Raw genomic sequence first — 41529 nt, forward strand, 5'->3', positions numbered from 1 at the left:
GTGGATGCGCATTATAGGGAGATTCGATTTCCACGCAACCCCTTTTTTAAAGAAAACTGCAAAAAATGGATCGTTTGCTTTTAATTTAGGCATTACGGCTTAAATTAATACAAAAAGCCGCTATTCGGCGGCTTTATTGTAGGACTTTTATTGTTGGATGGTTAACTTCCAACCGGCATTACGTTGGTAGAGTGTCTCTTGGTTAAGTTCGCTTAGCATAAGCGGGTGTTGCTTTAACCATTGCGAGTCTATAGATAAGATGAGTGTCTCACCTTGAGCATTAATAGCTAGTTGCGGCAGTACATCATCTTTACGGCGCATAGAGAGAATAACAGCTAAACGCAAAACTCTAACCAAACATATCGCTAGTTGTTGGTGCGCACCAAGGGACTCAAACTGGTTTGCACTCAAGTCCCCCTTGTGGCTTTGCACTAACATAGTCACTAATAAGTGCTGTTGACGAGTGAACCCTGGCATATCGGTATTTTTAAGAATATAAGCGCCGTGTTTTGGATATTGCTTATATTCAATTAATAAACCCACTTCATGGAGTTTTGCGGCGCTATGCAGCAAAGCGTGATCAGTCTCATTCAAATGCCAATCATTGGCCAGTTGTGTGGCGAGCAATTTGGCAATACAGGCTACGCGCTCACCCTGGCTATGATCTACATGGTAACGGGTAACAAAACTGTCGATAGTACGTTGTCTAATATCTTTACGCTGTAGTTCAGGGATCATGCTATAGAGCACCCCTTCGCGAAGCGCACCACCGGCCAAGCCCATCGCTTCAATTTCTAACACTTCAAAGATAGCAATCAGGATTGCTAATCCAGAGACAAAGACCAAACGACGCTCTTCGCTTAAACCAGGAAGTTGAAGACTATCAATATTGCTATATTGTACCGTCAGCTGTCGAATATCGTGGAGCTTATCCAGGGTCAGTGTTTCGTCCTGACGCTGTGCGACCATAATTTCTTGAATTGCTTGTACGGTGCCTGATGCACCAGCGGCATAGTCCCATCCGGTGTGTTTATACTTAGCGGCGATCGGCTCGACAATATTTTTCGCCGCAGCAATAGCAGCATTATAGTTTTCTTGGCTTAAAGCGCCGTCTTTGAAATAAGCTTCTAGATAGGTAACACATCCCATATTGAGGCTTTGATAATGTATAGGGTGGGACCCTTCACCGATCACCACCTCGGTACTCGCGCCACCAATATCAATAACTAGTTGCTTGCCACTGCAGGAAGAAGTGTGTGCAACGCCTTGATAAATGGTTTTAGCTTCCTCTTCACCACTAATAACATTCACCGGGTGACCGAGAATCTCTTGCGCACGGTTCTTAAACTCTTCGGCGTTAGTGGCTAAGCGCAGCGTTGCCGTGGCAACAATGTAAACCTGATGGGCAGGAATATCCTGCAAGCGTTCAGCAAATAAGGCTAAGCACTCCCAACCGCGCTCCATCGCCTCTTGGCTCAGGCACATTTGCGCGTCTAGCCCTGCAGCAAGACGTACTTTACGTTTAACCCGACCAATTGTTTGCAAAGAGCCAGCAACGGTCTTAGCTATCAGCATGTGAAAACTGTTTGAGCCAAGATCGATTACCGCATATAAATCATCTTGGAGGGAAGGTTTCACCACTTGTTATTACCTCAAAAAAAGCTTGGCATAGGCCAAGCTTGGGGATCATTTACTTCTAACGCGGCTGACGACGCCGATTTTGCCCTTGGCCTTGGCCTCGACCGCCATTACGAGAGCGTCCTTGCGGCCCTCGGCGTTTAATCATTTTTGGTGCTTTGATGTCATCCAACAATGCACTCTTGTCATAATGGGATAATGGGATGCTGTGCTCTATATATTCTTCTATCTCTTGAAGGTTATATGCATACTGCTCACAGGCAAAGCTAATAGCGTGTCCTGAAGCACCAGCGCGCCCAGTTCGACCGATGCGATGCACATAGTCTTCGCAGTCATCCGGTAGGTCATAGTTAAATACATGACTTACTTCCGGGATATGCAATCCGCGAGCGGCTACATCCGTAGCTACCAGAAAGTCTAAATCACCTTTAGTGAATTGCGCCAGGATAGACTGACGTTTTTTCTGATTAACGTCGCCTGTTAATAGCCCAACTCTGTGGTCGTCAGCTTTAAGCCAAGCATATACCGTTTCGCAACTGTGTTTAGTATTAGCAAATACAATCGCTTTATCTGGCCATTCTTCTTCAATTAAGGTTAGCAGCAGCTTCATCTTGTCTTCTTGTGAAGGATGGAACAGCTCCTCTTGAATACGCTTACCCGTTTTCACATCCGGCTCAATTTGCACATGCTCTGGATTTGTCATGTGCTCAAACGCAAGCTCTTGGACACGATAAGACAGTGTCGCCGAGAACAATAAGTTCAGTCGCTCACTTGCTTCCGGCATCCGCCTAAACATATAACGGATGTCTTTAATAAAGCCAAGATCAAACATACGGTCGGCTTCATCAAGGACGACTACCTCGATATCATTCAGGGTGTAACAACCTTGCTTATAAAGGTCGATCAATCGTCCTGTGGTGCCAATTAAGATATCAACACCTTTTTCCAGCTGTGCCCGTTGTTTTTCATAATCCTCGCCACCATATAATAAACCTAGTTTAAGGTTGCAGTGTGGCGCCAAGATTTCTGCGTCTTTGTGGATCTGAATCGCAAGCTCCCGAGTGGGAGCCATGATCAGGGCTCTTGGTTGCTGACCCGATGGCTTTTGACTACGCAATAAGTAATGGCAAGTGGCCGTAAGAAACGCCAAAGTCTTGCCGGTGCCCGTTTGTGCCTGACCAGCAATATCTTGGCCAGCCATAATGTATGGCATACACTTTGCCTGAATTGGCGTGCAGTATTCAAAGCCACTTGCTTGCAATCCGGCAACCACTTCCGGTGCTAAAGCAAAGTCTGCAAATTTTTTATCGGTTAAATGTGTCTTATTCATAGCGATAAAGCATAACGCTTAAACTTGCAATAAGAAACAAGAGTGTTTAAATACGCACTAAATAAATTCGCCAAAATTAACGGAGAACGTGATGAGCGATAAAATTATCCAATTAACTGACGACAGCTTTGACGCTGACGTATTGCAATCAGACAAGCCTGTACTAGTCGACTTTTGGGCTGAATGGTGCGGACCTTGTAAAATGATTGCGCCAATCCTTGACGAAGTAGCTGGCGAATTTGACGGCCGTGTAAGCATTGGTAAACTCAACATCGACCAAAACGCAGGCACTCCGCCTAAGTTTGGTATTCGTGGTATTCCAACTTTATTGCTATTTAAAGATGGCCAAGTTGCAGCAACGAAAGTAGGTGCATTATCTAAAGCTCAGCTAGTTGAGTTTTTAGAGAACAACCTGTAATCACGCCGTTAAAAAAGGGCTTTGGCCCTTTTTTACTCTACAATTGTGTTTAAACACTGGACGATGCGCTTTCGAGCTGCTAGTTTATAACCCCAACAATCCTAAGTTTATCCAAAAACCTCACTCGGAATACTTCCATTTCGAGACGATAAATAGTTAAAGAACCCACCAATATGCATTTACGCGAACTGAAAGACAAGTCTATCAAAGAACTTGTAAAACTAGCCGAGTCTATGGGCTTAGAAAACGTAGCCCGCCTTAGAAAACAAGATATTATCTTCTCAATCTTAAAAGCGCACGCCAAAAGCGGTGAAAACATTTATGGCGGCGGTGTCTTGGAGATTTTGCAAGACGGCTTTGGCTTTTTACGTAGCTCTGAAGCCTCGTACCTAGCCGGCCCTGATGATATTTACGTCTCGCCAAGCCAAATTCGTCGTTTCAGTTTGCGTACTGGCGATACGATTGCGGGACTGATTCGTCCACCTAAGGATGGCGAACGCTACTTCGCACTATTAAAAGTGAACGAAGTTAACTTCGATAAACCTGAAAACTCCCGTACTAAAATCCTCTTCGAAAACCTTACTCCACTGCACGCAAACGAACGTTTACGCATGGAACGTGGTAATGGTAGTACCGAAGACATCACCGCACGGGTACTGGATTTAGCCTCACCAATTGGTAAGGGTCAGCGAGCCCTGATTGTTGCTCCGCCAAAAGCGGGTAAAACCATGTTGCTGCAAAATATTGCCCAGTCTATCAGTTACAATCAGCCTGATTGTGAGTTGATGGTTTTGCTGATTGACGAGCGCCCGGAAGAAGTAACAGAAATGCAGCGCTTGGTGAAAGGTGAAGTAGTAGCGTCAACATTTGATGAACCTGCCAGCCGTCACGTACAAGTAGCCGAAATGGTGATTGAGAAAGCCAAACGTCTGGTTGAGCACAAAAAAGACGTGGTTATTCTTTTAGACTCCATTACCCGTTTAGCCCGCGCCTACAACACCGTAATCCCATCATCAGGTAAAGTACTGACCGGTGGTGTTGATGCGAATGCGCTACATAAACCAAAACGCTTCTTCGGTGCAGCGCGTAATGTTGAAGAAGGGGGTAGCTTGACCATCATCGCTACAGCTCTAATTGATACCGGCTCAAAAATGGATGAAGTCATCTACGAAGAGTTTAAGGGTACAGGTAACATGGAACTGCACCTTAACCGTAAGATTGCAGAGAAACGCGTATTCCCAGCAATTGACTTCAACCGCTCAGGTACACGCCGCGAAGAATTACTCACCAAGGCAGATGAGCTTCAGAAGATGTGGATTTTACGTAAGATTGTCCATGACATGTCGGAAATCGATGCCATGGAATTCCTCATCGATAAGCTTGCCATGTGTAAAACCAACGATGAATTCTTTGATTCGATGAAGCGCAAGTAATAACTGCTTTAGCTTACTCGTAGGCCGTGACTGTTTTGCAGTCGCGGCCTTTTTTATTTTGCGCCTAGACGAGATTAGTCTATATCTTAGATAGGGCAAAATATAATCAGTAAGCTAATGAATCTTAGAAATTTTTACCTTCTCTTTGTGGCGGTATTAACATTCACGCAAGTGATAGTGGCCTACCAGTTCACCTCATCGTGGTGGCACACTGCACTTATTTTATTGCCCACTTTGGTTATCCTCGCCTTGTTTATCTACGTTTTGAAACGAGGCTCTGTACAAGACCATGAGCTGACCGCTGCCCTAGCACAACACTTGGTAGATGGAGAAAAAGTGAACGTCAGTTTTCGCTTTGATGACAGCAAACACGCTCCCCAATCTTATCTGGTATTCAATAGCTGCTTAGCCACCATTGAGCATTTAATTATGGAGATTCATGCCAGCTCTGCACGCCTTCTTCCGATGGCTGATGAACTTACCGATACTTATTCCTCAGTCACTCAAAAAGCGATGATGCAAAGTACCCATGGTAACGACATGGTAAACTCATTTAATGACATGCTGCACATTACGACCCAACTCGGTGATGGCATTGACAATATTTGTGGCTCGTTGGAGCTGGCAACAAACTCAGTAAAGCAAACCAAAATCGATGCTGATAAAAGCCAGCGCAGCATGCAAACACTGTCATCACAGATAGCACAAACCAATGATGAATTAGCGCAGCTGCAACAAGACAGCGAAAAAATTAGTTCGGTGATTGATGTTATCAATGCCATTGCTGAACAAACCAATCTACTGGCATTAAACGCCGCGATTGAAGCGGCACGCGCGGGGGAAATGGGCCGTGGCTTTGCTGTGGTCGCTGACGAAGTTCGCCACCTCGCTGCACGCACGACCAAATCCACCAGTGAAGTGCGGGAAATGGTGCACCATATTCAGCAAGGGACGCAGCGGGTCACCGAGTTGATGCAACAAAGCATCTCGCTGACACAGGAAACCGTTGAATTATCCGCGCAAGCAACCAACGAGGTCGACCAAATAGAGCATTCCATGCTCGACATTAGCGCCCATTCAGAACAAATCCGCAGTCAATTGCAGCAACAGCATACGTTGTCGGATAGAGCGCAAAGCTGCGTCGATGCCATGCAAGAGCTCAACTCAGACGCGCTGTCTAGCTCGCGAATACAATCAGTATCATCACAAGACTTGCTCAATCTCGCACAGTGTATAGAGCAGAAGATAAGCCTATTTATTACCAGTGAAGAACATTATGATACCCGCAAACGTAATGATCCCAGCCGAAAACACATAGATGCACTGCCGCAAACGACAAGCCATAGTGAGGATCTTACGGGTGATATTGATTTATTCTAGTTCCAGATTTGCCAAGTCTTCGATTAATACACCGACTTGCTCTTTATCCTGATACTTTGCCGCAAGTTCAATATCGCATACCAACTCCGCAATGGTTTGGCTGGCAAACATCTGCGCAGCCCCTGCTAAGCGGTGGGCGACGGCCTTAATTTCATCGAGGTCATTACGAGCATGTGCATTTACTAAGCTTTCGATCTCTCTTGGCAAGGTGTGCATAAAGCTTTCGTGCAAGTCGCTCATATCCACACTCTGAGCCGCACGAGCGTCTATTTCAACATTCAAAAAGTGCTCTAGGGTGCGGCAAAACTCTTCTTTTTCGATAGGTTTCGCCAAGTGATTAGTGAACCCAGCAGCTTTATACCGTTCAATATCATGGGTCATGGCGTTTGCCGTTAAAGCGATGATCGGTTGCGTATAGCCACATTGGCGCAACAAATTAAGAGCCTCAAGACCATCCATTTTTGGCATTTGGATATCCATCAACACTAAATCAGGGCAGTGCTGCAAAGTAAGCTCTACAGCTTGTTCACCATTAGCAGCGCTGTGCACTTTAATACCCAAGTTGGTAAGTAGACGCTCAATTAGTCTACGATTATCCTCGTGATCCTCGGCCAGTACCACCTCACCGGAAAAGCTCAGGGCCCGTGCTGCCTGAATCGTGTCGTTGCTGCGCTCGTCCATTTCCATACAACGACAAGGGATATAGAAGCTAAATGTACTGCCCTGCCCCAAAACACTGGAGACGCTTATATCTCCACCCATAATCTGCGCTAGTTGCTGCGATAGGCTAAGACCGAGGCCTGTGCCGCCAAAGCGCCGGCTGATGGAGTTATCACCTTGGCTAAAGTTCGCAAAAATGGCATCAAGCTTATCTTCAGCAATACCAATCCCGGTGTCTTTTACACGAAAGCACACGCCTTGCTCATCAGCAGTAATAGCAAGTTCAACCTCACCTTGCTCAGTGAACTTGACCGCGTTAGAGCATAAGTTCACCAGCACCTGTTTTACTCGAATGTAGTCAAACTCCGCGCCGAAGCTTGCTGGCAACTTATTATTAATACGAAAAAGAATGCCTTTTTGTGATGCGCTTGGCTGGAACATGGCATTTATATCCGCAAGCAAGGAACAAATACTCACTGTTGAAATAACCAACTCCAGCTTGTTGGCCTCGATTTTACTCAAATCGAGTACATCGTTAATCAGCTCTCCAAGATGTTGGCTATTGTTGTAGATAACTCGTAGCTCCTTGGCTACTTGCTCGGCGGGCACATCGCCTTCGATGATTGCTTGCGCTTGACCCATAATAGAGGTCAGTGGAGTGCGTATTTCATGGCTGATATTGGCCAAGAATTGGCTTTTTATTTCGTTTGCCGCACTGAGCTGATCGGCCAACTCCTCCAGCTCTTTGGTACGTTGCTTTACTTTATCCTCTAGCATTGCCGTGGCTTTGCGCTCGGCAGAGCGCCGGAATAACAACACTATACTGATAAAAGCCAATATCAGTATACCTGCAGCCAGAAATGTCATTTGACGACGCTGCTGCGCTTCGAGTTTGTCTAACTGTTGCTGTTGCTTGAGCGAGTCAACCTGTTGTTGTAGTTCCGTGGCATTGTACTTAGCTTGGAAATCATTCAAAGAACTGGCTATTTTATTGCTTAACATCTCTTGCTGCTGGCGCTCATAGCGCTCGTATAGCAATGCGCTTTTGACATGATCACCCTGCGCCGCAGTCACGAGTAATTCAATTAAGGAAATCGCAGGAGAAGCTTTGTCATCGGTCACCTGCTCGCGCATGGTGTAAACCTCTCGCAGCGCTTGCTGTGCCTGCTTATATTGGCCTTTAGCGAACAGCAACTTGGCTTCAATCTCTTTAATATTGCTGTTGTAATGCAAATTATCCATTACCTCAGCCTGCGCTTGGGCGTCACGCATTTGCGTATACGCGGCATCAAAACGCCCTTGCACGAAGTTTAACTCAGCTAAGCGAATAAGATTGACAATATGGTTTGGGCGGTCGCCATTTTCTTGGTATTTCACCAGAGCTTTTTGGTAGTAAATTTCTGCTTGTTCGAAATCCATACGTGATTGGTAAATAGAGCCTAAGTTAGTCTCCATTTGCGCTTGCCCTATGGTATCGCCCAAACGCTCAAAGCTATCACCTATTTGCTCATAAATATCGAACGCAGCTTCGAAGCGGTACCAGTCCATGTAAGCAACGGCGATGTTGTGCATGATATTAACTTGGTCATACTCGTCGCCATATTCATCGTAAAGCTCTTTTGCCTTTGAATAGGAGGCGATGGCCGCTTCGATTTGGTCTGCGCCAGAATAAGCCAAGCCAATATTATTATATAAATGGGCTGCAATAATGGGTTTGTCGATTTGCTCGATGATCTCGATGGCGCGAAGATAATCTTCGATAGCGGTTAAATCTTGACCCCGGTAGTAGTGGCTAACGCCTTGCATCTGTGCGTATCGGGAATGCTCAATTACCGTGCCGTGTTTTGCAGCTAGTTGCTCCGCGCGTAAATAGTAGCGAGCCGCCTTTTCGTAGTTACTGTCTTCAAAAAACTGTTTGGCGATAAAGGCATTAACTGCTAATTGTTGTGGTTCAGAGAGAGGTTGAGCGAGTTTGCTGATGGCGTAATCGCGTTGCAATTGCTGAGGTTGGGAGCGAATATCGTCAATCAGCGCATCACCATAGCTCAGGCTAGTAAAAAGTGAGCATACAAGTAACTGGATACACACCAGTAACCGAGGGAGCTTCCTTTGCGACATATTCCATTTCACTGTATTTTAAACCCTGTACACCCTACGCTGGGCAATCTCATTTACGTTTACGGTTTTATTATGGACGACTCACATTACAACCCACTCATAGAGCCTATCTTAGCGCTCTTAACGGACGGTCAAAGTTGGAAAGTCCATACCCTGGCTAGCCAATTAAAAGCACACGGTCACCTTGGCCGCCTTGATGAAGACTCCATGGCCGATTTAGCTAAACGCAACTTCATCATTATGAATGCACTGTTTCAGCTGCAAGATGAATTGCTCAAAAGCGACTGCTATTTGTCCATATCTAGTTTACATATTCAGCTCGTTTACGGCCACCCAAAACAACGACCTAGCAGCAACGATTCGTTGCGAGAATATTACCTCAATTGGCAGAATTACGCCTTATCTCGCGAGCAAGTTATAGACTTGTTAGACCAGTTTTGGCAAGCCTTGCCCATTAACACTTTAGACGATACGACCCTAGCACGTATTAACAAACGTTGGAAATTGTCACAGCCGATTCAAATACAAGCACTAAAAAAGCGATGGCGCGCGCTTGCGCTTGCGCACCACCCGGATAAAAACACCCACAGTAACGCAGACTTTCAACAAATTCATAATGAATACCAACAGTTACTTCAATATGTACGAGTAAAAAATAACAATTGCAATTGATAATTACTTTCATTAACATGCGCAACGTTGTTTTTTATCTAGGTAATTATTATGAAACGCCACGCGCTCACTTTAGCAATCGCAGCTGCCTTCCCTACCGCGACTCTCGCAACTGAAAACATGGAAAAGATCGAAGTCGTCGGCTCGTATTTTAACGACTATAAAGTGGATAGCGCTTCAGGCGCCTTACGCACAAATACCTCATTGCTAGAGACGGCTCAGTCTGTAACTGTTATTCCTGACACTATCGTTAATGAGCAACTGGCCACCACACTCGGCGAAGTACTGAGTAATGACGCCAGCCTTACATCGGGCTCGAAACAGCGTAACCGAGAAACATTCAACATGCGTGGGTTTGGCTTAAGTTCATCGACTGGCTACTTACGCGATGGCCACCAGCATTGGTCTCATTACCAACAACCGATTGAAATCCTTGAGCGTGTTGAGGTTATCAAAGGCCCTTCGAGTATCCTCTATGGTCAGTCTGGTCCGGGCGGATTGGTCAATATGGTGACCAAAAAGCCCACCGCCAATCAATTTATTAACCTTGCGGCAGATATCGATCAACACGGCTCCACTCGCTTTATGCTTGATGCAAGCTCTGCACTAACCGAAGATGAGCGCCTGCGCGGGCGCGGCATTTTAGTCAAGCAAGATGTAAACTTCTGGCGCGAATACCCCAACGGCGAAGAACGCGAACGAGACCGCTTTTTGGGCGCTATGGTGTTAGATTATGACCTCACGGACGACACCCTAATACGCGTACATTATGACCGCACTGATGATAAAACTGGGTTAGACACTGGGGCTTGGCTAAACAACGATGGCGAGCTTATCGGTGACGATAAAACGATTTACGATTTTTCTTGGGCATTCACTGATATAACTGTGGAGAATATCGGCCTTGATGTGAACCATTTCATCAATAACCAGTGGCAAGTGAAAGTAGGCTACAACGAGCAAACGTTCGAGCGCCAACGTTTTGAGTCAGCACCGCGCAAACCGAGCGACTATCAAGTCGGTGATAGCTACACCTCGCGCCCCTATGATCGCTTTGATGATTGGCAATTTACTACCGCCTACATCGACTTTGTTGGTGAATTTAAGCTGGCCAATATGCAGCACCAACTACTGATTGGTGCCAATAGTCTAGATTACTATTATGGGCAGCTTCGCACCCGCGCAGATGCAGTGGATCACACGCTCGCGCAGCAACAGCCAAGCCGCCCCAATGTAAGCTATCAGAGCGATGATAGCTTATACACCGCAGAATATGACTACTATGGTATCTATATTCAGGATTTGATCACTGTGAACCCACAGTGGCAAGTCTCTATTGGTGGACGTTATGATAAGCAAAATAAAACCGGTGCCGACAATGAATCTGTACTTCCTAAACTGGGCGTACTTTACCACCCACTGGATACCGCCACGATTTACCTCAGCTACTCAGAAGGCTTCGAGCCGCAGGGCGCCGATAAGCTCAATAATGAAACCGACAAGAATCATAATATGAAACTTGACGCTGTGACTTCTGAGCAAATAGAGCTCGGTGCTAAGTGGCAGTTGTTCGATGACCGTTTACTGCTAAGCGGCTCACTGTTTGATATCAGTAAAGACGGCACCTTAGTCACTGAGCTCGTTGAACACCCTGATTATGATTCAATCACTACACAGGTGGGCGAGCAGCGCCATAAGGGCCTGGAGCTCGCCGCACAGGGCGCGGTCACCGATCGTTTTTTCGTCATGGCGTCCACCATGTATCTAAATGCTCAATACGAACGTGATGAGAATTATGAGGGCAACCGCCCTGCGGATGCACCCAAGTGGTCGGCCTCACTGTGGTCACGCTATGAGCTTAACGATGCCTTGGCCTTTAATGCTGGCGTTTTTTATACCGGAAAACGCTTTGCCGACAGTGCCAACACCGTAGAGAAAGACGCGTATACGCGCGTCGATGTCGGTGCTACCTATGCGCTTAAGCTTGCCGGTAATGACATTGACTTAAGACTCAATATTGAGAACCTCTTTGATACTGACTACCTTGCCGGCGGTGGCGTCAGTAATGTCACTGTGGGCGAAGGCACGAACTTCCGCCTTGCAGCCCAGTTCAGCTTCTAACCATAAAGAGGTCGCCACTTGGCGGCCTCCTTCCCTTCCGACCTACCGCATAAATTATCACCATGAGTAAGGATGTGATTAAATACATTTTTATCTCAAGACCTAGGAACAACCATGAAGTTTGTCTCTTTGTTGGCACTGCCCCTACTCGCATTAGCGCCAATACAGCAAGCAGCCGCAGAGCAATTTACCACTGAGCAATTACAACACACCGCACAAATTCGCCAGCAGGCACAAAACAGCGAGTTAAGTTGGCAGCTCGTGGAGTCCCTTACTACCGAGGTCGGCCCTCGCCTTCCGGGTACCGAGAATGATAAAAAGGCCGTCGCTTGGGCCAAAGCTCAGTTCGAACGGCTCGGCTTCGATAAAGTATGGCTCGAAAAAGCCCATTTCCCGCACTGGCGCCGCTATCATGAATCAGGACATATACTCACTCCTAGCAAACAACCGCTGCATCTAACGGCTTTAGGCAACAGCGTCAGCACCGCAAAAAACGGCCTCACCGCCCCTATCGTATTGTTTGAAACGCTGGCAGAGTTACAAGCTGCACCCACCGGCTCGCTAGCAGGAAAAATTGCCTATGTGAACTATCGCATGAACCGTGATATTGATGGCAACGGTTATGGGCCTGCAGTGAAAGCGCGCAGTTCAGGCGCCGTTGTTGCGGCACAAAAAGGCGCAATTGGCTATATGATGCGCTCAGTCAGCACCAGTCATCACCGTTTTGCTCATACCGGTGGCAGTCACTACCAGGAGGGGGTAAGCAAGATCCCCAATGTGGCTATTGCCAACCCAGATGCCGATCAAATTGCGCGACTTATCGCACTCGGCGAACAAGTCACCGTGCACATCAATATACAAACCGAAGACTTAGGACAGGGCGAGAGCTACAACGTGATTGGTGAGATAACTGGCCATAGTAAACCTGATGAGTACGTTCTCTTAGCTAGCCACCTTGACTCATGGGATTTAGGCACCGGTGCCTTAGATGACGGCGCAGGGGTTGCAATCACCATGGCAGCAGCAAAGCATGTGGCAGAGGTGAAACGCCCGCAGCGAAGTATTCGTGTTGTCCTCTTTGCCGCTGAAGAGCTTGGCCTATGGGGTGCTAAAGATTATGTCAAAGCACATAGTGATGAGTTAGATCACATCGTTGCCGCCGCCGAATCGGATTTTGGCGCCGATGTCGTGTATGCGTTCGAGTCGAACGTGCATGCCCAATCCTTACCCATAGTGCGCGCTATTGCTGAGCAACTGAGACCTCTCGATGTAACCTATATCGGCGCAAACTCAGCCCGAGGAGGGCCGGACTTAATCCCGTTTGAACGAGCACAATCGAGCCCTATATTTGCCTTGCATCAAGACGGCACCGACTACTTTGATTACCATCACACCGCTGATGACACCTTAGATAAAATCGAACCACACAAGCTAAAGCAAAATACCGCTGCGTATGCCGTTTTTGCCTACATGGCCGCCGACGCTAAGGACAAAATTCAAGCAAAATAAAATCTTGCTAACATTTTTTAGTTGCGCTAGTGTGAAAGATACTTGCGCAACAAGGAATGTTAGTATGCCAGTTTCTGCCGTCCCCACCGAGCGGCTCGCTCCAACTCATATCAATAAACGCTTTGGCCGCTATTCAGTACTCAGTGTTTATGGCTTGCCCTTGATGCCGCTAGGCAGGCCCGGCGCAACTCTGAGCCATTGGCTCATTTGGGCGACTTACCATAGCGTGGGCTTGTGGCTTATTGCAGCATTAGTGGTTTTGCTTGTTAATCATAATCACCAACAAGGGCAACAAATGGCTGCCAACTTAGCTGCGCCCAAAATTTGGGATGTGTACGTCTTCGAAAAGCAAGGCCTAAGTCGTGCACTTGGCAAAGACGCAGCGCCGGGGTATCAAGTGCTTCAGGTTAAAGCTGTTGACTCTGATACCGTCACTTTCAAAGTGAGTAGTGTCACTTATAAGCGAGAAAGCGGTACAGACAAAGCCATCAGCATGGATAATTTAATGCTTGATAGCTACTTTTTAACAAACCCCATCTCTCTTGAACGCCAGCAGCTCGCCCCTTTATTTGCGCAGGGCACGATTATTTCAGCCCGTCGCCCAGAGCATATCTACATTGACGGCGGCATCGTTCGTCCACGACCTAAGCCAAAACCTCTCTACGAAGGGCCTAAATTAAATCAAGCCAACCAAAAAGGTATTGAGTATTTTCGTCAAGGCTTGTGGACTGAGGCATTGAGCGCTTTTCAGCGTGGTGCCGAGCAAGGTGATGCTTGGTCGCAATACAACTTAGGTGACATGTATTTAAAAGGCCAAAGTACTGAACAAGACACTCGACAAGCATGTCTGTGGTTTAAAAAAGCCGCCGAACAAAACCACCCTAAAGCTAAAATAGCGCTAAAGCACTGTAGCTAGTAAGCGATAACTCCTAGCTGTTACTAAAAGCCGGCGTCAAGCAATGTTATGTTGCAATATAACACCTTACTGTTACTATATAACAAAACATGGAGCCAGAATAATTATTAAGGAGCTTGCTTTGCGCTTACGTTATTTACCATTATTAGTTGCGACGACATTATTGTGGGGTTGTGGCGACAGTATTGATGACCTAAATCAACCCACAGAAACTGTACCTGAAGAGCACTCAGAGCATGAGCATAATGATGAACACATCGCCGGACGCCTATTAATTTCGGCGGCTGAACAGGCTGAAGTAAGCGTATTTAACGCTGAGGACTTAAGCCTCGTCGAGCTACTACCGACAACGCATGTGGTATCTGGCATTTACGCTACACCCTCTTTGCGTTACGCTGCGCTGATCCAGCGAGACCAAGGCTTAGTAGAGTTTATTGATGGTGGCGTTTATAGCGAAGACCATGGCGACCATATGCACCCTTACGAGCAAGCCCCTAGCTTGTCATCGTTACAACTTAGTGGTGCTAAGCCGACACACTTTGACGCTGCAGAGCAACAAGCGGCCTTATTTTTCGATGGTGATAAACAAAACACGGTCAACGCATCAGTCACCTTACTTGACGATCATCATATTGGCGAAGGTGAGGTAATTGCCCACCATGAGTTTGCTACTTATATGCATGGTGCCGCACAGATACGCGGCGACTATGTGCTAGCAACCTATCGAGAGCCCAGCAGTGACACTGTATTGCCTAGCCAAGTTGAGCTGTTTCACCGCCATGATGATCATCTTCACCATGAACTACGCTTTGCACCAACCTGCCCGATGCTCCACGGCAGCGCGCAAAATGAAGAACATATCGCCTTTGGTTGTAGCGATGGAGTACTGCTAATAGAACAGCAAGATACGAGCTTCAGTGCCCATAAGATAGCCAACCCTGAGGGGCTTGAGGGTCGCATTGGCACCATCAAAGCAAGCCATAATTCGCATGACCTGCTTGCCATTACCTCAGCAAAGCGATTGTTCAACCTCGATCCAGAAAATCGTGAAATGACCGAAGTGTTATGGCGTGATGAAGCAGACGTCGATGCTTTGGCTAGCACCTTTAGCACTCATCACGGTGCTTACTTTATTCTCGATAATCACGGTGACTTGCACGTTTTTGAAGGCGATGGTGGCTGGCATCACAGCACTCACTTCAACCTCTTTTCTGAGGTATCAGAGAACTACCAGTTAGCGGTTGCCGTAGACGAGGAAGCTCTTTACGTGCTCAATCAGCAAGAGAACATGCTACACAAAGTGGACTTAGAGTCGCAGGCTATCACTGCGACCCAAGAGCTTAACTTTGCTGCCAGTAAATTGCAGTGGTTGGGTATTGCTCAAGATGAGCATGACCACGCACATTAGGTTTGTTCCCGTGGCCTGCTTGCCCTTGCGGCTGTAGGCCATTTTCTTACTAAAAGGCCCTGTTTTAAAACAGGGCCTTTTTACATCGCTCAATCACAAGCTATACCTTTTATAAATTAAGGTGTTCAGTGATAAACGCCATCATCTGCTGGTAATAATGAAGTTGGTGCTCGGCGTTATAAAAGCCGTGTCCCTCATCCTCCAGCAACACATATTGATACCGATGTTCGGCCTTATCTAAGGCGGCTATCAAAGACTCGGCCTGTTCAATAGGGGCGCGCTGATCTTCTCCTCCATGAACAATGAGTACGGGCGCCTTTAATTTATCGACATTGTAACTCGGTGAGAACGCCTTTAGCTGCTTCTTGTCGCTGCCTAAGACCTTGCGTAAGTAACGCTGGCCACTATCGCGAGCAGCTACGTCACCCTCATCAAACATCAGCGGCAAATCATAGACCCCGACTACGCCCACCGCACATTGGAACATATCGGGTTCAATAATAGCGCTTTGCAGTGCTGAGTAAGCGCCAAAGCTGGCTCCCATGATGCACATATTATCTTTATCAACCCAGCCTTGCTCTGCCACGTAGTTAACACCGTCAATAATGTCATACTGAATATCACTGCCCCATTTGCGATACCCTGCACGCTGGAAGTTGCCACCAAAGCCGCCTGAGCCCCTGAAGTTGACCTGCAACACAGCTATGCCTCTGCTAGCCAAGAGCTGTACTTCGGGATCGAATCCCCACCAGTCACGAGGACCATGGGGGCCGCCGTGGGGAAGTACAACTAATGGTAAGTCTTTTAATTCCTTACCATGGGGCACGGTAAAGTAACCGTAAATATTCAGCCCATCACGCGCAGTATACTGAATGGGCTTGGTTTGTGACATTTGCGTGGTATCAATCCAAGGCCGCGACGAGAACAAAAACTTCAACTCGTTGGTACTGGCATTAAACAGGTAAAAGCTACTGGGGTGACGATCGCTACCAGTCCACACCACACTCAGGTTACCGTCTTCGGTGCTACTGGTGATACGCACTTGGCGCCCGGGAACGGCTTGCAAAAGCCCCTTAAGACGCTTTGCCATAGGCGCATTCTTATCGACAAAAGCATAATTAGGATATTGCGCTTCATATTCAATCGCGAATACCGATTTATCGACCTCATCAACCCATACCTTGCTAGGAGAGACATGCTCTTCTTGATAGACCAATTCATGGGTTTTAGTCTCTAAGTTCAACTTATAAAGGCCGGCTGGTTCGCCATTTTTAGAGGCACTGGCATACACGACATCCCCTTTTTGGTTAAAGCCATGCAACTTGATATCTGACAACCCCATGGCCCCGCGCTCAAGCTCAACCCACTGGCCCTCATCAAGGTCACGTAAGTGAATCTCTTGGTCGGTGTAATTATCAGTGGAGACCGATACCCGCAAGCGTCCTTGCTCGTCAGTTAAAAACTGCGCCATACGCGACGGTGAACGGGTGACCTGACGGCGCAACCCGCGATACACATCCACTTCATAAACGATGGTATGGGGCTCCTTGCTGCCAGTCCAAGGGTAGGTAACCACCAGCATGTGTCGCTCATCATCAACCAATGGGTCAAGAATATAAGAGGTGCCGTATACGGAGGTCGCCTTTCGTAAACGCGAGCCTGTCTGTTGCTCCCCCTGATAGCCCATCAGATATTTAGAGCGGCTACCATCGACGTTTACGCCAAATAATTCACCATAATACTCAGGATGGTCTTTCCAGCCTTGCAAATACTCTTTGCTTAACACCACGCGCTCATTATTGACCCACTGATAATCGCCAACCTGTGCGTTGCCGGGAAAACTGACGCCGTGATGCATTTTGAAGTTTTCGGTATCAAGAATAAACAGAACATCCTTGCCCTCTTTTTTGGTCATCGCCCCTAAGTAGGCGCCATCGGGAGATAATTTAAGAGAGTGGTACTGTGCGCTACGGGAGAAATGTTCTAGGGGAATAAGCTCTGCTTTGGCTTCCTCGGCACCAACGGCCGTGCTAACAAGCCCCAACAGCAGGGCAATAAATAATTTCATTATTTCACTCCATGAAATGCATTTTAAAAGTAGTACTTTTTATTTTTGTTAAATAAGTTACAAGAGTGTACCGCGATAGCAATCATGGTTCCAGCTACGGACTAGATGAAAGGGTTGCTAACATCAGCACAAACGCCAGTCTCTAGCCCAACGTTGTGTGCGATGCGGATTCAGCGCAATACCAGCACCGAATGCGCCCGCGATTTTTTGTTTGTGCTGATAACTTTATTTATCGTCGCTCACCCAAAGGGTCAGGCGCTCAAGTCATAGCAAAAAGACGGTGAGCTAACGCAGCTTCAATAAATCCTAAAAAAGGGTAATAGGCCCAGTTAAGTGCATACGCTACACTGTAGTTGTCCACAAAATAGGAGTCTTTCACTTATGAAGCCCTCCCTAATAATATTATTACTTGTCACTTTGTTATCTGCGTGTTCAGAGTTATCCATAGAACCATCCGACAATTTCGTTGGCATTAGCTATCGGTGTGATTCTGGATCGGTATTAAAGGTCGAATATAACGACAGCACGGCCACATTAACGCTTGACGGCGATACTTACAGTTTATCGGGAGAACGCTCAGCCTCCGGGAGTAAATATACTAACGGTGAGATGACCTTCTGGGGCAAGGGCGATGAAGCAATGCTAATGATAGGGAATGAAACCTGGCAGTGTCACCGTAGCCACTGATCGCTTTTCCATTGGGTTACAGTATAATGCTGCAAACACTCAGGCTTAACGAGGCGTAATGAAATATAAAGATCTTCGCGACTTTATCGCGTTACTGGAAAAGCGCGGCGAGCTCAAACGAATTAGCCAGCCCATCGATACTTACCTGGAAATGACGGAAATAGCCGATCGCACATTGCGCGCTAAAGGCCCGGCCCTATTATTTGAAAACCCCAAAGGTCACGACATTCCGGTATTAGCTAACCTCTTTGGCACTCCTGAACGCGTAGCCCTAGGTATGGGCCAAGATAATGTAGAGGCCTTGCGTGAAGTAGGTAAGCTGTTGGCCTTTTTAAAAGAGCCTGAGCCCCCGAAAGGTATTAAAGAAGCCATAGGCCAGCTGCCGGTGTTCAAGCAAGTGCTTAACATGCCAGCGAAGGAAGTGAAGAAAGCGCCATGCCAACAAGTGGTATTAGCTGGGGAGCAAGTAGATTTAACCCGCCTGCCCATTCAGCACTGCTGGCCGGGTGATGCTGCACCGTTGATCACTTGGGGCCTAACCGTTACCAAGGGCCCGTACAAGAAACGTCAGAACCTCGGTATATATCGCCAGCAATTACTGGGGAAAAACAAAATCATCATGCGTTGGCTATCCCATCGCGGTGGTGCGCTTGACTTTCAAGAGTGGTGTAAAGAGCATCCGGGTGAACCTTACCCGGTGTCGGTTGCCCTCGGAGCCGACCCTGCCACCATACTAGGTGCGGTAACACCTGTGCCCGATACTCTGAGTGAATACGCCTTTGCAGGTTTACTTCGTGGCGGTAAGACCGAAGTGGTCAAGTCTGTTTCCAACGATTTACAGGTTCCCGCTAGTGCCGAATTCGTGCTTGAAGGTTACATTGCTCAAGACGAGCGCGCCCCAGAAGGGCCTTATGGTGACCATACCGGGTATTACAATGAGGTCGATGACTTCCCTGTTATGACGGTGACGCATGTTACGCACCGTGAAAATCCTATTTATCACAGCACCTATACTGGCCGCCCACCCGATGAGCCGGCTATTTTAGGCGTCGCCCTGAACGAGGTATTTGTACCTATACTGCAAAAGCAATTCCCAGAGATAGTCGATTTTTACCTGCCCCCAGAAGGCTGCTCATACCGCATGGCCGTAGTGACCATGAAAAAGCAGTATCCAGGACATGCAAAACGAGTAATGATGGGAGTCTGGTCGTTCTTACGCCAGTTTATGTACACTAAGTTCGTCATTGTCTGTGATGACGATGTCAACGCACGCGACTGGAATGATGTCATTTGGGCGATCACCACCCGTATGGACCCCGCTCGCGACACCACCCTAGTGGAAAACACCCCGATCGATTATCTCGACTTTGCTTCACCTGTTTCTGGGTTGGGTTCGAAAATGGGCATGGACGCAACCAATAAGTGGCCAGGAGAAACGGATCGCGAATGGGGTGAGCCTATCGTTATGGATGACAAGGTCAAACAGCGCGTTGACGAAATCTGGGATTCCCTAGGTATCGACTAAAGTGCAGACTTATCGCCACAGCCGCTTATGTGATACGCTGTGGCGCAGCTAAAATCATAAAGGTTAATCATGCAAACACTAAAAGCGGATGTGGTAAGCATCACGCCACTGACAGAATTTGTTTCCAAGGTTGTCTTGGCACCAGAGCAGCCAGCTGAGTTTGAAGCGGGTCACTACTTGCAGCTCGTTTTAGCCGAGAAAGATAAGCGCGCCTTCTCTATCGCCAGCCGCCCAAGCCAAAAACAGCAAATTGAGCTGCATATCGGCGCATCGGGCGCTGATAGCTATGCGATGCAAGCCCTCGATCATTTGCGCCAGCACCATGAAAATGGCACCCAAGCGCTGATAGAAGTAGGTTTAGGCGTATCGCAGTTACGCATCGACTGCACCCGTCCGGTGGTATTGTTAGCCGGTGGCACCGGTTTTTCATACGTAAAATCAATGGCCGACCACCTAGCTGAAATTGACTGTGACCGTCCCGTCTTTTTTTACTGGGGTGTGAAGCATGAAGATGCTTTATATGCCAAAGAGGAAATGCAGCAGTGGGCAGCTAAACGCAGTAACTTCACTTTTATCCCGGTGGTTGAGCAGCCTCAAGGTGAATGGCATGGTCATACCGGCCTTGTGCACCACGCGGTGATGAAAGACATTGTTTCCTTGGAGCCTTACTCTATTTATATGGCGGGACGCTTCGACATGATAGGCATTGTACGCGACGACTTCATTGAACATGGTGCCCAGCGCGAATATATGTTTGCCGACGCATTTGCTTTTATCAAGTAGAGGCAGCAAGCTAAAGCTCTACATTTCATCGATGTAGGGCTAACTCTCACTCAACCATCCGTTAAATCGAACACTTCCATTTATTTATTCCCTTTTACCTATCAAAAAGACAAGCCTACACTGCTCCTAAGACTTAAAGGAGTGACAGATTATGTTCGATTTAAAAGTACAGCATGCTATGAGCCGCAGCTTTCTTTCTCTCAGCCCAGACTTGGAACTAACAGCGGCCATTGCGCTGCTCAAGAAACACCAGGTTATAGGCGCACCTGTTGTTGATGAGCAACAACAGTTGGTGGGTTACTTGTCGGAGCAGGATTGTCTGGCACCGCTGACCATCAATAGCTATTTTTGTGATGGCCGCATTACAGTGGCTGATGTGATGCACCAAGATGTGCTCACAACATCCACACAGATGCCACTACTGGAGGTTGCGCTAAAAATGCAACAACCTCATAAACCCAAGCAATACCCCGTAGTGGAGCAAAACAAAGTGATAGGCATCATTAGCCGTACTCAGGTTTTACATGCGCTAAGTCGCAGCTATCAAAGCTGCAATGCAGCCTAATTTATGAACGCTGCGCCGCTTTCACTTTTAATGCAGCTTTATCACCGTCACTTAAATAAGCGATAGTCAGGGCGTTTTCTTGGGCCTGAGTGATATGCTCTTGGCTGAGGCCGGCTTGGTAGGCAGCATGCTGATATTCATTAGCAAGCTCGATACCTTGCACCGCTGGGTCATCGGTGTTGATGCTAGCCAAAATGCCATGCTCTAAAAATTGTTTGAGCGGATGTGTATCAATTTGTGCCACTGTGCTGGTCAGTACGTTACTGGTCAAGCAAGATTCAATACCGATACGGTGATCGCGCAAATAATCCATCAGCTTGGGGTCTTTAGCGGCGTTAACGCCATGGCCGATGCGGTCAGCCCCTAATCCTTCAATGGCTTGCCAGATACTGCGTGAATCTTCGGCCTCGCCAGCGTGAATAGTCGCTCGCAAGTCGGCTTTGTGAACTTGCCTAAAGTGATCAACAAACAACTCCCCGGGGAAGCCCAACTCATCACCAGCTAAATCAACGGCGACCATGTGCTCTTTGAAGGCTAAGATGGCATCGAGTTCTTGCTGGCACTTTTGCTGACCAAAGGTACGCGATAAAATGCCAATTAAGTTGACTTGAACGTCATGCTCTTGCACCGCGCTGTGGATACCATCAACCACCGCTTCTACTACACCTTGCGGATGCAAACCATGACTCATCGCCATGTAATAGGGGCTAAAGCGCAACTCGGTATAGTCAATACCTTGTGCAGCTGCGTCTTCGACATTTTCAATAGCAATACGACGACAGGCGTCATAATCCCCTAACACTTTCACTCCCCAATCCAGCTTAGCCAGAAATGAGACTAAGTCTGGAGCAACCTCGATTACCTGAACATGAGGGCGTAGCGATTCAAGATCGCTGCCTGGAAGGTCAAGATTAAACTGCTGACCAAGCTCTAAAATTGTTTTGGCACGCACATTGCCATCAAGGTGGCGGTGTAAGTCGAGCAATGGTAACTGGCGATTGATCATAATGACCCCCTAGGTTTCGATAAAATTTCGCGGATCATACGCACTTGAGGGATAAATTCAAGCTACGCGTGCTGCTTCGCTGGGTGCTGTTTTAATTGCATGGCGATACTACTAAATAGCCGCTCCGCGTCTATGGGTTTGACCACATAATCATTCATCCCGTAGTGCTCAGCCAGCTTAAAGTCATGCTCTTGAGCATTGGCAGAGAGCCCAATAATTGGCAAGTCGTCTAGCAGTAGCTCATTGCGAATAGCTCTAGCTGCGGTTAAACCATCCATGTTCGGCATTTGAATATCCATTAGAACTAAGTCATAGTGGTTTTCACTCACCATCTCAATAGCCTCAACACCGTCATTAGCAATATCAGGCTGAGCTCCTTTGCCCTCGAGCATGGCTTTGGCAACTTGTTGGTTTAACAAGTTATCCTCAACTAACAAAATAGCGACGCCGGTGAGGTCTAACTCCAAAGTGGCTTGCTCTTTTGCCTTGGGCACATCTGGACGCACAGCTAAAGGGCTCTGTTTGGGAAGATAGACACGAAAACACGAGCCTAGCCCCTCTTCACTTTCTAGGGAAATACGCCCGCCCATTAAGGTGACCAGTTTCTGACAGATACTCAAACCTAACCCTGTGCCGCCGAAGCGTCGCGAGGTGGAGCCATCGGCTTGAGAAAAGGGCTTAAACAATTGCTTTTGAATATCTTCGCGAATGCCCATGCCGGTATCCGTGACACTAAAGCAAAGCTCGTTATCGTGTTCGTCTACCTTTAGGCGGATCGCCCCTTGCTGGGTGAATTTAACGGCATTATTTAATAGGTTTAATAACACTTGCTTCAAGCGAATTGCATCGGTGTGGAATACAGGGTTCACTCCCTCGTTAATTTCATAGTCAATCACTAAACTTTTGTTACCCGCTTCCACACTCATAAGGTGTTTTAGTTCTTTGCACAGCTCTTCAAGTTCTAAAGGCTCTTGATACAAGTCTAGTTTGCCCGCCTCCATTTTCGAAAAGTCGAGGATATCATTGAGCACCCGAAGTAATACGCTCAGAGCACTGTCGGCTTGAGTGATATATTGCTGTGCTTGTGGCCAATCTTGTTGTTGCAACGCTAAATAGTGCAAACCTTTAATGCCATTGATTGGCGTACGAATTTCATGGCTCATGTTAGCCAGAAACTGAGACTTAGCGTCATTGGCACTATCAGCTTTGGCTTTTTCTTCTCGTAACACCCGGGTTTGTTTTGCTACTTGGTCACGCACCCGAATATTACTGCCGGTAATGGCGATTAAAAAAGTAATTAGTAACCACACAAACAACATGCCTATGACCTGTGCATACCAGTAGCCAGACCATGCGTGGGCTATTCCTTGACGGTGCAAATTAAGTTGCCATTGGCGGTTAGCGATCGCAAAGTCATGACGCATGATAACGGGTCCGGACTGCGCTAAAGGTAAAATAACTTTATGAGGCTGCGCACTCATATCCACCAGCTCAACCCCAACATTATTGAAGGTCAGGTTGGCCATCGCCGAGCGATACAACAAGGGCAAGCTAACCACCGCAGCCACATACCCTCTGATACTTTTATCTTTGGCTCTGACAGGCGACAACACCAAAAACCCTAAGTCTCCTTGAGGGCTACTCTCTAGCGCAAAGGTATCAGTGACGAAGAGTTCACCTTTATACGCTTGAAGATGCTTAAAATAAGGCTCAGCACTGATATCTAAGCCAAAAACCTGTCGCATTCCCTGAGAAAAGTGGCCGTAGTAAACCGGAAAGTGCGCGCCGTTATTGGTGTCGCGCTCATAGCGGGCAAACACTTTGTAAGGGTTGCTCATTTCCACCGTGGTAGATTGTTCAAACTGAGCGATATCTTGGCCTCTTACTTTAGGCATCCACACCAGCGCATTAATTTCTGGGTTGTAATTCATCTGCTTAGCCGTGAACTCACGAAATTCGCCACGAGTCACCGACTGTTGATTACCAATGAAGGAGGCTAGTACTTGAGTATTGGCCCGTAGGCGAGTAAGAATTTCGTCGAATTGGTCAACAACGACCTGAGCTTGGGCTTGGAATAATTCTTGGTCTTTATTGTGCTTGTTGGTTGCAGCAGCATAAAAGGTCAGGCTAATGGCCGCATAAATCACTATGGATGGCACAATCACTTGTAAGCGATGACGCATCACCGCGAAGTTAAAGCCTGCCAACAACAACGGAGTAAAAATCATAACTCCGATGCTATCGCCTATCCACCAAGTGACGAAGCTGTCCCATCGCGCCACCTCAGGAATAACGCCATTAGTGATCAGCAGCTCAGTACCCACAGCAGCGGCGAAGACACAAACAACTGGTCCACCAAAAATAATACTGGTGATGGTCAGCTTGAGGTCTGAGAGATCCAGAGGCGCTTTTATTATTCGGGTGATGACCCAGTAACCGAGAAAGGCCTGAGCAGTTGAAGCTGCGGTCACAGAGGCCGCATGCAAAGCAACCTGCCAATGTAAGATGTCGGCGACCACTTCAAGATGAAGTAAGTTGGTCATCAACGCGCCAAGCACAATGCCAACCAACGCTCGCCGCCCTGCAATCAATAATGCCGCTAACGCTATTCCTGAGGGAGGCCAGGAAGCCACGGCATAGCCATCAATAGCCAGTAGCGCGTTGCTTAAAAAGCCGGTAATGAAGTAACCCAGTGCTACTACAAAGGTTAAGTTAAAGAGATTCTTCATTACCTTCCCTGCTTCTGGTCTTAAGTCTTAGCTGTGATCGAGAACCAATAATGCTTTTTCAGCTTGCTGCGTTGCGCGATAACTACGCATCGCACGCTGCGGATGAGGCAGGGTTTGTTGTTGTGCTAGCACCTTATCGAAAATACGCGATGCGAGGTCATGCTCTCCTTGGCTTTGTGCCAAGTAAGCGAGGCACAATAGCATTTCTGCTTCGTCAGGTTGCTTCTTCAATTCTTGTTGCAGTGCCTTTTGCAGCGCTTCAACGTCACCTTGCTCTATCTCACTAAGGATAGACAATAATTGCGAATATTCACCGCGTTTCAATAACTTCTTCAAGGCATCAGTCACCGACGCAATGTCGCCTATGCGCACAACAGCACGTAGATAGTGTGTGTGTGCCGCCTCACGGATATGCTTTGGCAGCTCACTTTGGCGTTTATCGAGCTGAGTTTTATCTGCTCCTTGGAAATATTGTCGCAGCGCCCAGTCCCATTGGTATTCATTAAGACTTTGTGATTTCACCAAACGCGGCACTAGCTCTGCAAATTCACTGTACTTTCGTAATCTTAGTAGCACCTGTGCATATAAGTTTAGCTGCTGTGAAGTCGCTTTTTTACTACTACACTGTTGCCGTAAGGTCGCTAATACCTCTGCATCAGAGTGGCTCTCTAACCACAGTGCCGCAGGTTTCGCACGGTTGGTATCTGAGAGCTCATCAAGCAAGTTTAGGGCTAGATCTGGCTTATCTTGACGCAAACTTGCTTTGGCGCGCATTGCCAATGCAAAATCCTGCCAATGGTCTTCCACCTTGCCTTTGCTCAATGTATGTTGCAGCTGCTCCATGTCGTCATTAATCAACGCCCAAATTGCTTGTTCCAATACGGCCTGCTTGCGCTCTTTCGCGCGCGCGAAAAAGCCATGACGCAAATTGCGGTAACTGCCCAAGCCATAGCGCACCAAGCTGTAAATCAAGTAGCCCAGAAACAGCGCCAAGGCGGTAAGAATGGCGAAGCTTACAATGCTTCCCTCTACAGTCCACTGGCCGAACGCAATAAGAACATAACCTTTCTCGTCTATCAGCCAAGGTGCTATCGCTGCAACTGCAGCAATAACAATAAACACAATTAATAAACGCGCCATATTAAGACTCCCCCACAACCTGAACAGAGCTGAGCGTAACTGGCTGCTGAGGAACCAAGGTTTTTAATTGTAGCTGTTTAAGCTGACCCAAAAACTGGCTGGTCTGCGGTTGTTGCAGGTTAAAGTACCGGGTCACGATATCGGCAGCACTTTGCAAAGCTTGTGTATACAACTTGGGATGTTTATGGCTAGCTGCAAAGCCTGCCTGATCAAGATAAAAGTGAAGTCGCTGTTTAATAAGTCGCTGCTGCTGGGTATCTAATAATGGCTCTATCGCGGCCTCGCGCTTGCGCACTTTTATAAAGTCATCCACCAGCTTATCCCAGGTTGCAGCTAAATTGCGTCGCCAATCAGATACATTGTCCGACAATGCCTGTGATTGCTCGCCATTGCTTGCGGTAGGCGCCAATTCAACCATATTAAATTGTAACTTATCGACCTGACCACCGAGGCCGTGAAGTCGAAGCACCACCGCTTCAACATCGGCCACTTCGACACCGGCCAGCTGCTGTAAATCAGTGTGAATAGCGCGTCTTAATTGGGCATTCCCAGGATAACTTGCTAATAATGCATCGAGCCGCTTCAACGTTGCTGCAGCGCCTGCGTAGTTCGCTTCCGACCAAAGTTGAAAATCAGCCATGGCGACCAAGCGCTTCACTTCGTTGATGTCTAACGGCGGTTGCTCTTGATTGTTCAAGCCATCAATGGCTTGCTCTATTTGTCCTGCTACGGCACGTTGATTAGCGCTTAGCTCGCCATTAACTCTATCACTAAACTGTCGTTGCCATTGCTGAGCACTATGCTGCTGTTGTTGCAGAGCGTTGGCCAATGCTTCGAGACGTTGATTGAGCGCTTGATTATCGCTTTGTAGCTGCTCTAAATGTTGTTGTAGTTGGTTCTGTTCTTGGTTTTGCGCCTGCTGTTGTAACCAATATTGATATCCAGTTACCCCAGCTGCAGCCAATGCCACCAGCAACGCTAGAACGGCTGTTTTACTTATTTTTTGTGTCATTGGTTTACTCTGTGATGGTACTGCTTTAGGTTGTGTTGCGCTTGGCGCAGGCTCACTCTTTGGTGTGTTTTTTGGTTGTTCGCTCATGTTTCCTTCCTGCTCGGCACCAATACATGCGGCAATGGCCTCGTTGTCGACATCGGCGGCAACCTTAATTTGCTCGCCTTTCACCCCAAGCTTCACTAAGTGCGCCTTAGTACGCTCACTTACAATATAAAATTGCCTTGATTTAAGCCACTGTAACAGGCTTTCATCTTGGCAAGCAAAAATAGCATCCGCACCACTGTTACTGGTGATTACCAACGCCTCAACACCCTGCTGCTGCCACTGCTGTAACCATGCCTCGCTGCTACCGTTGACAGCTTTGCGCTCGTAAGTCACCAGTGAGTTAACAAAAGCACCTCGGTCTTTCAGCGTTTTGGCAATCAAAGTGCGCCCACCTCGGCCTTTGATTAACACGACTGTTTTGCCTTCAACCTTCTGCAACTCAGGTAATCTCAATAATCCTTCAGAGTCATGCTGTTTTTTTGGCACCTTGGCATTACATGAAAATTGCTGTTCAAAGGCTTGAGCGGTCGTGGGTCCAACCGCAAAGCAAGCCAAATTGGCGGGTAAGGTATCGCGCTGTTGATACAATCCTTGCACAGCATCTTGCGACACAAAAATAGCGATATCAGCCTCATCGAGGGTAGCCAGCTGATTTGCGTCGGCTGAGAGATAGTCAATCTGCAGCACGGGTGTGGTGCTGACGCGATGACCTGCAGCAATCAACAGCTCAGCGAGTGCTTCTCCTTTGCCTTGAGGGCGGGTGACCACAATATGCGCCATAGTAATAAATCCGTATTATTTTAGTTCGCCATATACTTCGGCAAGAATACTTCCCGCCCCTTGCGCTAACAGGTCATCCGCCAGCGAAATACCAAGCTGCTGAGCTTCAGAAGCAGGACCGGAGATCTCAGCTCGTAAAATTTGCTGACCATCCACCGAACCCACTAAACCACGTAAATAAACGTGATCTTCGTTGAGCTCGGCATAGGCTCCTATTGGAACCTGGCAACCTCCCTGAAGTCGACGATTCATCGCTCGCTCAGCATCAACTCGAATCCGGGTTTCGCGATGCTCCAGCGGTGCTAGCAATGCCTTAATCGCCATATCATCACTGCGACACTCGATACCCACAGCCCCTTGGCCATTGGCAGGGAGTGATTGCTCAGCACTGATATAACTGCGAATACGCTCGGGCATGTGCAACCGTATTAAACCGGCCGCAGCAAGAATAATGGCGTCATATTGACCATCATCTAGTTTTGCCAAGCGGGTGTTCACATTACCTCGTAAATCACGCACCTCTAAATCTGGGCGCTGCTCTTTAAGTTGGCACTGCCGACGTAGGCTGGACGTGCCGACGATAGCACCTGCAGGCAAGTTATCAATGTTATCAAACGTATTCGAAACAAAGGCGTCACGAGGATCTTCACGCTCGCAGATGGTGTGTAACTCGAGACCCTTGGGAAACTCTACCGGGACATCTTTCATTGAATGCACAGCGATATCAGCGCGACCATCCAGCATCGCTTGCTCAAGCTCTTTAACAAACAAGCCTTTTCCACCCACTTTTGCCAGTGGCGTATCAAGAATAATGTCACCCTTGGTGGTCATGGTGACGAGCTCTACGGTAATACCCCTGTGATGACGCTCTAGTTGCGCTTTTACAAACTCAGCTTGCCATAGCGCTAACGCGCTTTTGCGAGTAGCAATACGCACTCGCGCGGTCGAATTGGTCATGAAATTCCTACTTCGAATTTATCGTGAGCCAACCAAGCGAAATGCTCGGGTAGCCAATAGTTTATTATTTTCGTCTCTCAGCTCTACTCGCCATGTGCCGAGCTGGCTTGGCATGATGTTCTTGGACGAGAAGGTACGGTAACGAGTGGTATGAACACCGAGCTCAACGTTGGCCATAGTTTGGTCATTAAAGTACCACACATGCTTTACTTTTTGTCCTTGTAAACCATGTAATTCGGTGAAGAAAAACAGCTGTTGCTGGAAGTCACTGGTTTTGACTTCTTGGCCAAGAGAGTTAATCGGTTCGCGGTCTTGCACAGCGGTTGTGAGCACCGCTCGGCTTACCTTGTCGGTGTCAATTTTGGTGCCTTGAGACAAGCTTGCTACTTTAGCCTCAGTATTAAACTCACTCTCGGGCGCAGGCGCATCCACTGTCGTGTCATTCGCCTGTGCCTCAGTTGAGGACGCGGACGCTGAGCTCTCAACAGTGCTCGTTTCATTGGTACTCACTTGTGCCACCAGCGTTTGCTCAGACTCCACCATGGCGCTCTTTGAGTCAACCTCTACTTCATCTTCTTTGTGGGGCTGGCTCGATTGCACTGTTGCCTGCGCAGCTAACGCGGCGGGTGCTGCTTTTGCAACCGTGACCTCTTGCGCACTTTCATTGGGCGCTTCAGCCTGACTCTGTATACCATCGGAGGACGCCGTATTCACCTCGCCCTGCTCGGCGTTGGCAGGCGTAAATGCTAGGTACCAAATCGCAGCCACAGAACACAAACCAAGCGTTGCAGCACCAACGATGCGGCGCCAATGCCATTGATATTGCACTTCCTTGCGCTCAATACGTTGAGTCTTGTTATTCATATTCGCTGTGATCACGATTTTTTGTCCCATTACCGTTGTTCCTGAATCATTATTAACTTAGTCGCTCAAGCAGCCATTGTCGAATAGCTTGCAGCTCGGCATCACAGACTTGGTGGGCCATAGCGTAAGATTGCCAAGATACGTTCATGCCTTCATTTTGCAGGTAAGTATAGGCTTGTTTACCTGCTTCTAAAGGCACCACATTGTCAAAATCGCCATGAGCCATGAAAATATTAAGATCGCGATGGCGGGCCTCATCCGTTAAGCGCTCAGGCTCAGACATATAGGTTGATAGCGCCATAACACCGGCCAACTTATGATGGTAACGCGGCGCTAAGTGTAAGGCGATAACTCCCCCTTGAGAGAAGCCAGCTAGAATAATTTTATCCGCTGGGATCCCGGCCGCTATCTGCTCATCTATTAATGTACTGATACTTTGCGCCGATTGTTGCACACCTTGGGCATCTGCACGTTTATCTAGATCAAGAGATTTGATGTCGTACCAAGCGCGCATTTCCATACCACCATTGATGGTCACCGCTTGCACCGGGGCATGGGGGAAGAGGAACTTGGCCCCGAGCTCGACTGGTAGATTTAAGTGTGCAGCAACAGGTGCAAATCCTTCACCAGAATCGCCTAAACCATGAAGCCAGATAACTGTACATTTGTGCTCTGGTGCATCAAACACACTCACGCCGTCAAAGCTACTCACTTAATCATGCTCCCAGCGGATTTCAACACCCGCTTGTTTACTCGCCGCATCACACATAAACTGCCAAAATTCCGCACCAGAGCGGTTATCAATCCAAGTATCGCCGCGTAGTTCAAAATGGTGTCCGTTAAACTTAGTAGCGACCCAAACTTGATGTAATGGCGCTTGTTTATTAATGACGATTTTACTGCGATCAGCAAAGATAATTTCTAATATGCCAGCTGCAGACTCATAATCTAAATCCGCATCAATATCGTCTATCTGCTCTTCTATTGTTAGCATCAAGGCATCGGCTAACTGATGGTATTCGGTATCGGTCATGGTAGTTTCGCTCATTGTGGCTGCGCTCCTATATGCTCGCAGTAACGTTCGATGGGAAATAATTCAACGGCAACGACTACATTTTTTGTATTTTCTGTTACTCTGCGATTATAAAACGAGTCATATTAATTATCTATCGAATCGCTATGTACAAAAGTCATCGTTTGCTTCGTATCCTTGCAGCCTCCAGCTTAACGCTTCTCAGTGCGTGTGGTCAAAGCGGCGCGCTCTATTTGCCACAACAAGAACAAGTAGATAACCAACAAGCAGAAACACCGCTAAATGCCAAGGAAACCGCAAACGATAACGCAGAGCCGTCGCCACAGCAGTAAAAGCAATGGCCTTGGCGCAACTTTGTAGGCATAGTAACAGCATAGAGTGAGCGATTATAAAGCGTTATGTTAGTTAACTTTTCAAAGATGCATGGTTTGGGTAATGACTTTATGGTCGTGGACAATGTTACCCAAAATATTTTTCTCTCCCGAGACCAGATCAAGCGCTTGGCGGATCGCCATTTTGGCGTTGGCTTTGACCAGCTGCTGATGGTGGAAGCACCTTATTCACCGGATTTAGACTTTCATTACCGCATTTTTAACGCCGATGGCAACGAGGTTGAACAATGCGGTAACGGCGCACGTTGTTTTGCTCGCTTCGTACGTATGAAGGGACTCACTAATCGTCATAAAATCACCGTTTCTACTAAAGGCGGCAATATGACGCTGTATATTGAAAAAGACGGGCAAGTGACGGTCAATATGGGGCAGCCAATATTAGAGCCCAAAGATATACCGCTGCAAGCCAATAAGCGTGAGCTAACGTATATTCTTCGCCACCAAGAACATACATTATTTATGGGCGCCGCATCGATGGGTAATCCACATTGTGTGATCGAGGTTGAAGACATTACTGCCGCCGAGGTGCACACCCTAGGTCCAGCTGTTGAGCAGCATGAACGCTTTCCAAAGCGTGCCAATGTCGGTTTTATGCAGATTATTGACGAGTCTCATATTAAACTCAGAGTGTGGGAGCGTGGCGCAGGTGAAACCTTAGCCTGTGGCAGCGGTGCATGTGCAGCCGCCGTTGTCGGCCAGTTGCAAAGCAAGCTTGGGCGCAACGTCAAGGTAGACCTACCAGGCGGAGCATTGCAAATACGGTGGCAAGGTGAAGGTCACCCAGTCAAGATGACGGGCCCCGCAGAGCATGTTTTTGACGGACAAATAGCCTTATGAGCGAATTAACTACACAGCAAGTCAGTGAATACCTACAACAGAACCCAGACTTCTTTTTAGAAAATCCGGGCGTGTTTGCTTGTATGAACTTTGGCTCTCAGCATGAGAGCGTCGCTTCCTTACAACTGCGCCAGCAGCAGCTATTGAGAGAACAAAACCTTGCTCTTCAAGAACAATTACAACAACTTGTAAGTCAAGCGAAGCAAAATGAACAGGTTTACCAAGTATTCAGTGCCTGTCATCGCCAGCTTATGAGTGACTGTGAATTTGTCGAGCTTGCCAGTAGCCTAGAGCAACTTATTTGCGAGCAACTGCAGCTTAACGAGTGCAAGTTGGTTCAGTACAATGACGCTCTGCAACCGCTAATAAATAGCCGTTTACACGCACAAGGCCATTATCTAGGACGTCTCTCGGAGCAAGAGCAGGCATTGATCTTTAATCATACCTGCAAGAGCGCGGCATTGTACTTAATTGGTGAGCCGGATGCGCCCTTGGCATTGCTCGCATTTGCCAGCGAAGATGAACTGCATTTTGAGCCCGCGCAGGACAGCTTTTTTATCTTCGAGTTTGTGAAAGCATTACAAGAGCGTCTCGCTACCAGTTCATGAGCGAGTCGCAGGCGCTAACATTTTCGACCATGGCTGACACTTGGGCCGCACCTGTCCAGTCGTACAGTGATTATCTTCGTTTTGAAAAACAATATTCGCCACTCACCTTAGAACAATATCAACGGCAACTTCTCGAAGTGGCGCGATTTTATCATGAAGAGCGTGATGGTTGGCTGACCTTAAGCGCTGATGATATTCGCCGGTTCGCCATGTCATTGCGAGCACGAGGCCTAAGTGCACGTACCGTCAGTTTAAAATTAAGTTGTCTGCGGGCTTTTTTTCGCTATTTGAAGCTTTACCACCAGCACCACGACAACCCGGCGCAGTACGTAAAAGGGCCAAAATTCGATAAGCCCCTGCCTCGTAACTTAGATGTAGACCAAATGCATCAATTGTTGGATATTGATGATGATGATCCCCTGGCAGTTCGTGACAAAGCCATGATGGAGCTGATGTATTCCAGTGGTTTGCGGATCAGCGAACTGGTGAGCTTAAATGTAACCGATATAGACGTGCGTGGCGGAGAAGTTCGGGTCCTAGGTAAAGGCCGTAAAGAGCGTATTGTTCCTGTCGGCCGCCAAGCCATTAGCGCATTAAACTCGTGGCTAAAAATACGCCCAGCGCTGATCGGCCAAGACTCTGATGCGCTATTTTTATCACAGCGCAAGTTGCGCATTTCTGCTCGTCACGTACGTGAGCGCATGCGTGAATGGGGTGTCAAACAAGGGATTAGTGCCCAGGTACATCCACACAAACTACGCCACTCTTTTGCTTCGCATGTACTTGAGTCCAGTGGTGATTTGCGCGCGGTGCAAGAGTTGCTTGGACACAGCAGCTTGTCCGCCACTCAGGTTTATACCCATTTGGACTTTCAACACCTTGCCAAGGTGTATGATAATACCCACCCTAGAGCCAAAAAACAGAAGTAACTATGATTCGATTCAATCGCGCCTTAGAGCAAGCCAAAGTGCTCAGTTTTGATTTGGATGACACGCTGTATAACAATCATCCGGTCATTAAGGCTGCACTGCAGGCGCAACATGATTACTTACAAACATTGCCGCAATGGCGCGAGCAAGAAGCTGACTTTTGGCAATACTGTCGCGAGCAGGCGTTAATGCAGCAGCCAGCATTAGCGCATGATGTTACCGCCCTACGTAAGCAGGCACTTACTCACGCCATGAATCACATGGGCGTTGATAACAGCCATGCTGAACATGCCTATCGGGCGTTTGCCGAGGCCCGCAGTGACATTGTTGTTGCCGACAGTGTGCTGGCATTATTGGACACTTTGCGCCAACGCTTTCGCCTGATAGCCATCACCAACGGCAATGTCGATGTCACCCGCTTTAACCTTCATGGCCAGTTTGATGCCGTGTTTATGGCCGGCCCGGACGGTCGTGCTAAACCCTATAGCGACCTTTACCACAAAGCAGCGCAGGCAATGGCAGTCACACCGCAGCAAATAATCCATATCGGCGATAGCTTAGACACCGATGTACAAGGCGCTAATAATGCTGGTTGCAAGAGTGTATGGCTGAATAACCAAGCGATTAGCTACCAGTACAAGGGGCTAGCGGATATGGAGATTAGCGATATCCATGAGCTCGAGATTCTCACTTAAACCGGTTAGTTTGTCCGAGTGTTTAACAGCTCAGCGTTGTATTCCAGAGCTTGCCACTGGGGCCAGCCTAGCTCGCTATGAGCGAAAAATCGCAGCGGCTCCTTTCCTTGCTCTCGTGGCTTATCAGCAACATCATATTATCGGTTTCAAACTGGGCTTTGCGTTGTCACCACAGTGTTTTTATAGCTGGCTTGGCGGTGTGGTGCCCAGTTATCGCTCTCAAAGGGTAGCCAGGGCGCTGCTGCAATATCAAGAGCGCTGGGCCAAAGCCCATGGATATCAAGAAACTCAAGTTAAGAGCATGCTGTGCTTTAGCGCTATGCGTGCCATGTTGGCGAAATATCAGTACCTACAACTCACTGCTAATAGCCAAATTGATGCCGATACTAAGATTGTATTTAGCAAGCTGCTGTAAAGCCATCAAGTGCCAGTGTCGGGCCTGCAAAACCATAGCGAATGACAAAGAGACAGCGCACTGGTTATAAAAACAGTATTCTATTTAGCCAAGCTGGAACTCTTGTTATACTGGTGGCAATTATGACAGGTGGAAAGCGGCGATGGATGTATCTGAATTACTTGATGGCTTAAACGACAAGCAACGCGAGGCGGTAGCAGCGCCGTTGCAAAATATGCTGGTATTAGCAGGAGCTGGCTCGGGCAAAACCCGAGTTTTGGTGCACCGCATCGCTTGGCTTACTCAAGTTGAAGGAGCTTCGCCTTTTAGCATCTTCGCCGTAACCTTTACCAACAAAGCCGCAAAAGAGATGCGTGCTCGTGTCGAGCAGACCATTCAAGGCTCCGTTGGCGGCATGTGGGTAGGCACATTCCACGGCTTGGCACACCGTATTTTGCGCGCCCATCACCGCGAAGCCAAGCTACCTGAGTCTTTTCAAATTCTTGATAGCGATGATCAACAGCGAATGATCCGTCGCTTACTCAAGGCCATGAATATTGATGAGAAGAAGTGGCCAGCCAAACACCTTGCGTGGTATATCAGCGCCAAAAAAGATGAGGGCCTGCGCCCGGGTGACATCCAAGCCCATGATGTCAACGAGCAGCTATTGCTGCGCGTCTATTCAGCTTACCAAGAGGCTTGCGATCGCGCCGGACTGGTCGATTTTGCAGAAATACTGTTGCGATGCTACGAGGTACTGCAGCAAAACCCCACTCTGCTGCGCCATTATCAACAACGCTTTGCGCATATTCTGGTGGATGAATTTCAAGATACCAATACCATTCAATACCGCTGGCTTGCACTGATCGCAGGCGATACCAACAGCATGATGATTGTCGGCGATGATGATCAAAGTATCTACGGCTGGCGTGGTGCCCGTATCGAGAATATCAAACGCTTCTTGGACGACTTCGACGCCGATACCATTCGTCTTGAACAAAATTACCGCTCTACTGCCACCATCTTGAAAGCGGCGAACTCTCTGATTGAGAATAACGCAGAACGCATGGGTAAAAATCTGTGGACCGACGGCAATCAAGGCGAGCCTATTTCCATTTATGCTGCTTTTAATGAGCTAGATGAAGCGCGCTTTATTGTTGGCAAAATAAAAACCTGGATGGATGCGGGCAACGCGCTAACCGATACCGCAATTCTTTACCGTAACAATGCGCAATCTCGAGTCTTAGAGGAAGCCTTGTTACAAGAGGGATTAAAGTACCGTATTTATGGCGGCATGCGCTTCTTCGAGCGCCAAGAAATCAAAGATGCATTATGTTATTTGCGCCTGGTGAGTAATCGTCAAGATGATGCCGCCTTTGAGCGTGTGATCAACACGCCAACTCGAGGCATTGGCGATAAGACGCTCAGTCATATTCGTGACTGTGCCCGAGCCGAGTCGCTGCCGTTATGGTATGCCGCCAAGGCTATCTTAGAGCAGAAACATTTGTCTGGTCGCGCCGCCACGGCAGTTAATCGCTTTATTGAGTTGGTTGAGGGGGTGGAGCAGCGTATTGCTGAGTTGACCCTCGCAGAGCAGGCAAAATACACCATAGAGAATACCGGTTTGATGGCCATGTATCAGGCCGAAAAAGGCGAGAAAGGCCGTGCTCGCGTGGAAAACTTAGAAGAGCTTATTAACGCTTGCGAGCAATATGAATTACCCGTTGATGAAGAGTTTTCCTCACCACTGCAAGGCTTTTTAGCCTATACCTCTTTAGAGGCCGGAGAGGGTCAAGCCGAAGAGCACGAAGACGCAGTGCAAATGATGACTCTGCACTCTGCCAAAGGCTTAGAGTTTCCACTGGTATTTATGGTCGGCGTAGAGGAAGGCATGTTCCCATCACAACAAAGCCAAGAGGAAAGTGGTCGCTTAGAAGAAGAGCGCCGTCTATGTTATGTGGGCATGACCCGGGCCATGGATAAACTCTATATTACCCACGCTGAAAGCCGGCGCTTATATGGCCAAGAAAAGTATCACAGCCCGTCACGGTTCCTACGAGAAATGCCGGAAGACTGTGTAGAGGAGATCCGCGTTAAAACAAAAATCTCAGCGCCACAACAAGCTAACCGCTTTAGCCCTTCATTGACTCAAGCAGCGTTTGCCGACAGCGGCTTTAGTCTCGGCCAGCGAGTTATCCATGCTAAGTTTGGTGAGGGCACCGTGCTTAACTACGAAGGAGCTGGCCCGCAATCACGGGTACAAGTAAACTTCGACGATGTTGGTAGCAAATGGTTGGTCACCGCTTATGCGCGCTTACAAGCAATCTGAGCTAGCCTCGTTACTGAGTGGCTTAACCCAGCGGCGTTGGCGGCAACTGTTGCTGCTGCGGGGTGAGCCGTCATGGTGCACACAGCAACTGCAATATTTGCAACAGGATACCGACAGCGACTGGCTCACTTTAAGTAAATCTAACCACTGTGTTGATAACCAATGGCCGGAGCATCTGCATCAAATTCTTGGACAAGAGCATAGCTTTGTTGCCTACGATTGCTACAGCGGCTTTTATGCCGATAAGGTAGCCGCAGCCGCTGGCACTGTTAAAGCCGGGGGCCTGATGGTCGTTATGCTGCCAGAAAATACCCACGATTTTGTCGACCCTGGTATCAATAAAATTCTGCCTTATGGCCACCCTCAGCCCGAGAGTTGCTTGTTTTGGCGCTGGTTTGAGCAACAATTAGTCGAGTGTAAGCCACTTAGCCTCTGTCAATCAGCGCAAACTCATCAAGCACTTACTTATCAATCGCTAACTTACACGACCGCGAGTTCTCAGGACTACAGCGAGCAAGAGCAAGCTATAGCGATGATCATCAAAACAGCCGCAGGGCGTGCCCATCGGCCTTTGGTGCTCAGCGCTGATCGGGGTCGTGGGAAATCAGCTGCACTTGGCATAAGTGCCGCGAAACTGCCTGACAAAGATATTATCCTCTGTGCCATTCAACGCCGTTCCCTCGACAGCGCTTTTAAGCACTTAGCAGAGCAGGCACAACTCGATGCAGACAACGGCAATCAACTGGCCAACGTACGATTTATGCCGCCGGATAAATTAATCAGTGAGCAGCCGCAATGTGACGTGTTATTTGTTGATGAAGCGGCCACCATACCCATTCCGATACTAAAGCAACTCTTAACGCTTTATCCTCGGGTTGTTTTTGCCAGCACTATGGCCGGCTATGAAGGCAGCGGTCGCGGCTATACATTGCGATTTTTAGACTTCTTGAAAAAAGCCTATAAGAATCACCGCACCTTCAATATGGTTACCCCCATACGTTTTGCTAACGGCGACCCACTAGAGCAAAGCATCAACCGACTGCTGTTACTAGATATGCACACACCGGTGCCCGCACAAAGGGTGGACAACAGCGAAGTGGAGCTGCTTAGAGTGCCAGCCCATAGCTTGCTGACTGATGCTGCCTTACTGGAGCAATGCTTTTCCTTATTGGTGCTCGCTCACTACCAGACGTCCGCCAATGATTTGCGGCAACTGCTTGATGCACCGTCACAGCACCTTTATATCTGCCGCGATGACGCCAAGGTTATTGGCGTGGCGCTTGTCAGCATGGAGGGGGAGTTAGATCAGGATATATCAAGCTCAATCGCCATCGGCCAGCGCCGTCCTCAAGGCCATCTATTAGCGCAAAGTATGATTAATATGTCCGGCGACGCAGAGCTCGGACAATTAAGTTATGCACGCATAGTGCGCATCGCCATTGTGCCTAAGCTGCACCATCAAGGGTTGGGTCATTTATTGCTGTCCTTTATCGAGCAGGACTTACGACAATCGCAGGTAGCGCTTGTTGGCACTAGCTTTGGCGCGCATGCAGCGCTACTCTCGTTTTGGCAATCAGCCAACTATCGCACTATCAAACTAGGTAGTAAACGCGACCATGTCAGTGGTGAACACAGTGCATTGATGGTAAAAGGTCTCAACAGCCTGGGTACTTCGAGTGTTGCAAATCTGAATCAGAGCTGGTGCCAAGATATGCCACTGTTGCTAAGCCACTGCTTTAATGACATAGCACCAAAGTTAACATTACAGCTGTTAAAAGAAGCGCCAACAAGGCCACTCACCGAAGCGGACAGGCTTTGTCTAACTCGCTTTGTGAATAATGAGATACCATTGCACCTATGCTACGGAGCCCTGTACCGCGCAATCGCAGGTAATTGGTCATTGCTGTTCAACGTGGACGATGAAGCCCAAGCGCTTATCTTGCATACCTTAGGTATAAATAAGCGGGTGGTTGATTTGCAGCAAAGCAAAAAGCAGACTAATAAGGTATTAATAGCTTTAGCTTCACAAATACTAACCTAAGGATCAGCATGCTCAGTGCTCTACTGCTTTCGCTCACCCTTGACGTTGCAATGCCCGTGGCGACGAAGCAAAAGCAATCTCTGAGTTTGGGCATGTCATGTGCACTCACCGGCCCCGCACAAGAAATTGGTAAGGCACTTAAGATTGGCGCCCAACTCTACTTTGATAATCATAATAGACACAGTGATACCATCATCAACCTGACGGTCTTGGATGATGGTTATGAACCAATTAATACTGTGGCTAATACCCATGAGTTCATCACACAAAGAAAGGTCGATGCCCTGTTTGGCTATATGGGGACACCGACTACTGCAGCCATCGTCGATTTAATTTCCAAACACCAAGTCCCGCTATTATTTCCCTACTCTGGAGCAGCTTTTCTGCGCAATCTAGAAACATCCAACGTTATTAATCTGCGTACTAGCTACGACGATGAAGCTATGGCTCATGCCCAGTACTTTAAAGACCGAGGTGTAAAAAGTGTGGGGATAGTTATTCAGGCTGATGAGTTTGGTCTCGAGGCAGGGTCTAGCACCCTAAAAGCACTAGCCAGCAAAGGCTTAGCTGTTAAACAAACGGCACGGTTTCGGCGCAATACCCAAGATTTAGCCATCGCGCTAAAGAAGCTTTTGCCTCTGCGTCTTGATGCCATCGTGTTGATAGGTACCTACGTACCGGTTGCTGAGTTTATAAATACCGCAGCAGAACAAGGGCAGGAACCTTGGTTCGCGGCAATGTCATTTACTTCCGAAAGTGCATTACGGCCTCACCTTAAGCAAAGCTCTCGAGCTATAGTCACAGAAGTAGTGGCAGACCCTAACACGTGTCAGCAACCCCTATGTGACGCCTTTCGGCGGGATTTCTCCGCCGCAGGCATGAGTAACGCTAATCGCTTACATTTTGAGGGTTACTTAAATGCTTATGCGATGACACTGATTGCTGAATTCTGCCTGCAAAGGCAAGCCCCTATGTCATCCTGCATTGCTCAAAATGGCGCACTCATCAGCTCTCAAGATCCACAGCTTGCAACACTCTTCAAGCTTTCAAAGCCCGTTGGTGAGAATAGTTACATCGTTCCACTTAATTAACTGTATTTGCTGGTTAAAAAGTCTATCTAGACTAAGCTTTAGAATAACGATTGCGGGCAACTCTTAGACTTTTATGGACTTTGTTAATTTTCGTATTGGCGCTAAAACCATCTCTTTAAAGATCCTTGATATCTTACTCACTGAGCGTTACGACGATAACCTCACCAGCCTTCCTAATGAGCACAAAGCGTTTCTCGGGGTTAAAGACTATATGGATATACCAACACCGGTATTCGATTTAGGTATTATGCTCAATGGTGTCTCCACGAAGCAGAGTAATGCAAACTTGGCGCTTAAGTTGGACCAGTTTATTACATTAAATAAAACGTGGTTTACAGCGCTGGAGAACGCCGTAGAAAATACCCAAGCCATGACCAACGAGTACGACGATGATATTCGTCAGTTTGTGCGCTGGTACCAAAATATGCACGCCCACGACAGTGACCTAAAAGATATCCTACAGCGCTTAAGTGACAGCCATCAGCGTCTATTAGAGCAAGCTAAATTGGTGCGCACTGCCACACAAGAACAAGGGCGTAAAATATTGAGCTATGAAAAGCATCACAGCTTTGCTCACCTCAATCGCTTATTAGAAACCGCCAAAGATCAGATCTTATACAACTATAAGCCTATCATCGTTTTTACCACTAAAGATGGTCTAAACCCCTATATTGGTTTGCTTATAGACAGAGTGGAAGACAGTATCAGTGTAGAGCAAGATGATATTAAGTCATTAAGTGAATTAACGTCGGTTGGGTTCAATATAGATAATGAAACCAAACATATGATGGCCGGATTAATAAAGCTCGGTGATAGTCACTCAGTGATCATAGAGCCCAGTGCTATTTTTAGGCCTGAACATCTTTCTCACAATCCAGAAGAAACGCCCGCATATGGATTATTCTAATCAGTAAAGGTTTATCCTGGCTAGGTTGCTGTGTTGTGGGTCAGAGTTTTACCCTGACTGGGGTGTGCAAGGCTAAAAGCCTTGCCTACAGGTGTAGTAAAGGGTGATGCTCTGTTGTAGGTCAGGGGTTACCCTGACTAGGGTGATGCAAGGCTGAATCCTGGCCTACAGGTGTGGGGCTCTGCTGTTGTTTGGTTGTGTTGTAGGTCAGGGTTTACCCTGACTGACGTATGCAAGGCTAAAGCCTTGCCTACAGGTGTGGTGACGGTGATACTGTGCTGTGCTGTGCTGTGCTGTAGGTCAGGGTTCTAACCTGACTGGGGTGATGCAAGGCTGAAGCCTAGCCTACAGGTGTGGTGACAGATGATGCTGTGTTGTAGGTCAGGGTTTATCCTGACTAGATGCTGCAAGGCTGAAGCCTGGCCTACGGGCGGTTTGGGAGAGCGCTTTTCTACAGGCATAAAAAAACCCGCTGCACTGGTGCAACGGGTCTCTCTAATTAGGAG

General features: G+C 47.8%; 33 protein-coding genes. 21 read left to right on the plus strand and 12 right to left on the minus strand.

Annotated features, from left to right (window positions below; all coding sequences use genetic code 11):
- Nucleotides 1–147 precede the first annotated feature (147 nt).
- Both gppA and rhlB read right to left on the minus strand, forming a co-directional pair.
- The gene (gene gppA / locus EXT46_RS01500; protein WP_276319712.1) at nt 148–1641 is read right to left on the minus strand and encodes a guanosine-5'-triphosphate,3'-diphosphate diphosphatase; all 1494 of its coding nucleotides are present in this window, start codon (nt 1639–1641) and stop codon (nt 148–150) included.
- 55 nt (nt 1642–1696) lie between these two features.
- The gene (gene rhlB, locus EXT46_RS01505) at nt 1697–2968 is read right to left on the minus strand and encodes an ATP-dependent RNA helicase RhlB (RefSeq protein ID WP_022943567.1); all 1272 of its coding nucleotides are present in this window, start codon (nt 2966–2968) and stop codon (nt 1697–1699) included.
- Between the two features lie 91 nt (nt 2969–3059).
- Between rhlB and trxA the strand changes: the two genes are divergently transcribed.
- The 3 genes from trxA to EXT46_RS01520 all read left to right on the plus strand — a co-directional run bounded on the left by trxA (nt 3060) and on the right by EXT46_RS01520 (nt 6199).
- The gene (trxA, locus tag EXT46_RS01510; RefSeq protein ID WP_022943568.1) at nt 3060–3386 is read left to right on the plus strand and encodes a thioredoxin TrxA; all 327 of its coding nucleotides are present in this window, start codon (nt 3060–3062) and stop codon (nt 3384–3386) included.
- 173 nt (nt 3387–3559) lie between these two features.
- The gene (gene rho / locus EXT46_RS01515; protein ID WP_022943569.1) at nt 3560–4819 is read left to right on the plus strand and encodes a transcription termination factor Rho; all 1260 of its coding nucleotides are present in this window, start codon (nt 3560–3562) and stop codon (nt 4817–4819) included.
- A 117-nt stretch (nt 4820–4936) separates the two neighbouring features.
- A complete protein-coding gene (locus EXT46_RS01520) occupies nt 4937–6199 on the plus strand; it encodes a methyl-accepting chemotaxis protein (protein WP_130144776.1) in 1263 nt (420 codons plus the stop codon).
- Here the strand turns inward: EXT46_RS01520 and EXT46_RS01525 are convergent.
- Nucleotides 6191–8977, minus strand: a complete 2787-nt coding sequence (locus tag EXT46_RS01525) for an ATP-binding protein (protein ID WP_045979501.1) — start codon at nt 8975–8977, stop codon at nt 6191–6193. The genes EXT46_RS01520 and EXT46_RS01525 overlap by 9 nt on opposite strands.
- 72 nt (nt 8978–9049) lie before the next feature.
- On the opposite strand from EXT46_RS01525, the gene EXT46_RS01530 reads away from it, so the two are divergent.
- The 5 genes from EXT46_RS01530 (at nt 9050) to EXT46_RS01550 (ending at nt 15603) form a co-directional block, all read left to right on the plus strand.
- On the plus strand, nt 9050–9649 hold the full coding sequence (locus EXT46_RS01530; RefSeq protein ID WP_130144778.1) for a DNA-J related domain-containing protein: 600 nt from the start codon (nt 9050–9052) through the stop codon (nt 9647–9649).
- Nucleotides 9650–9700: 51 nt separating this feature from the next.
- On the plus strand, nt 9701–11770 hold the full coding sequence (locus tag EXT46_RS01535) for a TonB-dependent receptor (RefSeq protein ID WP_130144780.1): 2070 nt from the start codon (nt 9701–9703) through the stop codon (nt 11768–11770).
- 114 nt (nt 11771–11884) lie between these two features.
- On the plus strand, nt 11885–13279 hold the full coding sequence (locus EXT46_RS01540; RefSeq protein WP_130144782.1) for a M20/M25/M40 family metallo-hydrolase: 1395 nt from the start codon (nt 11885–11887) through the stop codon (nt 13277–13279).
- A 64-nt stretch (nt 13280–13343) separates the two neighbouring features.
- Nucleotides 13344–14195, plus strand: a complete 852-nt coding sequence (locus EXT46_RS01545) for a tetratricopeptide repeat protein (RefSeq protein ID WP_165381038.1) — start codon at nt 13344–13346, stop codon at nt 14193–14195.
- Between the two features lie 121 nt (nt 14196–14316).
- The gene (locus EXT46_RS01550; protein WP_130144786.1) at nt 14317–15603 is read left to right on the plus strand and encodes a hypothetical protein; all 1287 of its coding nucleotides are present in this window, start codon (nt 14317–14319) and stop codon (nt 15601–15603) included.
- 109 nt (nt 15604–15712) lie between these two features.
- Here EXT46_RS01550 and EXT46_RS01555 read toward each other — a convergent pair whose 3' ends face one another.
- Nucleotides 15713–17671, minus strand: a complete 1959-nt coding sequence (locus EXT46_RS01555; RefSeq protein ID WP_130144788.1) for a S9 family peptidase — start codon at nt 17669–17671, stop codon at nt 15713–15715.
- 745 nt (nt 17672–18416) lie between these two features.
- Here EXT46_RS01555 and ubiD point away from each other — a divergent pair.
- From ubiD to EXT46_RS01575, 3 genes are all read left to right on the plus strand, one after another.
- Nucleotides 18417–19883, plus strand: coding sequence for a 4-hydroxy-3-polyprenylbenzoate decarboxylase (gene ubiD, locus EXT46_RS01565; RefSeq protein ID WP_022943578.1), 1467 nt, complete (start codon nt 18417–18419; stop codon nt 19881–19883).
- A 69-nt stretch (nt 19884–19952) separates the two neighbouring features.
- Nucleotides 19953–20666 (plus strand): NAD(P)H-flavin reductase, encoded by a 714-nt coding sequence (gene fre / locus EXT46_RS01570; protein ID WP_045979494.1) that lies wholly within the window; start codon nt 19953–19955, stop codon nt 20664–20666.
- A 151-nt stretch (nt 20667–20817) separates the two neighbouring features.
- Nucleotides 20818–21231, plus strand: a complete 414-nt coding sequence (locus tag EXT46_RS01575) for a CBS domain-containing protein (RefSeq protein ID WP_130144792.1) — start codon at nt 20818–20820, stop codon at nt 21229–21231.
- A gap of 1 nt (nt 21232) precedes the next feature.
- On the opposite strand, the gene add is transcribed toward EXT46_RS01575, so the two are convergent.
- From add to cyaY, 8 genes are all read right to left on the minus strand, one after another.
- Nucleotides 21233–22237 (minus strand): adenosine deaminase, encoded by a 1005-nt coding sequence (gene add, locus EXT46_RS01580; protein WP_045979492.1) that lies wholly within the window; start codon nt 22235–22237, stop codon nt 21233–21235.
- Nucleotides 22238–22299: 62 nt separating this feature from the next.
- Nucleotides 22300–24966 carry an ATP-binding protein gene (locus tag EXT46_RS01585; protein WP_130144794.1) on the minus strand — a complete coding sequence of 889 codons (2667 nt, stop codon included), beginning with the start codon at nt 24964–24966 and terminating at the stop codon, nt 22300–22302.
- A gap of 27 nt (nt 24967–24993) precedes the next feature.
- Nucleotides 24994–26106 (minus strand): heme biosynthesis HemY N-terminal domain-containing protein, encoded by a 1113-nt coding sequence (locus EXT46_RS01590; RefSeq protein WP_130144796.1) that lies wholly within the window; start codon nt 26104–26106, stop codon nt 24994–24996.
- A 1-nt stretch (nt 26107) separates the two neighbouring features.
- The gene (locus EXT46_RS01595; RefSeq protein WP_130144798.1) at nt 26108–27946 is read right to left on the minus strand and encodes a uroporphyrinogen-III synthase; all 1839 of its coding nucleotides are present in this window, start codon (nt 27944–27946) and stop codon (nt 26108–26110) included.
- Nucleotides 27947–27961: 15 nt separating this feature from the next.
- Nucleotides 27962–28903 carry a hydroxymethylbilane synthase gene (gene hemC, locus EXT46_RS01600; RefSeq protein WP_130144800.1) on the minus strand — a complete coding sequence of 314 codons (942 nt, stop codon included), beginning with the start codon at nt 28901–28903 and terminating at the stop codon, nt 27962–27964.
- 18 nt (nt 28904–28921) lie between these two features.
- Nucleotides 28922–29797 carry a DUF2914 domain-containing protein gene (locus EXT46_RS01605; protein WP_130144802.1) on the minus strand — a complete coding sequence of 292 codons (876 nt, stop codon included), beginning with the start codon at nt 29795–29797 and terminating at the stop codon, nt 28922–28924.
- 22 nt (nt 29798–29819) lie between these two features.
- Entirely contained in the window at nt 29820–30479 is a 660-nt protein-coding gene (locus EXT46_RS01610) for an alpha/beta fold hydrolase (RefSeq protein WP_240701069.1), read from the minus strand.
- Entirely contained in the window at nt 30480–30800 is a 321-nt protein-coding gene (cyaY, locus tag EXT46_RS01615; RefSeq protein WP_026110922.1) for an iron donor protein CyaY, read from the minus strand. It lies immediately after the preceding gene.
- Between the two features lie 146 nt (nt 30801–30946).
- On the opposite strand from cyaY, the gene EXT46_RS01620 reads away from it, so the two are divergent.
- The 10 genes from EXT46_RS01620 to EXT46_RS01665 all read left to right on the plus strand — a co-directional run bounded on the left by EXT46_RS01620 (nt 30947) and on the right by EXT46_RS01665 (nt 41023).
- Nucleotides 30947–31132: a lipoprotein gene (locus EXT46_RS01620; RefSeq protein WP_022943589.1), complete on the plus strand. Its 186-nt coding sequence runs from the start codon at nt 30947–30949 to the stop codon at nt 31130–31132.
- A 66-nt stretch (nt 31133–31198) separates the two neighbouring features.
- On the plus strand, nt 31199–32029 hold the full coding sequence (dapF, locus tag EXT46_RS01625) for a diaminopimelate epimerase (RefSeq protein ID WP_022943590.1): 831 nt from the start codon (nt 31199–31201) through the stop codon (nt 32027–32029).
- Nucleotides 32026–32637, plus strand: coding sequence for a DUF484 family protein (locus EXT46_RS01630; protein ID WP_022943591.1), 612 nt, complete (start codon nt 32026–32028; stop codon nt 32635–32637). Before dapF ends, EXT46_RS01630 begins: the two co-directional genes overlap by 4 nt.
- Nucleotides 32634–33566, plus strand: a complete 933-nt coding sequence (gene xerC / locus EXT46_RS01635) for a tyrosine recombinase XerC (RefSeq protein WP_130144804.1) — start codon at nt 32634–32636, stop codon at nt 33564–33566. Before EXT46_RS01630 ends, xerC begins: the two co-directional genes overlap by 4 nt.
- A 2-nt stretch (nt 33567–33568) precedes the next feature.
- Entirely contained in the window at nt 33569–34261 is a 693-nt protein-coding gene (locus EXT46_RS01640; protein WP_130144806.1) for an HAD-IA family hydrolase, read from the plus strand.
- Entirely contained in the window at nt 34239–34676 is a 438-nt protein-coding gene (locus EXT46_RS01645) for a GNAT family N-acetyltransferase (protein WP_130144808.1), read from the plus strand. Before EXT46_RS01640 ends, EXT46_RS01645 begins: the two co-directional genes overlap by 23 nt.
- 142 nt (nt 34677–34818) lie before the next feature.
- Nucleotides 34819–36984 (plus strand): DNA helicase II, encoded by a 2166-nt coding sequence (gene uvrD, locus EXT46_RS01650; protein WP_130144810.1) that lies wholly within the window; start codon nt 34819–34821, stop codon nt 36982–36984.
- Entirely contained in the window at nt 36962–39025 is a 2064-nt protein-coding gene (locus EXT46_RS01655) for a GNAT family N-acetyltransferase (protein WP_165381040.1), read from the plus strand. Before uvrD ends, EXT46_RS01655 begins: the two co-directional genes overlap by 23 nt.
- Nucleotides 39026–39033: 8 nt before the next feature.
- Nucleotides 39034–40116, plus strand: coding sequence for an ABC transporter substrate-binding protein (locus EXT46_RS01660; RefSeq protein WP_130144814.1), 1083 nt, complete (start codon nt 39034–39036; stop codon nt 40114–40116).
- 73 nt (nt 40117–40189) lie between these two features.
- Nucleotides 40190–41023, plus strand: coding sequence for a chemotaxis protein (locus tag EXT46_RS01665; protein ID WP_130144816.1), 834 nt, complete (start codon nt 40190–40192; stop codon nt 41021–41023).
- The last annotated feature ends 506 nt before the right edge of the window (nt 41024–41529 follow it).

This window comes from Pseudoalteromonas sp. CO325X (assembly GCF_004208955.1).
GTDB lineage: Bacteria > Pseudomonadota > Gammaproteobacteria > Enterobacterales > Alteromonadaceae > Pseudoalteromonas > Pseudoalteromonas ruthenica.

Bases quoted from the DNA above. Each gene is read 5' to 3' on its own strand.
- rhlB (WP_022943567.1), bottom strand. From the start codon at position 2,968: ATGAATAAGACACATTTAACCGATAAAAAATTTGCAGACTTTGCTTTA.
- trxA (WP_022943568.1), top strand. From the start codon at position 3,060: ATGAGCGATAAAATTATCCAATTAACTGACGACAGCTTTGACGCTGAC.
- rho (WP_022943569.1), top strand. From the start codon at position 3,560: ATGCATTTACGCGAACTGAAAGACAAGTCTATCAAAGAACTTGTAAAA.
- EXT46_RS01520 (WP_130144776.1), top strand. From the start codon at position 4,937: ATGAATCTTAGAAATTTTTACCTTCTCTTTGTGGCGGTATTAACATTC.
- EXT46_RS01525 (WP_045979501.1), bottom strand. From the start codon at position 8,977: ATGTCGCAAAGGAAGCTCCCTCGGTTACTGGTGTGTATCCAGTTACTT.
- EXT46_RS01530 (WP_130144778.1), top strand. From the start codon at position 9,050: ATGGACGACTCACATTACAACCCACTCATAGAGCCTATCTTAGCGCTC.
- EXT46_RS01535 (WP_130144780.1), top strand. From the start codon at position 9,701: ATGAAACGCCACGCGCTCACTTTAGCAATCGCAGCTGCCTTCCCTACC.
- EXT46_RS01540 (WP_130144782.1), top strand. From the start codon at position 11,885: ATGAAGTTTGTCTCTTTGTTGGCACTGCCCCTACTCGCATTAGCGCCA.
- EXT46_RS01545 (WP_165381038.1), top strand. From the start codon at position 13,344: ATGCCAGTTTCTGCCGTCCCCACCGAGCGGCTCGCTCCAACTCATATC.
- EXT46_RS01555 (WP_130144788.1), bottom strand. From the start codon at position 17,671: ATGAAATTATTTATTGCCCTGCTGTTGGGGCTTGTTAGCACGGCCGTT.
- ubiD (WP_022943578.1), top strand. From the start codon at position 18,417: ATGAAATATAAAGATCTTCGCGACTTTATCGCGTTACTGGAAAAGCGC.
- fre (WP_045979494.1), top strand. From the start codon at position 19,953: ATGCAAACACTAAAAGCGGATGTGGTAAGCATCACGCCACTGACAGAA.
- EXT46_RS01575 (WP_130144792.1), top strand. From the start codon at position 20,818: ATGTTCGATTTAAAAGTACAGCATGCTATGAGCCGCAGCTTTCTTTCT.
- add (WP_045979492.1), bottom strand. From the start codon at position 22,237: ATGATCAATCGCCAGTTACCATTGCTCGACTTACACCGCCACCTTGAT.
- EXT46_RS01585 (WP_130144794.1), bottom strand. From the start codon at position 24,966: ATGAAGAATCTCTTTAACTTAACCTTTGTAGTAGCACTGGGTTACTTC.
- EXT46_RS01590 (WP_130144796.1), bottom strand. From the start codon at position 26,106: ATGGCGCGTTTATTAATTGTGTTTATTGTTATTGCTGCAGTTGCAGCG.
- EXT46_RS01595 (WP_130144798.1), bottom strand. From the start codon at position 27,946: ATGGCGCATATTGTGGTCACCCGCCCTCAAGGCAAAGGAGAAGCACTC.
- hemC (WP_130144800.1), bottom strand. From the start codon at position 28,903: ATGACCAATTCGACCGCGCGAGTGCGTATTGCTACTCGCAAAAGCGCG.
- EXT46_RS01605 (WP_130144802.1), bottom strand. From the start codon at position 29,797: ATGGGACAAAAAATCGTGATCACAGCGAATATGAATAACAAGACTCAA.
- cyaY (WP_026110922.1), bottom strand. From the start codon at position 30,800: ATGACCGATACCGAATACCATCAGTTAGCCGATGCCTTGATGCTAACA.
- EXT46_RS01620 (WP_022943589.1), top strand. From the start codon at position 30,947: ATGTACAAAAGTCATCGTTTGCTTCGTATCCTTGCAGCCTCCAGCTTA.
- dapF (WP_022943590.1), top strand. From the start codon at position 31,199: ATGTTAGTTAACTTTTCAAAGATGCATGGTTTGGGTAATGACTTTATG.
- EXT46_RS01630 (WP_022943591.1), top strand. From the start codon at position 32,026: ATGAGCGAATTAACTACACAGCAAGTCAGTGAATACCTACAACAGAAC.
- xerC (WP_130144804.1), top strand. From the start codon at position 32,634: ATGAGCGAGTCGCAGGCGCTAACATTTTCGACCATGGCTGACACTTGG.
- EXT46_RS01640 (WP_130144806.1), top strand. From the start codon at position 33,569: ATGATTCGATTCAATCGCGCCTTAGAGCAAGCCAAAGTGCTCAGTTTT.
- EXT46_RS01645 (WP_130144808.1), top strand. From the start codon at position 34,239: ATGAGCTCGAGATTCTCACTTAAACCGGTTAGTTTGTCCGAGTGTTTA.
- uvrD (WP_130144810.1), top strand. From the start codon at position 34,819: ATGGATGTATCTGAATTACTTGATGGCTTAAACGACAAGCAACGCGAG.
- EXT46_RS01655 (WP_165381040.1), top strand. From the start codon at position 36,962: ATGCGCGCTTACAAGCAATCTGAGCTAGCCTCGTTACTGAGTGGCTTA.
- EXT46_RS01660 (WP_130144814.1), top strand. From the start codon at position 39,034: ATGCTCAGTGCTCTACTGCTTTCGCTCACCCTTGACGTTGCAATGCCC.
- EXT46_RS01665 (WP_130144816.1), top strand. From the start codon at position 40,190: ATGGACTTTGTTAATTTTCGTATTGGCGCTAAAACCATCTCTTTAAAG.